Here is a 56,741-nt window from a genome sequence, read left to right on the forward strand (position 1 = left end):
AATCAGGAGGAGCACGGCGTCGAGGGTGTAGACGAGGACGGGCAGCTCACGCGGTACGTCGCTGACCTCGCCGGCGGCGCGGGCGTCGAGGTTCGCCTGCATCGAGAGCGCGAAGACCACGGCCGCGCCGGTGACGACGATCGCACCGGCCAGTCGCGTGGCTCGGTGTCGCCTGGTGACAAGGTCCTTGAGACCGAGCGACAACACGACCGGAAGGGTCGCCCGGCCGATCAGGCGCCCGAGGCGTGATCGCGACGCCGGTGCCGCCGAACCGGACTGGATCGCCTGCAGGACACTGAACCCGGTGCCACGGCGGGCCGACGAGGCGGCGCTGCCGATCAGCACGATCAGCACAGGGCAGGCGGCGACGAGGAGATGCCACGGGTTCATCGCGATCGTTGGCGACGCCACCATTGTCGCGACACTCGACGCGGCCAGCCGTGGCGCAAGCAGTACCCCGATCGCGAAGCCGAGCACCACCGCGACCAGCCCGAGTACGGCGGACTCGAGCGCGAACACCACGGTGATCTGGCGCGGAGTGACGCCGACAGCCTTTAGTAGTCCGATCTCGCGGTGCTGCGCGCCGGCGCGAGCCGTAACCAGGATCGCCACCACCGCAAAGACCACGGCGAGCAAGACGATGGTGTACGTCGTCAGCACGAGCCGAGTGGGCGCTGCCTCTTGCAATGCACTGTCGCGCTGGTCCTGCCACGTTTCGAAGGCGGCGGTGCTCGGCGGCACAGCTCCAGCAGCCCGTACGGCGAAGTCCGATGCGGCAGCCGGATCGGCCAGACGGACGGCCTCGGTCCAGCGCCAACGACCGGTGTCCGGCTGGATCCGCTCCAGCGTGGCGCGTGACACCCAGGCCAGCCCGGGATTCCGGCGGGGATAGCGCGGCTGGCTGGGCGACACCGCAGTACCGACGACGGTCAGCGCTACCGGGTCACCGGTCGTTGCCAGGCGCAACGTCGTACCGACGGTGAGACCGAGGGCGTCGGCGAAGCTGCGCTCGAGCACGATCCCATCAGCGGGTCGGCCTGCACCGTCGATCGGGATTGCTGTGTTCACGTGTGGCGCGGACGCCTGGCCGGCGAGTTGCAATCGGTCGGTTGTGCCAAGCACGGCGGCGTTGGCGTTCGGGATGGGCTCGTCTCGTTCGGCGACGCCGGGGAGGCTCGCGATCTTGTCCGCATCCGCCTCCGAGGCGACGTTCGCGAGGACGTGGGCGCCGTTGGCCTCGGCGAAGGTCCGCTGCCACGGATCGCGGACAGTCGACCCGACCTCGAGCGCGAGCACGATGGTCGCGGCCGCGGCGGTGCAGAGCAGAATCGTCAGCGCGCTCGCGAGGAGCCGGGAGCGGAGTCCCGCGAATGCGAGCCTGACCAGGGTGAGTGTCATACCGGTCCACCGGCGTCGAAGGGGAGCGTGACCGGTCGGGCCGATTGCAGCTCGGTGTCGTCGTTCACCAGCCCGTCGCGAAGGGTGATGACCCGATCCGCGGCGGCGGCGACGCGGGTGTCATGGGTCACCAGCAGCAGGGTCTGGCCCCGGTCGCGGGCGGCGCGGAGCAGGGCAAGCACCTCGCGGGACGAGACCGAGTCGAGGTTCCCGGTCGGCTCGTCGCCGAGCAGGATGTCCGGAGTGTTCGCCAAGGCACGGGCGAGGGCGACCCGCTGTTGCTCTCCGCCGGACAGCTGGGACGGCGCGGCGTCGTACTTGTCGTCGAGACCGAGGTCGTCCAGCAGTCTGCTCGCGGTGTCTCGGGCTTCCTTCCGATGCCGTCCGACCAGCAGCAGGGGCAGCTCGACGTTCTCGATGGCGGACAGGGTGGGCATGAGGTTGAAGAACTGGAACACGAACCCGACCTTCTGCCGGCGCATCCGCGCCAGCGCGGTCTCGCTCAACTGGTCGATCCGCTCGCCGCCGAGCCAGACCTCCCCGGCGGTCACGCGATCGAGCCCTGCCATCAGGTTGAGCAGCGTGGACTTCCCGCACCCACTCGGCCCCACGATCGCGACGAACTCGCCGCTGCTGATCGTGAGGTCGATACCGCGGACGGCCAGGACCTGCGTGCCCCCGGTGTCGTACGTCTTCGCGAGCCTTCGTGTCTCGAGTACCGCTGTCATGCTGACTCCCGTTGCATCGGCAGTCTCTGCTCGATCAGGTCGAGCCACTCCAGGTCGGCCTTCAGGTGCAGGATCGCGCCCTCGGCCAGCAGCTCGGCCGCGGGCCGGGGCCCGTCGGACGCCACCATCGCGTCGAGGTCGCGCAGGGACTGCAGGTACTCGCGCCGCTGCCCGGCGATCAGCGCCTTCGGCTCGGCCAGACCCGCGGACGCCAGAATCACCAGCTTCATGAAGAACTCGTCCTTCAGCCGTGTGCCCGGCACCGGCGTCTCGATCCATCCCGTCAGCGCCGCCCGCCCGGCCGCGGTGAGCTCGTACACGCGCTTGCGCCGGTTGTCGCCCTCGATGCTCTGCCCGACCACCAGCCCGTCCCGCTCGAGCCGCGCCAGCGTCGAGTAGATCTGCCCGGCGTTCAGCGCGGGCAGCAGCTCCCCGAACTCCTGCTCGAGGGCTTGCTTGATCTCGTACCCGTACCGGCTCTCGTCAGCCAGCAACGCAAGAAACAACGACCGCATAGATAGCAAGAATATATACCCGCTACCTATCTGTCCAGACCCTGCTCGTGGGAGTGCGGATGTGCTGAAGTTCGGTCGCGAACTGGCCGCTGACGTCGCCCGGAGCTACCGGTTGTGGTGCTCACGGCCACCAGGGGCAGACCCCCGGACAGCACCGAGCAAGTCACCACGGTCCTGGACGAACTGGTTGCCACAGTCAACGGTCGCCACACCGTCGTCCCCGACTCCGGCCACTACATTCACCTCGACCGCCCGGACCTCGTCATACAGGCGGTCAGAGACGTAACCTCCGGCGCTTAGGAATCGTCGGCCTTGCGGACCCAGACTTCTCGGATGATGAGGAGGATCGCGGCGGCGGAGGGAATGGCCAGGAGGGCGCCCACTACGCCTAGGAGGGCGCCGCCGATGAGGGCGGCGATGACGGTGACGGCGCCGGGGATGTCGACGGCTCGGCGCATGATGCGCGGGGCGATGACGTAGTTCTCGATCTGCTGGTAGATGATCCCGTACGCGAGACAGGCGACGCCGGTCCACAGGCTGTCGGTGAAGCCGATCAGGGAGACGAGGACGACGCCGATCAGGCCGCCGACCATCGGGATGAACGCGGTGAACATGACCACGATCGCCAGCGCCACGGCGTACTCGCGCAGACCGACGATCTCCAGGAACACGAACATGCAGAAGCCCGCGCAGAGGGCGACCGTGAACTGGCCGCTGACGTAGCCGCCGACCCGGGCCAGCACCTCGTCGCCGAGGATCGAGACGCGAGTACGCCGGGTCCGCGGGACCAGGCTGTACGCCGCGCGCTTGACCGACGGGAGCGAGGCGAGGAAGTACAGCGTCAGGATCAGGATCGTGAACGTGTTGAACAGCGCGTTCGCGACCACCTTGCCCACACCGAGGATGCCGCCGAACGCGCGCTGCGCCAGGGCCGGGTCCTGGATGTAGTCCTTGGCCTTCTGGACGTAGTGGTAGCGGTTGTCGAGTTCGTCCAGCGTCTTCGACTTCTGCACCAGGTCGAGCCACTGGGGTGCGTTCCTGATCAGGCTGTCGATCTGGTCGGTGACCACCGGCACGATCGCGAACCCGACGCCGGCGACCGCGAGGATCATCAGCAGGAACACGACGGCGACGGACAGGCCGCGCTTCAGGCCTCGGCGCATGAACCACTCGACCAGCGGGTTCAGGCCGACGGCGATGAACATCGAGACCAGCAGCAGGATCAGGACCGAGCTGGCCCGGCCGGCCGCGTTCCACAAACCCCAGGCGACCAGTACGCCGAGTGCCGCGAAGAACCCGAACATGAACGGGCTCGAGCGCCGCAACGGCGGACCGGGCAGGCCCATGCCGACGTCGGGGTGCCGCTCCTCGATCAGCAGTTCGTTGGCGAGATCGTCGTCCGCCTTGTCCGCCGGAGCCTTGGCATCCTCCGCCGACTCCTCAGCCTCTCCAGCCGCCTCACCCGCCTTGTCGGCGGACTCGTCGGCTTTGTCGGCTGACTCATCGGCTTTGTCGGCTGACTCGTCGGCCTTGTCCGCAGACTCATCGGCTTTGTCAGCTGACTCGCCTGCTGCGTCGGCTGATCCGTTCGCCTGCTCGGCGGACTTTGCTGCCACGTCGGCGGAGTGGTCGGCTTTGTCCGCGGCCTGTTCTGCTTCGGCGGCGGCCTCCTGCGCTTCGCGGGTTGCCTCGGCGAGGTCCCGGTCGGGGGTTGTGGTGGAGGTGTCGTCGCCGGCTGGCGTCACGTCGTCTTGTCCTTCGGGGATCGCGAGCCCGTCTTGGCCTCGTCGGTCTTCTTCTCGTCGGCCGAGCCGTTCGGCCGGGCCTGCGTCTGAGTCTGAGTCTCCTCCGACACCAGGTCATCCAGCCTGAACTCGTCGATCTTCGTCGAGTCCGCCGGCTCGTCGTCGTCCGCCTTCGAATCGTCGGCCTTCGAATCGGTCGCCTTGGAATCGGCGTCTGTCGAGTCGGAACCCTTCGAGTCGGACCCCTTCGAGCCAGCAGGCTTCGAATCGGCAGCCTTGGAGTCGGCAGCCTTCGAGTCGTCGTCGGCCGACGCCGTGGACGCCTTGGACGACGCAGACCGGGAGGACGCGCGAGAGGTCGACGCGCCAGAGGTCGACGCAGCCGAGGTGGACGCGGCAGGAGTGGTTGACGCGGACGTGGACGACGTGGGGGAGTCGGACTCGTCGGCCGGGCCGCCGGCGGTCTTGCTCACCAGGTCGTCGGTGTCCTTCGGGTCGACCCGCAGGGCGGTGTCGATGCGCGTCTCGTCGACCCGTGCGTCACCCGCACCCAGCCCGACGAACGGGCTCGCCCCGGTGAACGGTCCCTCTACACTCTCGTCGTACGACGCCTCACCCGACGCCGGCGCAGACGTCGCGAACGGGCTGTCACCCTTGGGCGCGAACGGGCTCTCGCTCTTCGGCGCAAACGGGGCGTCGTCCTTCGCAGCAAACGGGCTGTCGTCCTTCGCAGCGAAGGGGCTCTCGTCCTTCGCAGCCGGGCCGGCAGTCGACGGGGCGTCGAACGGGCTCGGGGCGGGTGCCTCCGGCGGTGCCGCGAACGGGCTGGGCGCCGGGGCGTTCTGCGCCCCGGACAGCGGGTTGCTCGACGACCCGCCCAGCGGGTTGCTGGACGGCCCGCTCAGCGGGTTCGGCGACTCCGTCTGCTCGCGGTTGAAGGGGCTGACGTACGTCGGGGCCGCGGTCTCGGAGTCGAGTTCGGCGGCCTGGCGGGCGATGTTGCTGGCGATCTCGTTCAGACCCGCGATCTGGGTCAGGATGCCGTCGCGGCGCTTCGCGAGCCGCTCGGTCTCCCGGGCGACGATCGTGCGCGACCGCTCCGCCTCGTCCGCGGCGTTCGCGAGCTCCGACTCGGAGCGGGTCCGGGCGGTGGTCAGCAACTGCTCGGCCTCGCGCCGCGCCCGGGTGATGGTCCGCTCGGCCGACTCCTCGGCCTCGGCGCGGATCTTGCGGGCCTGCTCGGTCGCCTCCGCCACGCGGCGCTCGGAGGCCTCGGCGGCCTCGCGCATCTGGGTGGTGAGGTTCTCGGTGTCGGCCGCGATCTGCTGGTGCTTGTCGGCGAGCTCCTTGGCCTGCTGCTCACGCTCGTCGGCGAGCCTGGCCCGCAGCGCGGCGGACTCGCGCTGGATCGCCGTCCGGATCTTCTCCGCCTCGTGCAGGGCACCGTTCTTCAGCGTGCTGGCCTGCGACTCGGCGGTCAGCTGCAGCTGCTCGGCCTTGCGGCGCGCGGCCTGCAGGACCTCGGAGCCCTCGGTCTCCGCGGTACGACGCAGCTCGGTGGCATCGCCCTCGGCGGTCCGGCGCAGGCTGTCGGCCTCGTTCAGCGCGACCGAGCGGATGTCCTCGGCCTCGCGGTCACCGGTCGCCCGGGCCGCGGTGGCCTCCTTGGCTGCCGTGCTGCGCAGCTCCTCGGCCTCGCGGCGGGCTTCCTCGAGCGCCTCGGACGCCTGGTCCTGGGCGAGCCGGAGGATCTGCGCGGCCCGGTCGCCGAGTCCGGCGTACGACGGGTTGGCGCTGGCGTCGAGCTGACGCCGGGTCTCCTCCAGCTGCCGCTGCATCGGCGCGACACTGCCCTGGAGCTCATCGGCTCTGTTACGGGCCTCGACGAGTTGCATCTCCAGCGCGCGGACATAGTCGTCCACGGCCTGCTTGTCGTACCCACGTCGACTGACCGGGAAGCCCCCGGCCGCTGTCGCCGTACGGTCGAAAAATGGCAGGCTCGACTCGTCAGGCATTCCCGAGATTCCCTTCTGGCGGCTCACTGAATCCCCCACCTTAAGCCTGTCAGAACTCGGGCGTAACCAGCCAATCGGGCCCCTGGGACGACCCGGCCCAACCGTTACCTGTTACGGAAGCGATTGATGGCGGCCTCGTGCTCGGCCCGCAGCGACGGATTACGGACGCCGAGACCCTCGCTCGGGGCCAGGGTGAGTACGCCGACCTTGCCCTGGTGCAGGTTGCGATGGACGTCGTACGCCGCCTGGGCGGTGTCCTCGAGCGGATAGACCCTGCTGACCGTCGGGTGGACCATGCCCTTGGCAATCAACCGGTTCGCCTCCCAGGCCTCCCGGTAGTTGGCGAAGTGAGAGCCGATGATCCGCTTCAGGTTCATCCACAGGTACCGGTTGTCGTACTCGTGCATGAAGCCGGACGTCGACGCACACGTCACGATCGTCCCGCCGCGCCGGGCGACGTACACCGACGCCCCGAACGTCTCCCGCCCCGGGTGCTCGAACACGATGTCGGGATCGTCGCCACCGGTGAGCTCACGGATCCGGGCCCCGAACCGCTTCCACTCCTTCTGGTCCTGCGTCGTCTCGTCGGCCCAGAACTTGTACCCCTCGGCCGACCGGTCGATGATCAGCGACGCCCCCATCGCCCGGCAGATCTCAGCCTTCTCCGGCGACGACACCACGCACACCGGGATCGCCCCACCGTTCAGCGCGAACTGCGTGGCGTAGGAACCCAGCCCGCCCGATGCACCCCAGATCAGTACGACGTCGCCCTGCTTCAGGTCGGCACCGTTCGCGGACACGAGCTGCCGGTACGCCGTGCTGTTCACCAGACCCGGCGACGCGGCCTCCTCCCAGGTGAGGTGCTCCGGCTTCGGCATCAGTTGGTTCGACTTCACCAGCGCGAGCTCGGCCAGACCGCCGAAGTTCGTCTCGAAGCCCCAGATGCGCTGCTCGGAGTCGAGCATCGTGTCGTTGTGCCCGTCGGGCGACTCGAGCTCGACGGACAGGCAGTGTGCGACCACCTCGTCGCCCGGCTTCCACGCGTTCACGCCGGGCCCGGTCCGCAGTACGACGCCGGCCAGGTCCGAACCGACCACGTGGTACGGCAGGTCGTGGCGGGCCGTCAGCGGGGACAGCTTCCCGTACCGCTTCAGGAACGCGAACGTCGACACCGGCTCGAAGATCGACGTCCACACGGTGTTGTAGTTGATCGCGCTCGCCATCACCGCGACCAGCGCCTCACCCGGCCCGAGCTCGGGCGTCGGTACGTCGTCCAGGTGCAGGCTCTTGCGCGGATCCTTCTCCTTGCTGTCCAGACCCTCGAACATCGTCGCCTCGTCGGCGTGCACGGTGATGCCGCGGTAGTGGTCCGGTACGTCGAGTTCGCCAACGGCCGTGGTGTCACCGGACAGAATCGCTTCGAGGATCTGCTTCACGTCGTACCTCCTGCAGCGGCGGTCTGGGTGAGCGGAACTTACCGCTGAGTATGCACGTCTGGCTGTGCCTTGTAACACAGGCACGGGCCGGTGAGACGACCGTCACTTTTGCAGTCCACCGTTGTCAGTGGTCTTATTCAGCGCAGCCGCGTGGAGAGCCGCACCTGGGTGAAGTCGTCGCCCGACCGCAGCTGCACCAGATCGCACAGCTGGTTCGCGAGCCACACGCCCCGGCCGCCGAGTTCGTCGAGTGGCGGCAGCACGCGTCCGACCAGCAGGTCGTCGATCCGTCCCTGGTCCGCGACGTCGCAGACCAGGGAGCCGTCCTCGATCCAGACAGACAACGTCCCGCTGCCGCCGCCGAACAGGATGCTGTTCGTGCAGATCTCGTGCAGCGCCAGCTCCAGGTCGTCCGTCCGATCCCGCGACACCCCGTGCGACAACGCCCGCGCAGTGACCCATTGCCGGATCTGCGCAAGCTCGCCGCGTCCGAACTCCCACCGCTCGGCCCGATCCGGTACGTCGGGCAGCGCAGTGCGGAATGTCTTCTCTGCAAGGCCTTCCGGCACCGAGTGGGTCACCGTCGGATCGATCCCGACGGCCGCATCGTACGGACAGCGCAACCGGAAGCCGACGGCGTCGACGAAGGCCACCGACAGCAGAGCCTCGTGCAGCAAGGCTTCCTCGTACTCCGCTGCCGTCCGGCCCGCGTACGCCGGTTCACCGAGCCCACGGACCGCTCGGCCAGGATGCTGATCGAGAATGTCGCGCCAGAACGGAATGATCCGTGCGGGATTGTGGCCGGCAACTGTCATATCGATAAAACGCACCTGGTCGGCCGCCTCACCGAGCGCCTGGCGCAGCTCGGCGATCCGCTCCGGGGGCAGTGCGACCACGACCTTCTCACCGGCAGCCAGGCCGTCACGGACGTACGGCGCCGCGGAAAGCACGAACTCCTCGCCACAGGTGTAGACGAAGGCGTCGTGCCGGAACCCCGCGTGCGCACCGCCCAGAGAGTCGGTGGCGCTGTCCTTCAGCACCCGCTCAGCCTAGTCCGGCGATCGCTACCGAGTAGCGCGTCGAGGCGCGCCGTCACCCGGTGTTCGAGACCCGTAACAGACCGGTCGTGAAGGCCGGGTTCAGGCCGGCTCGACGAGCTCGACCAGCACGCCGCCGGCCGAGCGCGGATGGATGAAGTTCACCCGCGAACCGGCGGTGCCACGGCGCGGCTCGTCGTACAGGAGTTCGGCGCCGCGCTCGCGCAGGGTCGCCGAGACCGCGTCGAGGTCGCTGACCCGGTAGGCGAGTTGCTGGATGCCCGGCCCGCGCTGGTCCAGGAACTTCGCGATCGGTGACGAGTCCGACAGCGGTGCGAGCAACTGGATCGACGAACCCGAGTCGCCGACCGACAGCATGGCCTCGCGCACGCCCTGCTCCTCGTTGATCTCCTCGTGCGCGACCGTCATGCCGAACACCTCGGCATAGAACCGGACCGCCTCGTCGAAGTCGGCCACGGCAACACCCACGTGGTCGATCGCATCGAACAAGGTCCCGGTGACGGTGCTCTTCATAGCGCCAGAGTGGCGCAGCCGGCCGCCGGAATCCATGGAAAGTGGCAGAGCTGACACGACGCGTGTGACTTGATCGACAGCGGCGTACCAGTGCGGTCGCAGGTATCGTGACAACATGTCTGACGCCACCCGTAGTTCAGCGAACACCACTGTCATAGTCGCCGGCGCGCGGACCCCGATCGGGCGGCTGCTGGGTGGCCTCAAGGGCTTCACCGGCGCCGAGCTCGGCGGGTTCGCGATCAAGGGCGCACTGGAGAAGGCCGGCGTCGCGCCGGACCAGGTCGAGTACGTGATCATGGGGCAGGTGCTGCAGGCCGGCGCCGGTCAGATCGCCGCCCGGCAGGCCGCGGTCACGGCCGGCATCGCCATGAACGTCCCGGCCATCACCATCAACAAGGTCTGCCTGTCCGGACTGAACGCGATCGCACTCGCGAGTCAGCTGATCCGCGCCGGTGAGTACGACATCGTCGTCGCCGGCGGGATGGAGTCGATGACGAACGCGCCACACCTGCTGCCGAAGTCCCGCGAGGGCTTCAAGTACGGCGACACCACCCTGGTCGACTCGATGGCGTACGACGGGTTGTGGGACGCGTTCACCGACCAGCCGATGGGGGCGCTCACCGACCAGGCCAACAACGAGGGCCTGAAGCTCAGCCGCGAGGAGCAGGACGAGTTCGCCGTGCGCTCGCACCAGCGGGCCGCCGAGGGCTGGAAGAACGGTCTGTTCGCCGACGAGGTGATCCCGGTCGAGGTGCCGCAGCGCAGGGGCGACCCGATCGTGGTCGACAGCGACGAAGGCGTTCGCAGTGACACCTCCGTCGAGGCGCTGGCCAGGTTGCGTCCGGCCTTCGGCAAGGACGGCACGATCACGGCCGGGTCGTCGTCGCCGATCTCCGACGGCGGCTGCGCCGTGGTGGTGATGAGCAAGGCGAAGGCCGAGGAGCTCGGGTTGAGCTGGATCGCCGAGATCGGCGCCCACAGCTCGGTGGCCGGGCCGGACTCGACGCTGCAGAGCCAGCCCGCGCACGCGATCGCGAAGGCCTGCCAGAAGGAAGGCATCGAGCCGGCCGCGCTCGACCTGATCGAGATCAACGAGGCGTTCGCGTCGGTCGGGATCGCGTCCACGCGGGAGCTGAAGGTCGACCCGGACAAGGTCAACGTGAACGGCGGCGCGATCGCGGTCGGACACCCGATCGGGATGTCCGGTGCCCGCCTGGTCCTGCACCTCGCGCTCGAGCTGGGCCGGCGCGGCGGTGGCGTCGGCGCGGCCGCACTGTGCGGTGGCGGTGGCCAGGGCGACGCGCTCATCGTCCGGGTCCCGAAGAGCTGATGCCGCGCCGGACCGCACCGGTCTCGGAGCTGGTCGAGCGGGCCCGGGAGGGTGACTCCCGGGCCGTCGCCCGGCTGATCTCACTGGTCGAGGACGAATCGCCGTTGCTGCGTGAGGTGATGGCGGCCCTGTCGCCGCACGCCGGTCATGCGCACATCGTCGGCATCACGGGCTCACCCGGCGTCGGGAAGTCCACGTCGACGTCGGCGCTCGTCACGGCGTACCGGGAGACCGGGAAGCGGGTCGGTGTGCTCGCGGTCGACCCGTCGTCACCGTTCTCCGGTGGTGCGCTGCTCGGGGACCGGGTGCGGATGCAGGACCACGCGACCGACTCCGGGGTGTTCATCCGGTCGATGGCCTCGCGTGGGCATCTCGGTGGACTGGCCTGGTCGACCCCGCAGGCGTTGCGGGTGCTCGACGCGGCCGGGTACGACGTCGTCCTGGTGGAGACCGTCGGCGTCGGCCAGTCCGAGGTGGAGATCGCGGGGATGGCGGACACGACCCTCATCCTGCTGGCGCCGGGAATGGGTGACGGGATCCAGGCGGCGAAGGCCGGCATCCTCGAGGTCGGCGACATCTACGTGGTGAACAAGGCCGATCGGGACGGCGTGCAGAACGTCACCCGCGACCTGCGGCACATGCTCGCGCTGGCCGAACGGCCCGAAGGCGCCTGGTCGCCGCCGATCCTGAAGACCGTTGCCTCGCGCAACGAAGGGGTCGACGAGGTGGTGGCGGCGATCGAGGAACGGCTGGCCTGGATGCGGTCCGACGGCGTCCTGGACGAACGGCGCCGGAGCCGCGCCCGGGACGAGATCGAGGCGATCGCGATGACCGCACTGCGGTCGAGATTCGCGCACCTGCATGGCGACGCGCGGCTCGACGTACTGGCCGCCAAGGTCGCCGAGGGCAACACCGACCCGTACACGGCCGCGGACGAGTTGATCGCGGCGCTCTGATCAACGCCACGTGCAACATCCGACCACGGACTGTCACATTGTGTCTTTCCCTGGCGTTCATCCAATGGTTGTTCCGAAATCGGGCAAACTCCGCAGGATTTCCGGAGTACGGTGCGATGGACGTCTCACGGCGGCGCGCCGGTGGGTGCCATGCCCCCGAATCCGTTACAGAATGGACCTTGTAGCTGGTGAGCATTGTGCGGTGGGCTGTGTTCAGTCAGTGACAATTGGTGACGGTCCGTGATACAAACTCAAACACAGTCGACCGAGTGGTTGCGAACGAGGAGTGGTGACATGCCGAAGAAGCTGTTGATCTGGTCGGTCATCGCCTTTGCCGCCTTCTATCTGTTCACTCAGCCAGCGAACGCCGCCGATGCGGTGGGAGGCGCGTTCTCCGCTATCGGCGACGCGTTCTCGAGTGTGATCACCTTCTTGACCGCGCTCTTCAGCTGATCTGCACTCCGAGTGTCCCGTTACGAGCAATCGTGCGGGACACTTGGCTGTACGGGCCGCGGAGCGGCCGGCTGCGATGGCCAGAGAGGGTGGTAGGGGAGTGAGTGGATGGCCGGCATAGGCCTGTTCCGGATCTTCGACCCGAAGGTCCGCAAGCACCTGATCGCGGACGAGGGCGAGGTAGTCATCGACGAGGTCCGGCAGCACTGGGTGGTGTATTCGGTGCCGATGCTCGAGGTCGCGCTGGCGACCGCCCTGCTGATCGCGATGGTGACCACGCCGATCGGCGGCCAGCCCATCGTGCTGGCGCTCGTGCTGGTGCTGCTCTCGCATGCCTTCTGGCAGTTCCTCACCCACCACCGGGACCGGTTCGTGGTCACCAACATGCGGGTCATGCGGATCCGTGGCGTCTTCTCCCAGACCGTCGCGACGACTCCGATCGCGCGGGTCCTCGACATCACCCTGAAGAAGCCGAGCATCGGCCGGATCCTCGGGTACGGCCACTTCGTGTTCGAGTCCGCGGCGCAGGACCAGGGCTTCCGCGAGATCAGGTGGGTCAGCCGTCCCGACGACCGTGACCTGACCATCCAGCGCGTCATCCAGCGCACCGGTCTGCGCGCGTCGGCCAGCGTCGACGTGGTGGAGGGCGACGACGACTCCGACGACGACGGCACCGGTCCGATCGGGATGGACTCCGCGCAGGAGATCACCACCACGGTGCCCGCACCCGCGCCGGCGCGGCGCGGTGGTCCGCCACCCTCCTCGGGTTCGGCGTCGAAGTCGATCTTCAACAGCGAGCGCGGCAACTGGACCGACGAGGACTGAGATCAGTCCGCCGCGGCTCGGAAGAGTTCGAGGCGACGCTCGCGATGGCGTCGTTCGGCGTCGGTCGACGGACCTGCCAGCGCCTTGGTGAGTTCCTCGACTGCTTCGTCGTACCGGTGGTCGCGAGCCAATAGCTCGGCGCGGACGGCGTGCCGGCGTGGGCTGGGCGTGAGCTCGCTGAGCACAGCGAGTCCCGCTGTGGTGCCTTGTGCTTCGGCGGCCGCGACCGCGCGGCCCAGGTCGGCTGCCGGGCTGGGCGCGACCGACACGAGGAGCTCGTACAGGCGGAGGATCTCCGTCCAGTCCGTGGTGTCGTAGCTGGGTGCGCGGGCGTGCTCGGCTGCGATGGCGGCCTGGAGTTGGTAGGCGTCCGCCTGCTGGTTCGAGCGCAGGAGCGAGTCGTTGAGAAGGTCGATCCCGCGGGCGATCGCGGCGTTGTCCCAGCGGCCGCGGTCTTGCTGGTCGAGTGTGACGACCTCACCCTCGGCGTCCAGGCGGGCAGGCCGGCGCGCCTCGGTGAGCAGCAGCAGTGCGAGTACGGCGGTCGGCATCGGCTGCTCGGGCAGCAGCTCGTGCAGGAGTTCCGCCAGTCTGATCGCCTCCGCGCAGACGTCGACGTCGTACGCCGTCTGGCCTTCGACCGGAGCGTGGCCGGAGGTGTAGAGGCTGTGGACCACGCCGCAGACTGCGGGCAGGCGCTCGGGGAGTTCGGCCTCGGGCGGCACCCGGTACGGGATGCGGGCGGCGGCGATCTTCTGCCGCGCCCGGGTGAGGCGCTTCGCGGTCGCGGCCTCGGTGGTGAGCATGACGCCGGCGATCTGCGTGGGCGACAGTCCGCACAAGGTGCGCAAGGCCAACGCGACCCGGGTCGGTGGTGAGAGCGCAGGGTGGCAGCAGGTGAAGATCAGCCGCAGCAGGTCGTCCTGGACGACCTCGGCCGGGACGATGTCGGTGCGGCCGAGCTCGATCAGCTGGGTGCTGTCACGTTCTTTGTCGGAGCGCGCCCGTTCGCGCCGGATGATGTCGATCGCCTTGCGCCGGGCGGTCACCGTCAGCCAGGCGCGCGGCTCAGGCGGTACGCCGGTCACCGGCCAGGCGCCGAGGGCCGCCAGGGTGGCCTCCTGGACGGCGTCCTCGGCGAGTTGCACGTCGCCGACGGTCCGGATCAGCGTCGCGAGGATACGTGTCCCCTCGACCCGGACCGTCTCGGCCACCGCGTCGTGCCCTGGCTCCATCGCCGGAGTCTTCAGCGGGCCCGGATCACCGGGCGCACCTCGACCGCGCCGTTCCAGGCCGACGGGATCTGCTGGGCGATCGCGATCGCCGCCTCCAGGTCCTCGGCCTCGACCAGGTAGTAGCCGGTCAGTGCTTCCTTCGTCTCGGCGTACGGCCCGTCGGTGGTGACGACCTTCCCGCCGCGAGCGCCCTCCACCCGTACGACGGTCGCCGTACTGGTCGGATGGAGCACCGCGCTGGCCGTGATCAGGCCGGCGTTCTCGTCCTGGAACCGCCGGTACTCCGCGAGTTCCTCGGCCTGCTCAGGTGCGAACCAGTCCACGTCCGCGCTGTAAACGAGCGCCAGGTACTGCGCCATCAGCCCACTCCTTTCCGTGCTTCAGGATCCACTGTGGTCCCTCGGCAAGTGAACGAACAGCAACCCGCGAACAGGACATCCGTCAGCGAGTGGCCTCCGCGACCCGCGCACGGAACTCCTGTACGACGCTCGCCTCGCCGGCGGTCTGGATCGCGGAAGCGTCGGCGCGGCCCCACAACCATAGGAACACCGCGTCGGGTGGACCGAAGATCTCGGCGGCCGCGTCGCCCTCGGCGCCCTGCTGCACGGTGACGCTGGTGCTGTCCGCGCTGATCGTCCAGGTGCGGCCCTCGGCGGTGACCCGAACGGTCGCGTCGAGTGGGTGAGCGGTGTCGCCCTCCTCCCACCACGGTCCACCGAGGTTCGGGAACAGCAATTCGTCGATACCGTCGAGCGCCAGTTCGGCGGCGATCGGTGTGACCACGTCATGCGCCTGCTCGACGTCGATCCGGTGCACGACACTCTCCAGCGCCATTCGCCGGTACCAGAACCCCGAGGTGGCGTCGTCCGGATTGAACGTCCAGGTCTCCAGCGACGTACCGGCCTTCTCCAACGCGGCCACGATCGCCGCGAGTGCCTCGTCGTACCACTCGAACGTGTCCCGTGCGTCGAAGTCCGGCGGCCACGGGTCGGGCAGCGCGCCGAGCCGCAGCACCTCCACCTTTTGCACATACACCAGCGCCACATGCCGCAGTACGGACTCCACGGTCCACCCCGGACAACTGGGCACCGGCGCTTCCAGCCCCATCCGTCCAACTTCCCCCAGCCGAGCACCCTCACTCCGCACGTGCCCCAGATAGAACTCGGCCTGCTCCGTCGACAACGTCATACCCCGACCCTCCCAGACCCCACAGACACTTTCAGACGCTCCGTTGCTTGAGCGCTTCTTCCCAGTCGGCTGTCTCGGTGTGGCTGATCTCCACCACGCGTTCGGTCAGCAGTTTGGCCGGATCCTCGGCGGTCGTGTACCGGCCGGCCCGCTGGACGTACAACCAGGCTTCGTTCCGCAGGTCCTCGGCGGTACGGCGGTAGGTCGGATACGAGTCCTTGAACCCGAACAGCGTCCGGACCCCCTCGGCCAGCGCGATCAGGGCGCCGAGCGACGGGGCGAGCCAGATGGGCGCGCTGATCGCGACCGAGATCGCGACGAACAGAGCCGCGACGAGCTGGACGGTGCCCAGCCCTCGGTACGCGACACGGGCTTGGTTGGCTTGGTGGTGATACCAGCGGAAGCGGAGGCTGATCAACTGCTCCGCGGGCGCGTCGGTGCCGAGCGCCGGGAAGTCCGAATCTCTGAGTCTGGCCATGGTGTGCCTAGTGTCCAGCTAACCTTCGGCTCATGGCGAGGAAGAGGGCGTTGCCGTTCGATCCGATCGACGAGGCGTCGCGGCAGTGGCGGCGGCGCTGGGGTGCGGTCGAGCAGATGCGGGCCGTCACGTCGCTGATGCGGGCGCAGCAGATCGTCATCGGGGAACTGGACGACATCCTTCGCAAGCACGGACTGACGTTCGCGCGGTTCGAGGCGCTGGTGCTGCTCACGTTCTCGCGGCGCGGGTCGCTGCCGCTGGGGAAGATGGGGGAGCGGCTGCAGGTCCATCCGACGTCGGTCACGTCGATCGTCCGCCGGCTGGAGGCGGCCGGGCTGGTGACCCGGACCCCGCACCCGGACGACGGCCGGGCGGTGCTGTGCGAGATCACTCAGGACGGACGGGACCTGGTCGAGCGGGCCACCGCCGACCTCGTCGCCGCCGACTTCGCCCTCAGCGGACTCAGCGACGAGCAGCTCAAGATGCTCTGGTCGGTGCTCGAACCGCTCCGCCACAACGCCGGCGACTTCAGCTGATGGACGCCTGAACCCTGCCTCAACCAGGTCTTGCCCAGTGTTACGTCCGTGCTAAGAGTTCATTTCCTACTGAAACTTCCCAAGTTTCCCTATTGCGCTACAAGCTCAGGCATCCAGGATCGGGGGAACACAGTCGGCCCGCCCTGCGGCCGCGGAAGTAGCTGGAGGACCCATGAAGCGCCGTACTGTCCGGGTGACCGCCGTCCTGCTCGTCGGCGCCCTCACGCTGTCAGGCTGTTCCGGCGGCGGTTCCGCCTCCCCGGCCGACGGAGTCAGGTCGGTCTCGTTCGCCGTCGACGACCCGGTCACGCTGAACCCGGGCCGTCAGACCATCGCCTTCGCGCAGGACAAGGTGCTGTTCTCCGCGCTCACCTACATGAAGAGCGACGGCAGCCTGACCTACCTGAACGCCGAGTCGGTGAAGTCGACCGACGCCGTGCACTGGACCGTCAAGCTGCGCCCGGGCTGGACCTTCCACAACGGCGAGAAGGTCACCGCGGAGAGCTACGTGAAGGCTTGGAACACGGTCGCCTACGGCCCGAACGCCTGGGAGAACAGCGGCCAACTCGTCAACATCGCCGGGTACGACGCCCTCAACCCGGCCAAGGGCACGCCGAAGACCAAGGAGCTGTCCGGCCTCAAGGTGGTCGACGAGCTCACCTTCACGGTCACGCTGAAGAGCCCCGACGGGCAGTTCCCGACCCAGTTGTCGCAGGCACAGACCGGGTTCTTCCCGATGCCCGAGGCGGCGTACAAGGATCTCGACGCCTACGGCAAGAAGCCGATCGGCAACGGGCCGTTCGAGATGGACGGCAGCTACACCGAGAACGAGCCGATGACGGTCAAGGCCTTCGCCAAATACCAGGGCCCGAAGCCGAGCATCGACGAGATCGTGTTCAAGCCGTACACCGACATGACCACGGCCTACACCGACGTCCAGGCCGGCAACACCGACATCATCTTCGTCCCGGCGGCCCGGATGGCGCAGGTGAAGAAGGACTTCGGCGACCGTGCGTACGTCTTCGAGGGCCTCGGTATGAACTACCTCGGACTGCCGCTGTGGGACAAGCGCTATTCCGATGTCCGGGTGCGCGAAGCGATCTCGATGGCGATCGACCGCCAGGCCGTCAGCAACGTGATCTACGGCGGCATCTGGACGCCCGCCACCGCGCTCACCCCGCCGGGCGAGCCGGGTACGCCGAAGGATCTCTGCGGTGAGCTGTGCACGTTCAACCCCACCAAGGCCAAGCAGTTGCTGGCCGAGGCGGGCGGCTTCAGCGGCAAGATGGAGATCCGCTACCCGGGTGGTGCCGGGCTCGACGACCTCTACAACGCCTACGCCAACCAGCTCCGGCAGAACCTCGGTATCAAGGACGTCACCGCGACGCCCACCACGGACTTCCCGGAGTTCCAGAAGCTGCGTAACGAGAAGAAGCTGAGCGGCCCGTACTTCTCCCGCTGGGGCGCCCTCTACGCGAGCCAGCAGAACACGCTGCGGTCCTTCTACACCAAGGCCGGCGGCTGTGTGAACTGCATCCCCTACTACACCCCGCAGGTCGAGCAGTTGCTGGCCAAGGCGGACGCGCAGGTCGATCCGCAGAAGGCGATCGAGGGGTACGTCGACGTCCAGAAGGCGATCATCAAGGACTTCCCGGCCCCGCCGATGTTCTTCGAGAAGTACACCTACGCCACCTCGGACCGGATCGCGAAGCTGGCCGAGGGCGCGGGCAGCCTGGAACTCGAGAACACCACCCTGGCGGATAGTTGATGACGGCAACCAATCCGAGCCCGCTCCGGGAGATCCTGGAGCGGGCCCACCGCGTGCCCGACCTGGACCACTTCCCGGGCGTCGACGAGATCACCGAGCGCCTCGACGAGTTGGCCGGCCGTCACCCGGACCTGGTCACCAGTCGCAGGATCGGTACGTCGCGCCTCGGCGACCCGATCACGATGTACTCGATCGGCACCGGCCCCGACGAGGCGCTCGTGTACGCCGGGGTGCACCCGAACGAACCGATCGGCTTCTGGACCGCGATCCGGCTGGCCGAGGATCTCTGCGCCGACGAGGACCTCCGCGGCGGCTGCCGCTGGAACATCATCGGCTGCATCGACCCCGACGGCACCCGCCTGAACGAAGGCTGGTTCGACGGTCCGTTCAACCGGGTGAACTGCCTCGAGCACTTCTACCGCCCGGCCCCGGCCGAGCAGGTCGAGTGGTCGTTCCCGTTCCAGTACAAGAACGCGTACTTCGACCAGGTGATGCCCGAGGCGTTCGCCCTGATGCGGGTGATCGACGAGCTCGAGCCGGTGGTCGCCGTCTCCTTGCACAACACCGAGGTCGGTGGCGTGTACTACTACGTCACCCGTGAGCTCGGCGGTTTCGTCGACGAGTTGCACGCGATCACCGCGTCGTTCGGGCTGCCACTCGACCTCGGTGAGCCCGAGACCCCGGTCGCGCGGCCGCTCGGTCCCGCGGTCTACGAGATGATCTCGGCCAAGGCGACGTACGACTACACCGAGAGCCTCGGGCTGACGCCGTACTCGTCGTCGGGTGGGTCGTCGGCGGAGTACGCCGAGCGGCACGGGACGGTCAGCCTGGTCGCCGAGCTGCCGTACTGGACGCATCCCGCGAACGACGACCAGACGCCGAGCGACGCGTCGTACCGCGACGTGCTGGCCCGGATGGCCGATGCCCTCGGCAAGGATCTCGACGCGATGATCGAGATCTTCGACGCGGCCCGCCCGTACCTGTCCGGCGACTCGCAACTGGTCCGTGCGACCGACGCCTTCCTTCCGTATCTGGCCAAGCGGCCGGTACGCGACCGGCTCCGGGCGGAGAAGGAGGACCCCGCGCGGATGGCGACGGTCGCGGAGGCCTTCGGGCTGACCGATGTGCACCGTTCGTTCCGGCTGAGGTTCGGCGGCATGCTGCTTCGCTCGCTCGAGGGCGAGATCGCGCGGGGGAGTGCGGCCGCCGTACTGCACCCACTGAGCCGGCGGATGCGTGAGCTCTACCGGGAGTGGCAGGCCGAGGCCGCCGCCCTCGACCAGGAGCTGCGGACCGTCCCGATCAAGGACCTCGTCGGAGTCCAGTACGCCGCCACCCTCACGCTGCTGAACGCCGTACGGCGGGAGGCGGGCTGATGCTGCGCTTCACCGTCCGACGGGTGATCGAACTCGTGCTGGTGTTCTTCGGCGTCACGTTCGCCATCTATGCGGCCGTGTTCGCGCTACCCGGCGACCCGATCTCCAGCCTGGGGGGCGATCAGCCGCTGTCCCCGGCGGTGGTCGAGCGGATCCGCGAGCTCTACCACCTCAACGATCCGCTCTGGTCGCAGTACCTGCGCTATCTCGGTCACCTGCTGACCGGCGACCTGGGTGTCGACTTCCGCGGCCGGTCAGTGGCGGAGCGACTGGCGACGCGGTGGCCGGTGACGATCCGGCTCGCGCTGACCGCGTGGGTGATCCAGGTCGTGATCGGCGTCGGCCTCGGCCTGATCGCCGGGTTGCGGAAGAACACCTGGATCGATCGCGGCGTACTGATCCTGACGATCCTGATCACCTCGGTGCCGATCTTCGTGATGGCGGTGACCGCGCAACTGGTGTTCGGCGTGAAGCTGTCGCTGTTGCCCATCGCCGGGGTGACCGACGGCTGGCCGGTGTCGTACTTGCTACCGGCGACCGTGCTGGCGCTGTACGGGCTGGCTGCGGTGGCCCGGCTGACCCGGGGGAGCGTGGTCGACACGATGAGTTCGGACTTCGTCCGGGCGCTGTGGGCCAAGGGCCTGACCCGGCGCCGGGTGGTCGGCATCCATGTACTGCGGAACTCGTCGATCCCGGTGCTGACCTATCTGGCGATCGACCTGGGCGCGTTGCTCGGCGGTGCTGTGGTGACCGAGGGGATCTTCAACCTGCCCGGAGTCGGTCAGTTGCTGTTCCAGTCGATCCGGGTGCACGAGGGTCCGACCGTGGTCGGCATCGCGACCGCGCTGATCCTGATCTTCCTGCTCACCAGCGTTGTCGTCGATCTGCTCAACTCGCTGCTCGACCCGAGGATCCGCCATGACTGACCAGGTGCTGGTGCAGACGGTCGAGGAGGACACCCTCGCCGGGCGCGGGGTCTGGGCGACCGTCCGGCGCCGCGTGTTGTTCTGGCTGCCGTTGACCGTGCTCGCCGTACTCCTGTTGCTCGCTCTGTTCCCGGGTTGGGTCGGCGGGTGGTTCGGCACCCCGGATCCGCGTGCGTGCGACATCTCGGCGAGTGCTCGTCCGTCGTCGCACGGGCATCCGTTCGGTCAGGACCTGCAGGGCTGCGACGTGTACGCGAACGTCGTCCACGGCGCTCGCGCGTCGCTGGCGGTCGGCCTGATGTGCACGCTGGTCGCGCTCGTCATCGCCGTCGGAGTCGGCACCATCGCCGGGTACGTCGGTGGTTGGGCCGACTCGGTGCTGGCCCGGCTGACCGATGTCTTCCTCGGCTTCCCGTTCCTGCTCGGGGCGATCGTCGTACTGAACAGTCTCGGCAAGCGGTCGGTCCTGTCGGTCGCGCTCGTACTCGCGGTGTTCTCCTGGCCGGCGCTGGCCCGGATGGTGCGTACGACGGTCCGGGCGACCCGGGACGCGGAGTACGTGCAAGCAGCGAAGGCCATGGGGTTCCCGACCAGCCGCATTCTCAGTCACTATGTGTTGCCGAACTCGATCGGTCCGGTGCTCGCGGTCGCCACCCTGACCGTCGGGGGCGTGATCGTCGCGGAGTCGACGCTGACGTTCCTCGGCCTCGGCCTGCGGGCGCCGTCGATCTCGTGGGGCCTGCAACTCGCCACCGCGCAGTCCAGGTTCCAGCAGGCACCGCACACCTTGATCTACCCGGGCATCTTCCTCGCCGCGACCGTACTGAGCCTGATCACCCTCGGCGACGTACTCCGCGACGCGGTCAACCCGAAGGGACGCTCCTGAATGACCACCCACGACAGAACGGACGCCGCCTTGTCCTCGTATGACCTCACCACCGCTCGTGAAGCCGCTCCCGCGATCGAGAGCTGGCTGGAGTACCAGCGCCGCTACCTGCGAACGCCGGGAGTCCAGGCGGCGATCCGGGTCGGTGACGAGATCGTCCTGTCGACCGCCCTGGGGAACAGTGACGAGGTGGCCGGGTCGCCGCTGCGGACCGACCATCTGTTCCGGATCGCGTCGCACTCGAAGACCTTCACGGCGACCTCGATCCTGCAGTTGGTCGAGCAGGGCAAGGTCCGCCTCGACGACCCGATCGACGCGCACGTGCCCGAGCTGGCCGGCAGTGCGCTGGCGCCGGTCACCGTGCGCGAGCTGCTCGGCCACCAGGGCGGCGTGATCCGCGACGGCGTCGACAAGGACTACTGGCAGCTGATGGATCCGTTCCCGGACCGCGAGGCGCTGGTGGAACTGTGCCTGAGCCACGGCCAGGTGTTCGAGCCGAACGAGCACTTCAAGTACACGAACATCGGCTACTCGCTGCTCGGCCTGGTGATCGAGTCCGCGAGCGGGCTCTCGTACGGCGATTACGTCGCCGCCAACATCACCGGTCGGCTCGGTCTGGCGAACACCGGCGCCGAGTGGGATCCAGAGCGGGCGAGTGAGTACGCCGGTGGTCACACCGGACTGCTGGACGGCTCCGACGTACGCGAGACCATCCCGCACGTCGACACCCGGGCGATGGCCGCGGCCACCGGCTTCTACTCGACCGCCGAGGACCTCACGTCGTACGGCGCCGCGCACTTCTTCGGAGCGGATCAGCTGCTGACCGACGCGAGCAAGCGGCTGCTGCAGCGCGACGAGAGCCTGGTCAACGCGCACGGCCGCGAGATCGGCCGGTACGGGCTGGGCCTGGACATCGTGAAGGTCGGCGACCGCCGACTGGTCGGCCACAGCGGCGGGTATCCGGGCCACATCACCCGGACCTTCATCGACCCGGTCGACCAGATCGTCGTATCGGTGCTCACCAACTGCATCGGTGGCCCGGCCGGCATCCTCGCGACCGGCGTGGTCAAGCTGCTTGACCTCGCGGCCAACGCTCCCGCCGGTTCCGCGGTGCCGAGCGACATCGACGGGCGCCGGTACTGCGGCAACTTCGCGAACCTGATGGGCGTGATGAGCATCGCGCTGCTGGGTGGCCGGCTGGTCGCGTTCTTCCCGGCCGCGCCGGACCCGGTCGACAGCTACGAGGAACTCCAGGTCATCGACGGGAACACGCTGGCCGTCGTACCGGCGGCCGGGTTCGGGTCGATCGGCGAGAAGGTGGAGTTCACCTGGGACGCGGACGGACAGCCCGAGGTCGTCCGGTACGGCGGGAGCTCGCGGTGGCCGGTCGAGGTGTTCCGGGCGCGCCGGTCGGCGCAGATCGCGGACGCCGAGGTCCACGTTGAGGCCAGGAGGTCGTCATGACGGATGACAAGCCGATCGACGACGAGGCCTGGGAGGAGGACCCGCGCCGCGCGGAGTTCGTCGAGCAGTTCGCCCTGCTCAGAGAGCTGGCCGGCTCGCCGCGGATGGAGGGCCGGGTGCTCGGCTACCTGATGGTCAGCAACAAGCCGTTCGTCTCGTCGGCCGAGCTGGCCCGGGCGCTGTCGGCCAGCGCGGGCTCGATCTCGAGTACGACGCGGCGGCTGATCGATCTCGGGTTCATCGCGCGGCACGCCGTACCGGGGGATCGCAGCCACTACTTCAAGGTCGAGGACGACGTCTGGGGGAGCTTCCTGGCCGGCGAGCGCAAGTCCCTCGGCAAGCAACGGCAGGTCTTCGAGGACATGCTCGCCGATCTGCCCGAAGGTATGACCGGTCCGCGCAAGCGGCTGCGGAACGCGCGCAACTACTTCGAGTGGCTGGCGACGTACCACCGCAAGATGCTGGTGGACTGGCAGGAGTACAAGGACAAACTCGACGCTGCGTCCGATCAAGGGGAGGGTGAGTGACCGGCGACGTCCTGCGGTTCGAGGACCTGACCGTCGACTTCACCGTCGGCGGTACGACGCACCGCGCGGTGGACCAGGTGAGTTTCGCGGTCCGGCCGGGCGAGGTACTCGCGGTCGTGGGGGAGTCCGGATCGGGCAAGAGCGTCACCTCGCTGGCGGCGCTCGGGCTGCTGCCGTCCAACGCGACTGTCGGCGGTCGGATCAGCTTCGGCGGCGATGACGTGCTGTCGATGTCGCGGGCGGAGCTGACGACGTTGCGCGGCCGGCGGATCGCGATGATCTTCCAGGATCCGGTCGGCGCGCTGGACCCGGTGTTCACGATCGGGTCGCAGCTGATCGAGATGATCCGGGCGCACCACCCGGCGCTGTCTCGCGGGCAGGCCCGGGAGCGGGCGATCGAGCTGCTCCGGATGGTCGAGATCCAGGAGCCCGAGTCGCGGTTGAAGTACTACCCGCACCAGCTGTCCGGCGGTCAGTGCCAACGGGTGATGATCGCGATCGCGGTCGCCTGTGACCCCGAGCTGCTGATCGCGGACGAGCCGACCACCGCGCTGGATGTGACCGTCCAGCAGGAGGTGCTCGACGTACTGCTCGCGATGCGGTCGGAGATCTCCGGGGCGATCATGATCATCACCCACGACATGGGCGTGGTCGCGGACGTGGCCGACCGCGTCGTTGTCATGCGCAAGGGGTCGGTGGTCGAGACGGCCGACGTACACGAGCTGTTCGACCGGCCGACCCAGCCGTACACGCGGGCGCTGCTCGACGCGGTGCCGCGCGGTGGTCTGCGCGACGACAAGCCGTCCGGACCGACGGACGGTACGCCGGCCCTGTCGGTCGAGGATCTCGTGGTCGAGTACCGCGGCCGGCGCGGCAAGACGGTCCTTGCGGTGGATCACGTGAACCTGGCGCTCAACCCCGGCGAGATCACCGGTCTGGTGGGCGAGTCCGGGTCGGGGAAGTCGACCATCGGGAAGTCCGTGCTCGGCCTCGCACCGATCACCTCGGGCGAGGTCCGGGTCGATGGTCAGGCGCTCACCACCGCGTCCTCCTCGGTCGCGCGTCAGACCCGGTCCCGGATCGGCGTGGTATTCCAGAACCCGGCCGGCTCACTGAACCCGCGCGCCACGATCGGTCAGTCCATCGGCGAACCACTCGCCGTACATCGCGGCGTACGGGGTGCTGAGCTGCGTGGACGGGTCGAGGAACTGCTGGACAGCGTCGAGCTCCCGCGCGGATGGTCCGGACGGTATCCGCACGAGCTGTCCGGCGGTCAGCGGCAGCGCGTGTCGATCGCGAGGGCGATCTCGCTCGATCCCGGCCTGTTGATCGCGGACGAGCCCACGTCAGCACTCGACGTGTCCGTACAGGCGACGGTGCTCGAGCTGCTCCGGTCGCTGCAGGACCGGCTGCATTTCGCCTGCTTGTTCATCAGCCACGACCTCGCGGTAGTCGATCAGGTCTGCGACCGGGTCGCCGTGATGAGCCACGGCAAGCTGGTCGAACAGGGCACCCGCGAAGCTGTCCTGCGCGCACCCCAGGACCCGTACACGATCCGCCTGCTGGAAGCGGCGCCCGTCCCAGATCCCCGCGAACAGGCCAACCGCCGCTCCCTACGCCTGGCCGGCTAGTACGGGCGGAGGCCTACTCGTCGCCGGCTAGCGCGGGGAAGGCCTGGCTGCGCTCCTGCTCGAGTGCGGCCTGGCGCTCGGCTTCGGCACGTTCCTCCGCGGTGGGTGGAGGCGGTTGCTGTCGCGCGTAGTCATGCCAGTACGCCGCCGTACCGCTCGTCACCTTGATGACCCGGTCGGGCTCGGGCGGCGCAGGCCAGAACTGCGAGAGGTAGTGGTCGACGAGCGGCTCGCCGTCGAGCGTGGTGTCAGTCTCGTGGCCGGCGTCCATCCCGGTCCCGCAGTACCGCACCCGGTAGTCGGTCTCGGCCAGGTCCAGCGGCTGCTGCCACTCGCCGGCCCAGCCGACGAGCGCGGTGGTCGCGCCGACCGGCGCGTACGACGCCTCGACGATCTCCTCCCAGGCGTCGTCGACCGGTGGTTCGGAGTCGTGCAGCTCGACCGAGAAGCCGACGTCGCCGGTGTGCAGGCCCGTGATCAGGAACAGCGCCCCGGGCACCGCCGCACCGCACAGCCCGTTCTGCTGGCCGGCGAAGGACGCGCCCAGGTCCGACACGAACTCGTGGCTCTGGACGTACAGCTGGCCGTAGTGCACCCCGACCGGTCCGGTCGTCAAAGTCCGCACGGAATCCCTCCCCAGGTCCTGGCGCGCATCATCTCGCCCGAGCGGGGTCAGTCGGGGAATTGGAAATAGTTGGACGTCCTAGTATTTTGGAACCAGTCCCCTAGGAGGTCTGACTGATGGATGCCGAGCAGATCGCGGCCGGCCGGAGCCGGTGGCAGCAGCGGTACGACGCGGCGCGCAAGCGGGAGGCGGATTTCACCACGCTCTCCGGCACCGAGGTCGCGCCGGTGTACGGACCTCCCGAGGGTGTCGACGACCCGCGGATGGAGCGGATCGGCTGGCCGGGAGAGTTCCCGTTCACTCGTGGCCTGTACCCGACCGGCTACCGCGGCCGCACCTGGACGATCCGCCAGTTCGCCGGCTTCGGCAACGCCGAGCAGACCAACGAGCGGTACAAGATGATCCTGAACGGCGGTGGCGGCGGCCTGTCCGTCGCGTTCGACATGCCGACCCTGATGGGCCGCGACTCCGACGACGCGAAGGCGCTCGGCGAGGTCGGGCACTGTGGTGTCGCGATCGACTCGGCCGCCGACATGGACCGGCTGTTCAAGGACATCCCGCTGCAGGACGTCACGACCTCGATGACGATCTCCGGCCCCGCCGTACCGGCGTTCGTGATGTACCTGGTCTCCGCCGAGCGGCAGGGCGCGGACATCACCAAGCTCAACGGGACGCTGCAGACCGACATCTTCAAGGAGTACATCGCTCAGAAGGAGTGGCTGTTCCCACCGGAACCGCACCTGCGCCTGATCGGTGACCTGATGGAGTACTGCGCCGAGCGCATCCCGGCGTACAAGCCACTCAGCGTCTCCGGCTACCACATCCGCGAGGCCGGTTCGACGGCCGGGCAGGAGCTGGCGTACACGCTGGCCGACGGGTTCGGGTACGTCGAGCTCGGGCTGTCCCGCGGACTCGACATCGACGTGTTCGCGCCGGGCCTGTCGTTCTTCTTCGACAGCCACCTGGACTTCTTCGAGGAGATCGCGAAGTTCCGCGCCGCTCGCCGGATCTGGGCGCGCTGGCTGCGCGATGTGTACGGCGCTCGCACCGACAAGGCCCTGTCGCTGCGGTTCCACACCCAGACCGCCGGGGTGTCGCTGACGGCCCAGCAGCCGTACAACAACGTCGTACGGACGGCTGTCGAGGCGCTGGCCGCCATCCTCGGCGGGACGAACTCGCTGCACACCAACGCGTTGGACGAGACGCTCGCGCTGCCGAGCGAGGAGTCGGCCGAGATCGCGCTGCGCACGCAGTCGGTGCTGATGGAGGAGGTCGGCGTCACCAACGTCGCCGACCCGCTCGGCGGATCCTGGTTCGTCGAGGCGCTCACCGACAAGATCGAGGCCGAGGCCGAGGAGATCTTCGCGCGGATCAAGGAGATGAGCCCGGACGGCTCGATGACCGGCGGCATCCTGCGCGGGATCGAGGACGGCTGGTTCATGGGCGAGATCGCCGACGCCGCCTTCGAGTACCAGCAGAAGCTGGAGAAGGGCGAGAAGAAGATCGTCGGCGTGAACACGCTCACGGACACCGTCTCCGGCGAGCTGGAGATCCTCCGGGTCAGCCACGAGGTCGAGGTCGAGCAGTGCCGGGTGCTCGCGGAACGCAAGTCGCACCGTGACGAGGACCGCGTCCGGCGTACGCTAACGGCTCTGGTGGAGGCGGCCAGGAGTACTGGCAACCTGATCGAGCCCATGCTGGAGGCGGCGCGTGCGGAGGCCACGATGGGGGAAATCTGTCACGTTCTTCGGGACGAGTGGGGCGAGTACCGAGAGCCCGCCCGCTTCTGACGAGAGTTCCTCCTCCGACTCGGGCCCGGCGGATCCCGGCGGATTGGGATCGCAGGCCCGGGAGGCGATCGGCCCGGCGGACGGGCGCGGTGTGGTCGTGTGTGGCTCGGACCGCACCATGCTGCGGGTCGTCACCGAGCTGGTGAGCTCCGGCGAGCGGGTGATCGCGGTCGTCAACCCGGCGTCGCGGCACTACGACCGGATCAGTGAGCTCGGCGCGCAGGTGATGGGTGTCCGGGTCATCAGCGAGTCGCTGCTGCGCCGGGCCGGGGTCGACGCTCAGGACGGCAACGCCTCGACCGCGCGGGCCCTGGTGTTGCTGGACACCGATGACGTTCACAACGTGCACACCGCGCTGACCGCTCGCGACATGGATCCCCATCTGCGCATCATCGTGCAGATGGTGAACCCGCGACTGGGCAAGCAGTTGCACAGCCTGCTCGGAGACTGCGTGGTGATCTCCGGACCGTCGCTGGCCGCGCCCGCGTTCGTCTCCGACGCGCTCGAGGACGACGAGCTCACCTGGCTCGAGATCGGTGGCCGGCGGCTGGTCGCCGGTCAGGCCGACCTGATCCGGCAGCCGCATCTGACCGTGCTCGCCGACACAACGTCGTCCGCGACACCGGAACTGCTGCCGATCTCGAGCTCCGATCCGAGCGGTGACATCGTGCTCGGCACCGGCATCCGCAGCGTCTGGCGGACCAGAGACGTACGGCGGGCCGGCTGGCTGATGGCGGCCGGCGACATCTTCGACCGGCGGGTACGGCGGATCGCCGCGGTGATGGCGTTGCTCGTGGTGGCCGGGACCGTGCTGACGCATTTCATCGCGAAGGTCGAGTGGCTGCGGGCTGTCTATCTTGCCGCCGGCGCGGTCACGTCGGCGGGGATCGAGGACGACACGTTCTCCGAGGCGGCGCCGTGGGCGAAGGTCGCGGCCGTCGTGGTCCAGTTGACCGGGATCGTGCTGGTGGCGCTGCTGACCGCGGTCATCGTCGACTCGCTGATCGGTGCGCGACTGTCGCGGGTGATCGGCGGGGTCCGCGGCCGGCCGCGCAATCATGTGGTCGTCTGCGGCCTCGGGACGGTCGGCGCGCGAGTGCTGGAGATCCTGGCCGAGCGGGGCGTCGCGGTCGTCGGCGTCGAGCATGACGAGGACGCGCCCGGCGTACAGACCGCGCATCGGCTGCGGATCCCGGTGGTGATCGGTGACAGCAGCAACGAGGAGACCCTGCGGTCGGCCGGGGTGCAGCGATGTTTGTCCGTGCTCGCGCTCACCGACGGCGACATCACGAATCTGGAATCGGCGATGGTCGTCCGCGACCTGAACCCGGACGCCCGGATCACGATGCGGATGTTCGACCACGACCTGGCGCAGCGGGTCGAGCGCCGACTCGGGCTCGGCCACAGCCGGTCGGTGTCGATGCTGGTCGCCCCGGCGATCGCCGCGGCCGCCGCGAACCGGCGCAGCCAGGTGACGGTCCCCGCCGGTCGCCGGGTTCTGCTGCTCACCGAGGTCACCGTCGAGCCGGGCTCGGTCGCCGTCGGCCTGCGCCTGGGCGAGCTGGACGAGGAAGGCGGATTGCGGGTGCTCGCGCGCCAGGACGACGGCCCGTGGGACTGGAAACCGGCGTCCGGCAAACTGCTCCGAGGCGGTGACCGGCTCGCCGTGGCGGGCACCCGGAGTGGGCTCGCCAGACTGCTGCTGGCGACCCGGGCACGACACGGTTCCACCGCGTCGTAGAGGATGGACCTGTGAACGTACGCAGTGAGCGCCAACTTGGCGCGACCGGAATGCGAGGGCAGTGGTGAGTCAGTCGAACTTCTCCCGTCCCGGGGCGATCGATCTGTCGTCCCTGCGCAAGCCCGCGGCCCCGCCGCCCGGCTCCGGTGGTGGCGCACCGGCGGGCGGTGGCGGAGCGTCGGGGGCGTATGTGCTGAACGTCAGCGAGGCGACCTTCCAGTCCGATGTGATCGAGCGGTCCATCCAGTCACCGGTGGTGGTCGAGTTCTGGTCGCCGCGGTCGGAGGCGTCGATCGCGCTCGGCCCAGTGCTGGCCCAGCTGTCGACCGAGTACGCGGGCAAGTTCCTGCTGGCCCGGATCGACGTCGACGCGAACCCACAGCTGGCCCAGGCGGTCGGCGTGCAGTCGGTGCCGCTGGTGATCGCCGTACTGCGGGGTCAGGTGGTTCCGCTGTTCCAGGGCCCTCTGGGTGACCCGGAGGTGCGTGGGTACCTCGACCAGCTGCTCACGGTGGCGGTCGCGAACGGCATCAGCGGGCGGGCCGATCCCGTCGGACCCGCGGCACCTTCGGTGGAGGACGAGGAGGAGCCGCCGCCGAATCCGCGGTACGAGAAGGCTGAGGACGCGGTCGGTGCCGGTGACCTGGACGGCGCGATCGCGGCGTACGAGGAGCTGCTGAAGGAGACGCCGGCCGACGCCGAGGCGAAGTCGGGTCTGGCCCGGGTGCAGCTGGTCAAGCGCACCCAGGACGTGCCCGCCGACCTGCGGACGCGCGCGGCCGACAACCCGACGGACATCGAGGCGCAGCAGTTGGTGGCCGATGTCGATCTCATGGGTGGGCACGTCGACGACGCGTTCAACCGGCTGATCAGCACCATCCAGGCGACCTCGGGCGACGAGCGGAACGCGGTCCGGCTCCACCTGCTCGAGCTCTTCGAGGTCGTCGGCGCGGACGACGACCGGGTGATCAAGGCGCGGCGGCGGTTGATGGCTGCGTTGTTCTGACTTTTGCTTGTCGACAGACCCCCTCGGCCCCTCGTGGTTGAGGGGGTCTTGTCTTTGCCTCGGTGTGAACTCTTGCAATTCTTTGTTGGATGCTCTGAGAATAATTCACATGACCAGTGCCGTCGCTGCGACGCCACCGCCGAGCCTCGAGGCCCGGATCCATGGACTGCTGCCGGCGCTCAGTCCGGTACAGGCCCGGATCGCGACCGAGGTACTGCGGGATCCGGCAGCGGTGGCGTCGTCGACGATCGGGCAGTTGGCGGCCCGGTGCGGTACATCGCTGCCGAGCGTCACCCGGTTCTGCCTTGCGCTCGGCCTGTCCGGGTACGCCGAGCTGCGGCTGGCGCTCGCGGCCGAGAGCGGGCGGAGCAGTCTGAGCTGGGAGCGGGGGACTGGCGCCGAGGTCGGGCCGGATGACTCGCTGGACGACGTACTGCGGACGCTGTTGCGAGCCGACACTCGCGCACTCGAGGACACGGTCGCGTCGCTCGACGTCGACGCCCTCGGTCGCGCCGTCGAAGCAATCTCCAACGCCCGCCGAATCGACATGTACGCCGTCTCCGGCTCCGCGTCCGTCGCCGAGGACCTCCGCCTGCGCTTGCACCGGATCGGCCGCGGCGCCAACACCTGGAGCGACGTACACAACGCACTCACCAGCGCGGCGCTGCTCGGAGCCGGGGATGTTGCCGTAGGCATCTCCCACAGCGGCGAAACGGTCGAGGTCCTCGAGCCACTGGAACGAGCCGGCCGCCAAGGCGCCACGACCGTTGCCATCACCAACTATCCGCGCTCACCCCTGGCCCGGACCGCCGACATCGTCCTCGTCACCTCCGCCCGGGACGTCACCTTCCGCACCGGCGGTCTCTCCGGCCGGCATGCCCAGATGATCGTCCTGGACGCCCTGTACCTCGGTGTCGCTCAACGCGACTACCCACTGGCCGAACAAGCCTTCGACGCCACCAGCGAAGCCGTCTCCACCCATCGCCGCCGCCCCTGATTTCCACCCTCCGTCAGCCGCCCTTGAAGGAGCACCATGGACAGCCCCCACCGCGCTTTCGCCCCCTCCCGCCGGACACTCCTGTTCGGAGCCGGCGCCACGGCACTCACCGCCGCGTCCGCCTCCGCCCTTCCTGCTTCCGCCACCGCCGCTTCCGCCACCGCCGCCTCCGCCACCGCCGCCTCCGCCACCGCCGGGTCCGCTGCGACTGGCGGGTCGGCCGCTGTCTCGGCCTCCGCCTCCGCGGCGATCCCGTCGCCCGACGACCTGCCGCTGACGGGTGGACCGGAGTTCCCGGTCGGCCTGTTCTGGCCGCCGCACCCGTATGCGAGCACTGCCGAACGGTTCACCGAGATCAAGGACGCCGGGTTCGACTTCGTCATCTCCGGCAACTACGCCGGCGACGGGAACATCTTCCAGTACCAGCTCGACCTCGCCCGCACCGCCGGCCTGCAGCTGCTGATCTCCGACGACATCCAGATCCGCAACATGTCCCGCTGGTTCTCGATCTCCGACAACACGGCGGACTTCCTCAGCGTCACCCCGGACGAGGCCCGCGCCCTCTACACCCGCGCCCGCGACGCCTACGGCCCGTTCTCGTCCCTGGCCGGCTTCAACCTGTACGACGAACCGGGCGCCGGCTGGTTCGCCACCTTGGCCAAGGCCGTCGCGATCTCACGCGAACTGGCACCGCAACTGTTGCCGTACATCAACCTCTTCCCGTCCGACGACGCGGCGTACTACCGCAGCTTCGTCGACGTGGTGAAGCCGTCGCTGATCTCCTTCGATCGGTATCCGCTACTGTCCGAGGGCCGCGAGGACGCGAACTACTTCCACAACTGGGCGATCGTCCGCGACGCGGCCCTGCACGGCGACATCCCGTCGTGGGTGTTCATCCAGACCCTCGCGTACAACGGTCACCGCGAGCCGACCGCCGCCGAACTGCTCTGGCAGGTCAACATCAGCCTCGCGTACGGCGCGAAAGGCATTCAGTACTTCACCTACTGGACGCCCGAGGCCGCCCGTGGCGAGGGCTTCGGTCCCGCATTGATCACTGTTGACGGACGTCGTACACCTCGGTACGCCGCGGCGCGCAAGATCAACACCACCTGGCTCCATCAAGTCGGCCGCGAACTCAAGCCACTCGTCTCCGAGACCGTTGTCCACGCCAACGAAACCCCACTACCCAACGGCACAGTCGGCTTCACCCCGACAAACTTGGTCACCGGAGTCACCGGGAACCCAGTAGTCATCGGCACTTTCCGGTCTCGCGACGCCGCCTCCACCGATCGCTGGCTCCTGGTCGCCAACCGCTCCCACAGCGCCCGCTCCCGCGCCGTGATCACCCCGAACCCCCAGACCGTAGGCGCAGTCGCAACCTTCGAACCAGCCACCCACTCCTACACTCCGCGGCCGGTCGGCCCAACGCCGGTCGACCTCGAACCCGGCGCAGCAACCCTGATCGAACTCACCGCCAAGTAGAGCCACCTGCTCGGCGCCGAGCCCCAACCTCCAAGCCCGGCGCCGAGCACCATCCCTCAGACTCGGCGCCGAGCAGCCTCGCGACCTCCGCCGGGCGGGGCCTCGCCATCTCCGCGGGGCAAGCCTCGCGATCCCCGCCGGGCCTCGCGATCCCCGCCGGGCAAAGCCCCGGCGGCGTGCGCTGTGGGTTAGCTTGGGGGTCCTGTGTAGATGCCTTGGGCTCGGTAGCGCAGCGGTGGGGCGGCGTACTCCTCCAGGGCGTGGGCGGTCCAGCCGATGATGCGGGAGAGCGCGAAGAGGGCGTCGCCGGCGTCGGGGCGGAAGTCGAAGGCGTGCATCATCGCAGCCACGGCGAGATCGCTGTTCGGGAACGACGGTAGACGTGCCGCGAGCACGCTCACCGTCTCCGTGATCGGGTGGTCGCCGAGCAGTTCGCCCAGTACCTCGGCGCGCGGATCGCGTTTCTGGTAGATCCGGTGCCCGAAGCCCGGCACCAGTTCACCGGATCGCAGCCTGTCCGAGAGAGCGGCGAGCGGATCCTGCTGAGCCCGCTCCAGGAACTCGTACGCCAGTGTCGGCGCAGCGCCGTGATACTGCCCGTCCAGCGCTCCGAGCCCCGCAGACACCACGGCATACAGATTCGCCCGGGCACTGGCCGCCACTCGCGCCGCGACCGTCGACACAGCCAGGCCGTGATCAGCCATCAGGATCATCGCGGCCTCCAGCACCTCGGGGCGCGGCGGGTGCGGCGACAGCTTCGGCCAGAGCCGCGCGCCCAGCGTCGCTCGCGTCGTCACGGACGGACCAGGCAGGGCGGCGATGAGCGTGCCGATCAGCTTCTCGGCCACGCTGGTCACCGACCGCGGCGCCAGATCGAATCGCATCGGGTCCGCAGCACCCAATGCAGCGACGGCGACGCGCAGCTTGTCCGTCAACCGCGCGGAACCCGGCAGCACGTTCATCGCAGCGCGCGCCAGCTGCACGGATTCGCGCGGCGCGGGGAAGGGCTGCTGTGCGGTCAGCTCGCCGGTCCACAGCAGGTGCGCGACCGACTCGACCGACGAGTTGATCGCGAGGTCGCGCACGGAACGACCGCGGTAGTACAGCTCGTCGTCCTCCAGCAGCGTCAACGCGGACTCGATCTGCTCGACCACCCCCGAGTGCTCGACCGACCGACTGGCCAAGCGCTCGACATCGGCGATGGCGAACAAGCTCCCGCGGCGGCCCCGCGCCCGGACGCTGGTCAGCAGACCGCGGCTCACATAGGCGTAGATCGTCTCCGGCTTCACCTTCAGCCGGCGCGCGACCTCGGCCGTGGTCAGGTAATTCTCGTCACTCTGCTGGGTCATTCCCCGCTCCTCCGAGCGTCGATCCCGCTCCCGTGGGCGGTTACATTGACTGGATCAATATTGACAATCATTGATCGCGTGTCAACTCTGAAGGTATGTCAACAACGATCAATGTTCCGCCGGGCCTTCGGAATGTCGTGGTCACCGAGACGACCCTCGGCGACGTGCGCGGTGAGGAAGGTTTCTACCACTATCGGCAGTACTCGGCGATCGATCTCGCCAAGTCGAAGACGCTCGAAGACGTCTGGTTCCTGATGTTCGAGGGGCATCTCCCGACCGCCGACGAGCGGGAGCGCTTCATCGCCGAAGTGGCGCCGCTGCGCGTGCTCCCCGACGAGGTTCGCGCCGTGCTGCCCGCGATCGCGACCGCGGGTCCGGTGTTCAACCCGCTCGCAGGTCTGCGCACAGCCTTGTCACTCCTGGCCGCCGTACGCCGTCTTCCGCCGTTGTGGGACGCCGATCCGGCGCGCCAGAAGGCCGACGCGATGCTGGTGTGCGCGGTGACGCCGACGATCCTGGCGGCGCTGTACCGGCTGCGCGAGGGACTCGAGCCATTGGAGCCACGTGCCGATCTCACGGCTGCGGCGAACTGGCTGTACCTCGTGACCGGCAACGAGCCCAGCGCGGTCGACGCAACGGCGATCGAGCACTACCTGGTGTCCACTCTGGATCACGGGTTCAACGCCTCGACATTCACCGCGCGGGTGATCGCGTCGACGGGTGCGGACGTGGTCTCTGCCATCGCTGGAGCGATCGGGGCCTTCTCCGGGCCGCTGCACGGTGGCGCACCGGACCGGGCACTGGCCAGTCTCGACGAGATCGGTACGCCGGACCGCATCGACTCGTGGGTGCGGGAGAAGGTGTCGGCCGGCGACCGCATCATGGGCTTCGGCCACGCCGTCTACCGGACCGAGGACCCGCGTTCGCTGATGCTGCGTGACATCGCGCGGGGGATCGGCGGCGACCTGGTGGACTTCGCGACCACGGTGGAGCAGCGCATCGTCGACGTACTGGCCGAGCTCAAGCCCGGTCGCAACCTGTACGCCAACGTGGAGTTCTACGCCGGTGTGGTGATGGAGCTCTGCGGTATCCCGCGTGCCATGTTCACGCCCACGTTCGCGGTGAGTCGCGTGATCGGCTGGTCCGCCAACATCCTCGAGCAGGCCACCGATCCGAAGATCATCCGCCCGATCGCGACGTACGTCGGTCCTCAGCCGCCCGCACCGATCCCGTAGCCCGGCCCTTGAACTGCATGGTGCCGTCCTCCACCGGCTTGAAGCGGAGGGACAGGAGGTCGCGCGGGTAGTTCTGCCGGAGGCGCCAGGGGCCGGTCGAGCCCTGGCGCGGCAGGATCGCTGCGGCGCGCCTGATGTACCCCGACGACAGATCGACCACCGGACGCGGTGGAGCGTCGTACTCGGCCGGGTCGATCTCAGGGACGCAGATGCTGGTGCCGGTCTCGGTGAGGTGGTCGAGCAGCCGGCACACGTACTGCGACGTCAGGTCGGAGCGCAGCGTCCAGGAGTTGTTGGTGTAGCCGATGCACCAGGCCAGGTTCGGTACACCGCTCAGCATCATGCCCTTGTAGACGAAGGTGTCGTGCGGCGCCACCGACCGCCCGTCCACCGTGAGCTCGACTTTGCCCAGGGCAACCATCCGGAGTCCGGTCGCGGCGATCACCAGGTCGGCCTGCAGTTCTCGTCCGGACTGCAGGCGCAGCCCGGTCTGGGTGAAGGTCTCGATCTCGTCCGTCACCACCGAGGCCGAACCATTGCGCAGAGCCTTGAACAGGTCCGCGTCCGGCACCAGACACAGCCGCTGGTCCCAGGGCTTGTAGCGGGGCGTGAAGTGCGGGTCCGCTGGGATGGACTCCGGCAGCTGCTTGGCCGCTGCACTGTTCAGGAGCCACGCGGCATGCGTCGGCCACTTCCGGAACGCGCTGTAGAGCGCTGTGCTCAGTGCGACGTTCTTACTCCGGATCAAACGGTGTGCGAGCTTCTCGGGCAGTAGGGCGCGTAGCCGGTCGGAGAACGCGTCGTGGGCCGGTCGGGACGCCACATAGCTCGGAGACCGCTGCAGCATCGTCACGTGTTCCGCCGTAGCCGCCATGGCCGGCACCAGCGTCACTGCAGTCGCGCCACTGCCGATGACCAGCACTCGCTGACCGCTGTAGTCGAGGTCGTCCGGCCACTGCTGTGGATGCACGATCCGGCCCTGGAACTCGCTCTGCCCCGGGAAGTCGACCACATACCCCGAGGCGTAGTCGTAGTAGCCGCTGCACACATACAGGAACGAGCAGGTGTACGTCGCCTTGGTCGTCTCCACGGTCCACTGCGCCTCGTCGGACGACCAGGATGCCTTGAGGACCCGCTGCCCGTAGCGGATCCGGCGGTCGATGCCGTAGGTGCTCGCGGTCTCGCGGAGGTACTCCATGATCGCCGGGCCGTCCGCGATCGCTTTCGCCGCCTTCCAGGGGTGGAACGGGAAGCCGAGCGTGAACATGTCGGAGTCGGAGCGGATCCCTGGGTAGCGGAACAGGTCCCAGGTGCCGCCCATGCTGTCGCGCGCCTCGAGGATGGCGTACGAGCGGTCCGGGCTCTGGGTCTGGAGCCGATAGGCCGCACCGATGCCGGACAGTCCCGCGCCGACGACCAGGACGTCGAGGTGCTCCATCAAGTTCCTCCAGAATGCCGGGTCAGTTCCTATTGAGTGCATGTTCGGTGCATGGTCAACGGTAGGCGAGGTCGCCAGGATGGTGCTGTCCGTATCCGGCACGTCACAGTGAGGTGAGTCGAATCATGACCGAGAGATTCGTGGTCGGCGCTGTCGATTCCGCCCGGGGCCGTTCGTCAGCAAGATGTCCAGTACAAGCCCGAGACAAGGGAGCCAGAGATGGCGCAGTACATGTTCCTGCTGTTCGACAGCGAAGAGTGGTACGACAACGTCACCGCGGAGGATTGGCAGCAGGCGATGAAGCTGCACGGCGCGTTCGCCGAGGCGGTCGAGAAGGCCGGCGCCCGGATTCTCGGTGGCGAGGCGCTCGAGCGCTCCAGCACCGCGAGCACGGTCAAGAACCGCGAGGGTGCCGAGCCGTTGGTCACCGACGGCCCGTTCATCGAGACCAAGGAGGGCCTGGGGGGCTTCTACGTGATCGAGGCACGCGACCTCGACCAGGCGCTCGAGCTGGCCAAGCTCTGCCCGTCGGGCAACGTCGAGGTCCGCCCGGTGATGGACACCTCGGCAGGTTCAGAGCCGGCCTGAGACCCGGCCTGAGACCGGGCCTGAGACATGGCATGCAGTCGGGTACGCGGACTCCTCCACCCGCCGTACCCGCCTGCCCGCCGTGCATGCGCGCTCGGGGTGCTCGGCTGCCCGCTGGACCGTCTGCTCGCGTGCGTGGCGGGAGTGAGATGGGGTGAGTGAGGTCGTGGCGGTGGAGGTCGCTCGGGTGGTGGACCGAGTGCACCGGGAGAGTTGGTCCACGGTGCTGGCATCGGTCGTGCGGCTGACGCGGGATCTGGATCTGGCCGAGGACTGCACGCAGGATGCGTTCGTGCAGGCGCTGCGCACGTGGCCGGACGGCATCCCGTCGAACCCGGGTGGCTGGCTGACCACGGTCGCTCGGCGGCTCGCGCTCGACCGGCTGCGGCGGGAGACCACGCTGCGGCGGAAGCTCCCGCTGCTGGTGGAGGACCCGGTCGCTCCGGGGGATGCCGAGCATCCGACGGATCCGCTGCGGCTGGTGTTCACCTGCTGCCACCCGGCCTTGGCGCGGGACTCGCAGGTGGCACTGACGTTGCGGCTGATCTGCGGACTGACGACGCGGGAGGTGGCGGCGGGTCTGCTCATCAGCGAGGCGACGGCGGCCGCGCGCATCACCCGGGCGAAGAAGAAGATCGCGGCGGCCGGGATCCCGTACCGGATCCCGGCGGACCACGAGTTGTCCAGGCGTCTGGATGCGGTGCTGACGGTGGTGCACCTGGTCTACACGGCCGGGCATGTGGCAGCCGGGCCCGACCTGACTCGGGCGGATCTGACCGGGCGGGCAGTTGAGCTGGCGCGACTGCTCGTGCGGTTGATGCCGACGGAGACGGAGCCACAGGCGTTGCTCGGTCTGCTGCTGATGACCGAGGCGCGGGGCGATGCGCGATTGAGCGAGGACGGGGAGTTGGTCCTGCTGGCCGACCAGGACCGGTCGCGGTGGGATGTGCGGATGTTGGCGGAGGGAGTGTCGCGGGCGACGGCTGCGCTGGATCGTGGTCAGGGACGGTTCGTGTTGCAGGCGGCGGTTGCTGGCCTGCATGTGACCGCGCCGTCGTGGGAGAAGACGAATTGGACCCAGGTGGTCCGGATGTACGACGCGATGATGGTCAGCTGGCCGACTCCGATCGTGGCGCTCAACCGGGCTGCCGCGCACAGCCTGGTGCCTGGGGCGGACCTTGAAGCAGTCCTCGCCGAAATCGACGCCTTGAGCAACGAACCGGCCCTGAAGGCGTACGCCTACCTGCCGGCCGCTCGAGCTGATGTGCTTGCCCGCCTGGGTCGAGTCGACGAAGCGGCCGACGCCTACGACTCAGCGATCACCCTCACCGCCAACGAGACCGAACGCCGCTTCCTAGCACACCGGCGCGCCGGTCTGTGCGACTGAGCCCGGCCGCCTGCCCGACTAAGAAGTCCGGCCAGCTGTGCGGCTGAGCCGGCCGTCTGCCGACTGAGCTCGGTCGCCTGTGCGGCTGATTCCGGTCGCCTGGGTCGCCTGTGCGGCTGAGTACGGTTGGCTGTGCGGTCGTTGATCGTGTCGAGCAGGCTGATCGTGCGTCGCAGTCAGTTGTCGGGTGTCGGGGCCCAGAGGCGGTCGGCGGTGCCGGCTTCGAGGCGGCCGCGGTAGACGTCGATCTTGTGGTCGATGAGTTCCAGGTTGTCCTGGAGGTCGGCCAGTTTGGCGAGCACCTCGGCGCGGTGGGACTCCAGGAGGGCCAGGCGTTCCTTCTCGTTGCCGCGGCCGGCGGTGACCAGCTCGGCGTACTGGCGGATGGTTCGGATCGGCATGCCGGTGGCGCGGAGACGGGTGCAGATCTTGATCCAGTCCAGGTCCAGCTGGTGGTAGCGGCGGCGGCCGCCGGCGGTGCGGTCGACGGTGGTGACGACCAGGCCGGCGCGTTCGTAGTAGCGCAGGGTGTGGACGCTCACGCCGGTACGACGGGCGGCCTCGGCAATGCTGATGCCCGCCTCAACAGTCGGCCCACCCGCCTCAACAGTCGGCCCACCCGCCTCGCCAGTCGGCCCACCCGCCTCGCCAGTCGGCCCACCCGACTCAGCAGTCGGCCCACCCGACTCAGCAGTCGGCCCGCCGGCCCCGGCCGGCTGCGATTTCGCTTCGCCTGATTGCTTGTTGACTTCGAGCACGCTCTAAATCCTAGCGTCGAGGGTATGAGTGTCTCAACGGTTGCGAACGACGTCTCGACCGAGCTGAGCCGCGGGCGGCGGCTGGCGGTGCTGGCGGTGTGTTGCGCCAGCATCATCGTCGTGGTGATGGACATTTCCATCGTCAACGTCGCCCTGCCGTCGATCCGGACCGACCTCGGCGCCTCGGTGGCGGACCTGCAGTGGACGGTCGATGCGTACACGCTGGTGCTGGCGAGCTTCCTGTTGCTGGCCGGTTCGATGGCTGATCGGGTCGGGCGTAAGCGCGTGTTCCAGATCGGGCTCGTGGTGTTCGGGATCGGTTCGCTGCTGTGCAGCCTGGCGCCGAGCGTCGGTTGGTTGATCGGTGCCCGGGCGGTGCAGGCTGTCGGTGGGACGATGCTCAACCCGGTGGCGATGGCGATCGTCGCGACCACGTTCCCGGACCGGGCCGAGCGGGCCAGGGCGATCGGCGTGTTCGGTTCGATGTCCGGTCTGTCGTTGGCCCTGGGCCCGATCCTGGGCGGAGTACTGGTCGACGGTCTCGGCTGGCAGTCGATCTTCTGGGTGAATGTGCCGATCGTGGTTGCCGCGGTGATCTGCACCGGTCTGTTCGTTCCGGAGTCCCGCGCGGCGAGGGTACGGCGCTTCGACCCGATCGGACAGGTGCTGGTCGTCCTGATGCTCGGCGGACTCGTGTACGCGATCATCGAGTCGGAGAAGCTCGGCTGGACGTCACCGCTGATCCTCGGACTGCTCGTGATGGCAGTACTGGCGGCGATCGGGCTCCTGACCTACGAGCGCCGCAGGCAGCAGCCGCTGCTGGAGCTGAGGCTGTTCCGGAGCGTGCCGTTCAGTTCGGCGATCCTGATGGCCTTGTTCGCGCTCTGCGGATTCGGCGCCTTCCTGTTCGTCACAACCCTGTACCTGCAGAACATCCGCGGGCTCTCGGCCGTCACCGCCGGCCTCTCCCTGCTGCCAGTCGGCGGATTGATCCTGGTGCTCTCGCCGTCCACGGGCCGGATCGTCGGGACCCGGGGACCGCGCCTGCCGTTGGTGATCGCCGGTAGTGCGCTGGCCCTGGGAGCGGCGGCGTCGCAGGTGATCGGCGTGGACACCCCGCTGCCCGTCGTACTCGCGATCTACTTGCTGTTCGGCCTCTTCCTCGGCATGGTCAACCCGCCGATCACGAACACAGCCGTCTCCGGCATGCCCACCTCGATGGCCGGCCTGGCGGCCTCCGTGGCCTCGGCGGCCCGCCAGACCGGCACCACGCTGGGGGTGGCCATCGCCGGCACGATCGTCGGATCGACGACAGCCCTCAACCCCGAAGCGTTCACGCGCGCCGAACACATCCTGTGGTGGCCGGTCCTCGGGCTGGGTCTCGGCATTCTGGCGCTCGCGCTGATCAGCACCAGCCGCTGGGCCGAGTCCACGCTGATCAACTCTCCGGATACGTGAGCGGGAAGCCGAACCGGCGAGCGAGCTCAGGATCGCTGAAGACGTGGATGTGGGTCAGCCCGGAGGCAGTCGGGGTCAGCAGAGCGACACCGAGGGCCTCGTGTGGGCCGCCGTCGGACGAGCGGAGATAGGCGACGGCGGCAGGCTGGCCGTTGGCGAGCGTGGGCAGCATGTGCCAGTCGCCTGCCTTGCCGACCGCCTCGTCGAGGACGCGGAGGCACATGACCCGGCCGTTGAACCAGGCCGGGCTCCCGACCAATTCGAGCGCGGCGTCGGTGCGCAGGGCGCGTTCGAGGGCGGCCGTGTCGGCGTTCTCAAAGCCGGCGATGTACTCGGCGAGCAGCGCCTGTGCCTGCGGATCGCTCGGTTCGATCACCTCGCCACGCGCTGGTGCGGTCTCGTCCAGGCGAGCGCGCGCCCGTTGCAAGGTGCTCTTGACCGCGGCCACTGAGGTGTCGAGCATCGTCGCCACCTCGGCAGCGGGGAACGCGAGCACTTCGCGAAGGATCAGTACGGCGCGCTGCTTCGGCGGAAGGTGTTGCAGCGCGGCGATCAGCGCCAACCGCAGGCTTTCGCGGGTCGTGACGATCGTGGCCGGATCGGAGGAGATCACCAACGCATCCGGGATCGGCTCCACCCAGGTGACCCCGTCGGGCAGCGAAGGCGCAGTACCGGACAGGTCTTGACTGGGAGCGCCAAGACCGGAGGGCAGGGCTCGCCGGCCACGCTGCTCGAGCGCGGTCAGACACGCGTTGGTGGCGATCCGATACAGCCACACCCGCAGAGACGAGCGGCCTTCGAACGTCGAGAAGGATCGCCACGCCCGCAGGTAGGTCTCCTGGACGAGATCCTCGGCCTCGTCGACCGACGCCATCAGGCGATAGCAGTGCGCCAGCAGTTCCTTCCGGAACGGTTCGGTACGACGAGCAAATTCGGACTCGCCCGTCATTGCGGCTCCTTGGACGTCGACATCGTGCATCAGTCTGTCAGCCCCAGGTGCGGGCGGACCCACGCCGCCATGCGCTCGATCGCGTCGTCCGCCTCGGGTGCGCGGCCGGCGGCCATCTGGAAGGTGTGCTGCATGTCCGGGAAGACGTCGAGCCGCACCTCGACCCCGGCCTTCTCGGCCGCCGCGGCGAGCATGTGTGCGTCGTCCAGCAGTACTTCGTCCCCGCCAACCTGGATGTAGATCGGCCCGAGCCCGGTCAGGTCGCCGTACAGCGGGTTCACCAGCGGGTCCCGCGGATCACCGTCCGGCCCGAGGAACATCCCGGCGAGCCCGCGCACGAGGTCCCGGTGGAAGAAGGCGTCCCGGTCCCGATTGGTGTCGTACGACGTCCCGGTCGCCTCGAAGTCCACCGCCGGTGAGAACGGCATGGCCGCGGCAGGCAGTGGCAGGCCGCGCTCCCGGGCGCGCAACTGCGTCGTGATCGCGAGCCCGCCGCCGACCGAGTCCCCGGTGATCGCGATCCGCTGAGCAGCGAATCCCTGATCGAGCAGCCACCTGTACGCCGCTGTCGTGTCGTCGACCGCTGCCGGATGCGTGTGCGCCGGCGCCAAGCGGTAGTCCACGACCAGCGCCCGCACCCCGGCCGCCTTCGCCAGGTGACCGAACATCTTTCGGTGCGAGTACATCGACCCGCTGATGAACCCACCACCGTGCAGACACAACAACGCCCGATCCGGTGCAGCGCCATGAGGCACGATCCACACCGCGGGAAGCTCCTCGACCGACAGGTAGTCGACTCCGCGTGGCTCGGTGGTCAGCACCGCCCACCCGTGGTCTGCGGCCTCCTGGTCGGCCGCCTCCGGACTCCCGGCCCGGGCCGCCGCCCAGTGCGCCTTGACCGCCTCCGACTGCTTGCTCGCCATAACTGGTGTCCTCTCTCGACAATCGCTGCACAGATACAGACCAGGGCGGCGCGAAAAGGAATCGGTGACGGAGCGTGCGGGGCGTGCTTGACTGGAGTATGAGTGCGCCGAACGTCGGGCCGCCGTTGTCGGCCTCGGAGGAGCGGACGTGGGCGATGGTGGCCCACATCGGGGTTCTGGTCGCGGCCTGGTTCGCGATGGGATTCCTGTGCCCGTTGGTGATCTGGCTGATCTACCGGTACCGGTCGGACTTCGTCCGGCAGCACGCGCTGGAGTCGCTGAACTTCCAGCTCTCGCTGCTCATCTACACCGCCGTCGCGGTGATCCTGATCCTGATCACGTTCGGCCTCGGCGTACTGATCATCGTCCCGCTGATCCTGATCGGCGCGGTGGCGGCGCTGATCGTCATCATCCTGGCGACCGTCGCGGCCGCGGGCGGCACCGAGTACCGCTACCCACTGACCATCCGCTTCGTGAAGTAATCCACTTGGACCGGCCGCCCCGATCCAGGCAGACTTCCGCTGGTGGAGCTGATCGGTCAGGGCATGGAAGGCGCCGTCTACGACCTCGGTGACGGCCGGGTGCGCAAGATCTGGTTCGATCGGCGGCCGGACGACGTACGTCCGATGCAGGCGTTCCTGGACGAGTTGCCGAGCCTTCCGTTCCGTACGCCGCGGATCCGTGCGATCCATGCGGACGGCAACGGGTTGGCCGTCACCGTCGAGGACAAGCTGACCGGTACGCCGATGCACGAGGCGAACCTCCCCGAGGACGACGCCCTCGATGCGTTCGTCGCCATCGTCGAGGCGCTCGGCACGACCACGGCCGGTCCCGCGAGTCAGCAACTGCTGGTGCTCAACCAGCCGTTCTGGCGTGACGGACTGTCCTGGGGCGAGGCGCTCGCAGCCCTCGTACGACGCCGCGCCGCGGAGTCGGCGCATCACCTCGAGCGCGACGTCGCCGACTTCACCAGTCGGCTGGCGAGACTCACCGCAGCGCTCGAGCAGATCGAGTTGGACAACCTGAGTGTGGTCCACGGCGACATCTGCCCGCCCAACCTGCTGATGGACGGCTCACGGACCGCGGCAGTGCTGGACTGGGGCTTCTACTCCACAGCCGGCGACAACACCTTCGACGCCGCGCTCGCCGCCGGGTTCTTCGACATGTACGGACCGGAGGCCCGACGCCTCGACGCCCTGCTGCTCGATCGCTTCGAGAAGCTAGGCCACGACCGCGAGCGCATGCACCTGTACCGCGCGGCGTACGCGATCACCACGGCGACCATCTACGACGCGAACGCGCAGGACGGCCACTACGCCTGGTGTGTGGCCGACCTCAATCGCCTGCCGGTCTGATCGGCGCACCGTCGCGCAGGTTGTGCAGCATGGACGGCTCCTTCAAGACCTGCGGCAACCGGCGTGCGTTCAGCGGCGACACCAGCCCCTCCAGCGCGTCCGGGGCGTGCCAGGACAGGCCGAGGATCTCGAAGCCGTCCGGGCTCAGCGAGTCGAGCAGCGACGGATCGTGGACGCCGCCGTCGTACAGGATCTCGATCGCGTCGCCCCAGCCCTCCCACCGCGGCAGCCAGTCGATCGCGAGTACGCCGAGCAGTGGCAGGGCGACCCCGAGTTCCTCTTCCATCTCGCGGGACGCACCGGTCGCCGGATCCTCGTCCGGCTCGACCACGCCACCCGGTAGCTCGAGATCCTTCTTGTAGCTGACCTGGCACAGCAGCACTCGGCCGGACGTGTCCCGCACCACCACATGCGCGATGACGCGCTTCTTCGGCAGTGTCGAGTCCATCAACGAGGTCCAGCCCAGCACTGTGTCCGGGCGCGGGTCGTCGCTGCGCATCCCGTACACCGCCACGTCCCGGCGCTCACCATCAACCAACGCGCCGCCACGCAGTACGCCCTCGCGCCGGTAACCGGACCGGATCGCCACCCGGGCAGACGCACGCAGCTCCGGATCCACCTCGACCTGCAACCGCTCCAGGCCGAGCTCACCGAAGGCGTACTCGGTCACCAGCCGGACAGCACGCTGCGCGACCTCGGGTCCACCCTCCAGAGCCCACGAGACCAGACCGGCGCCGGGAGCGGTCCGCCGTACCTCGACAGTGCCCAGAGGGCCGGCCAGCGAGACGTCGAAGGTCATCACCTGGCCATCCTGCTGCGACAGTCGCAGCGTCAGCTCACCATCGGTCAGCGGAGGTTCGGCGGTCACCCCGTGAACGCTACCCGGTGTACCGCAGGTACAGCGTCGCCAGGGGTGGGACGGACAGCTCGGCGCTGGTCGACATCCCGTGCCATTCCGGTCCGTCAGCCTGGACCGAGCCGAAGTTGCCGACGCCTGTACCGCCGTACGTGTCGGCGTCGGTGTTGACCGCCTCCGCCCACTCGCCGCCGTACGGGAGGCCGAGCCGGTAGCCGTGGTGCGGTACGGCGGAGAAGTTCGCCACGCAGGCGATCGTCGGTTCGCCGTCGTCGCCGTACCGGACGAAGGAGAAGATGTTGTTGCTCGCATCGTTGGCGTCGATCCAGCTGAACTTCTCCGGCGCGTGGTCAGTTCGCCACAGGGCGGCGGTGTCGCGGTAGACGCCGTTCAGGTCGCGGACCAGCTGCTGCAGACCTCGGTGGTCCGAGTGGTCCAGCAGCCACCAGTCGAGCTCGCCCTTCTCGGACCACTCCGACTCCTGGCCGAACTCCGAGCCCATGAACAGCAGCTGCTTGCCCGGGTGCGCCCACATCATCGCCAGGTACGCGCGCAGGGTCGCCAGCTGCTGCCACCGGTCGCCCGGCATCTTGCGCAGCAGCGAACCCTTGCCGTGCACAACCTCGTCGTGGGACAGCGGCAGCACGAAGTTCTCCGAGTACGCGTACATCATCGAGAACGTCAGCTCGTGGTGGTGGTACTGCCGGTGGATCGGCTCGTGCTCCAGGTAGCGGAGCGAGTCGTTCATCCAGCCCATGTTCCACTTGAAGCCGAACCCGAGCCCGCCCAGATGCGTGGCCCGGGTGACGCCCGGCCACGAGGTCGACTCCTCGGCGACGGTGATGACGCCGGGGACGCGCTTGTAGAGCGTGGCGTTCATCTCCTGCAGGAACGAGACGGCCTCCAGGTTCTCCCGGCCGCCGTACTGGTTCGGCACCCACTGGCCCTCGGCGCGGGAGTAGTCCAGATAGAGCATCGAGGCGACCGCGTCCACCCGCAGCCCGTCGATGTGGTACTCCTCGGCCCAGTAGATCGCGTTCGCGACCAGGAAGTTGCGCACCTGCGGCCGGCCGAAGTCGAAGACCAGCGTGCCCCAGTCCGGCTGCTCGCCGCGGCGCGGATCCGGGTGCTCGTACAGCGCCGTCCCGTCGAATCGAGCCAGCGCCCAGGCGTCCTTCGGGAAGTGCGCCGGCACCCAGTCGACGATCACGCCGATGCCGGCCTGGTGCAGCGCGTCGACGAGGTGCCGGAAGTCGTCCGGGTCGCCGAAGCGCGACGTCGGCGCGAAGTACGACGTCACCTGATAGCCCCAGGAGCCGCCGAACGGGTGCTCCATCACCGGCATCAACTCGACGTGGGTGAAGCCCATCTCGTTGACATAGGCAACAAGCTCGTCGGCCAGCTCGCGGTACGACTTTCCCTTCCGCCAGGAGCCGAGGTGCACCTCGTACACACTCATCGGCTCGGCGTAGGGCTGCGCCGCCGCCCGCCGCTCCAGCCAGGCCGCGTCGTTCCACTCGTACGACGACTCGTGCACGACGGAAGCGTTCGCCGGGGGAGTCTCGGCCAGGTTGGCCATCGGGTCGGCCTTCTGCCGCCAGACGCCGTCGCGGCCGCAGATGTCGAACTTGTACCGCGTGCCCGGGCCGACGCCGGGGACGAACAGCTCCCAGACGCCGGACGATCCCAGCGAGCGCAGCGGGTGCGCGCGGCCGTCCCAGAAGTTGAAGTCCGCGGTCAGCCGGATGCCCTGCGCGCCCGGGGCCCAGACCGCGAACGACGTACCGGTGACTGCCCCGGCCGGACCGTCGTACCGGCGCACGTGGGCGCCGAGGACAGTCCACAGCTGCTCGTGCCGGCCCTCGCCGATCAGGTGCAGGTCCACCTCACCGAGCGACGGGAGGTAGCGGTACGGGTCGTCCAGCTCGATCGCCGGGCCGTCGGTGTAGGTGATCTCGAGGCGGTAGTCAGGCACCTTGTCGATGTCGACCAGTACGCCGACCCAGACACCCTCGAACTCGTGCCGCAGGTCGAGCCGCTGGCCGTCGTACAGGACGGTCACCATCTGGGCGAACGGGCGCAGCACGCGGACCGTGACGCCGTGCTCGCCGAGATGCGGTCCGAGGACCTGATGCGGGTCGTGGTACGTCCCGCCGACCAGCCGCTCCAGCTCTGTCCGGTCCACCGGAACCGCTGTCACGACAGGCTTCTCCGCCGGTACGGCCGGCACCTCCATAGCGTCGTGCTCGCTCGCTCCCATGAACCCCATCCTGCCCGATCGAGTCTGCATTCACCGCACCCAGGCGAAGCCTGTGTGGGTCTTACTTTTCGGCCAAGTGGGCCGCCGCGGAGAGCGGGATCTGCAGCCAGGTCGGCCGGTTCCGGGCCTCGTAGAGCACCTCGTAGATCACCTTGTCGGCCAGGAACGCGCTCAGCAACACGTCCTGCTCGCGCGGATCGGTGCCCGCGACCTCGGCGTACCCGTCGCAGAAGGCCCGCTGGTTCCGGCTCGCCCACTCGGCCGCGCGGTAGGCGATCTGCTGGTCGCCCTCGTGGTCGGCCAGCAGCGAGCGGGCCGCGTAGTCGAACGATCGCAGCATGCCGGCGATGTCCTTCACCGGAGTGTCCAGCGCCCGCCGCTCGATCAGCGACTTGGCCGGCTCACCCTCGAAGTCGATCAGCTTCCAGCCGTCGATGGTCCGCAGGACCTGACCGAGATGGAAGTCGCCATGGATCCGCTGCACCGTCACCGGCTGGTCGAGCGCCGCCAGCGCGTCGAACGCGCGGGCCAGGCCGTCGGCGTACGGCCTGAGTTCAGGGATGGCCGTGGCGGCCAGGTCGAGGCGCCGGCGCATCGCCGCTGCGTGCTCGACCAGTTTCGACGGCTCCCAGATGTCCGTGCCGAGCGCCTTGGCCAGCTCGGAGTGGACCTGCGCGGTGCTCGCGCCGAGCCGGTGCGACTCGGCCGCGAAGTCCCCGCCGACCTCCTCGGCGTGCAGGTCGGCCTCGGCGTACAGGTCCCGCACCGACGAGGTCGCGAACGACCAGCCGTCGGTGGCGTTCTTCTGGAACGCCGTCATCATCGCCAGCTCACCGCTGTCGGTGCCGCCGCCGGCCCGCGGCCATGAGCCGCGCGCCGATCCGAGCACCTCCGGAACCAGCTCGGACCCGGCCTCGGTGAGCGCCGACTCGATCTCGACGCCGGGGTTGCTCCCGGGCTCGAGCCGGCGGAACACCTTCAGCAGTGCCACGTCCGAGAACACCAGCGACGTGTTGCTCTGCTCCACCGTGAGCACCAGCGACTGCGCGCCCTCCGGTACGACGGTGCTCCGGTCGGGTGAGTGGACCGGGTGGAACTCCACCCCGTCCAGCTGTCGTCCGTGGGTCAGGCCCTCCAGCCAGTACGGCGTCGCTTCCTTGTCGTGCAACGCGTCGTACACCCAGACCCGGGCGCCGCCCAGGTCCGGCTCCTCCCACTCACCGACCAGGGCATGGCCGAGGTTCTCGACCGGCGCCCGGTGGTAGCTGAGCGGCAGCTGGTACACCCGGATCGGGGTTTCCGACCCGGGCGGACCGGCGCAGTAGACGAACCCGATCCGGACCGCGGGCCAGACGCCGGCCTCGGACAGCCACACCGAGGTGGCCATCGCGTCGACATGGACGTCGTGTCCCTTCTCGCCGAACCACCTCTGGCTCGCGCAGAAGGACTGGACCTGGTCCAGAAGGGAAGTCACGAAATGCTCTCCTCATGGTCAGCCGGCTTCGCGACCGGAAGCCGGAACCAGTAGAAACCGTGGGAGCCGAGCGTCAGGAGGTAGGGCAGCTCCCCGATGGTCGGGAAGTGCACCCCGCCGAGCAGTTCGATCGGCTCCACCCCTTGCCACTGCCGCAGGTCCAGCTCGATCGGCTGCGGGAAGCGCGACAGGTTGTTCACGCACAGCACCACGTCGTCACCGAACTGGCGTACGTACGACAGCACGCTCGGGTTCGAACCCCCCAGGTCGGTGAAGGTACCCATGCCGAAACACGGGTGCTGCTTGCGGATCTGGATCATCCGCCGGGTCCAGTGCAGCAGCGACGAGGCGTTCTCCATCTCGGCCTCGACGTTGACCGCCTGGAAGCCGTAGACCGGGTCCATGATCACCGGGAGGCTGAGCTTGCCCGGCGTGGCGGTGGAGAACGAGGCGTTGCGGTCCGGCGACCACTGCATCGGGGTCCGGACGCCGTCGCGGTCGCCGAGCCAGATGTTGTCGCCCATGCCGATCTCGTCGCCGTAGTACAGGATCGGGGAGCCGGGCAGGCTGAGCAGCAGTGCGGTGAACAACTCCATCTTGTTCACGTCGTTGTCCAGCAGCGGCGCCAGCCGGCGGCGGATGCCGATGTTGGCCTTCATCCGGGGGTCCTGGGCGTACTCGCCCCACATGTAGTCGCGGTCCTCGTCGCTGACCATCTCGAGCGTCAACTCGTCGTGGTTGCGCAGGAAGATGCCCCACTGGCAGGTGTCCGGGATCTCCGGGGTCTGCGCGAGGATCTCCGAGATCGGGAACCGCGATTCGCGCCGTACGCTCATGAAGATGCGCGGCATCACCGGGAAGTGGAACGCCATCTGGCACTCGTCGCCACCGGAGTCGCGGTCGCCGAAGTACTCGACCACGTCGGCCGGCCACTGGTTCGCCTCGCAGAGCAGGACGCGGTCGGTGTAGTTCGCGTCCACCTCCTTGCGAACCCGCTTGAGGAACTCGTGGGTGCGCGGCAGGTTCTCGCAGTTGGTGCCCTCGGTCTCGAACAGGTACGGCACCGCGTCGAGCCGGAAGCCGTCCACGCCGAGGTCGAGCCAGAACTTCAGCGCCTCGATCATCGCGTCGCCGACGGCCGGGTTCTCGAAGTTCAGGTCCGGCTGGTTGGAATAGAACCGGTGCCAGAAGTACTGGCCGCGGACCGGGTCCCAGGTCCAGTTCGACTGTTCGGTGTCGACGAAGATGATCCGCGCGTCGGAGTACTTGTCGTCGGTGTCGGACCAGACGTAGAAGTCGCCGTACGGGCCGTCGGGGTCCTCCCGCGAGGCCTGGAACCAGGGGTGCTGGTCGGACGTGTGGTTCATCACGAAGTCGACGATGATCCGGATCCCGCGCGCGTGCGCGGCCTCCATGAACGCGGCGAAGTCGGCGATCGTGCCGACTTCCGGCATCACTCCGGTGTAGTCGGAGATGTCGTAGCCGCCGTCGCGCAGTGGCGACGGGTAGAACGGGGGTAACCAGAGGCAATCCACGCCGAGCCACTCGAGGTAGTCGAGTTTCTCGGTCAGGCCTTGCAGATCGCCGATGCCGTCGGCGTTCGAGTCTTTGAACGACCGCACGAGCACCTCGTAGAAGACGGCCCGCTTGAACCACAGCGGGTCACTCTTCGTCAGTCCGTGGTGCTGCTCCGGCAGCATGTCGGTCACGCTCACCTCCATCGGGTGTCTCCAAACCTAGCGGTACAGCGGCCTGCCGCCACGGCAGGTGGCGGTGTATGGGTGGGCTCGCCCGGACATGCACTGGTTCCCGTACCCCCGTTGCGGGGTTCGTACTCCGGCGGACGGGTCCGGAGAGGGGCAGCGCGATGGATCCGGAGGAGACCGGTGATGTGGTGACGCCGTCGGATGGACGGTTCCGGGCAGGCGTTGCAGGTCAGTCTGACGGTCTTTTGCCAGTACAGGCAAATAGGGGCCTCGACGCCCTAACAGGGCGTCTGAGAACCGTCAGTGTTCCCCGGGGTTCGCCGACTTGCGCGGGCGGCGGGCGTACTTGGTGAAACCGGCGCGTTCGGCGTCGGCCTCGCTGCGGAACCAGACCTCGGGTTTGGTCCGGCCGTAGTACGGCGACTCAGGGGTGTGGAACAGCATCGACTGGGCTTTGCCCTTGATGGTGAACCCGTCCGGCGGACCCTGGTGCGGTACCGCATCGGCCGAGCCCACACCGTACCGTCCCGGCGGTACGTCGTCGTGCACCTGCGCCTCGGTCGCGTCTGTGTCGGGATCTGCGTCGGGATCTGCGTCGAAGAGCGTCAGCTCTTCGGGCCGGCCTGGTGCCATCAACCGGGAGAACACCGGCTCGGGCGCGGCCGGGTGCTCGGCCTCGGCGACACCGGCCCCGACCAGGACCGCTTCCTTCTCCTCGACCGGTTCTTCCGCGACGGGCGCCGGCCGAGGGAGACCGGCGGGTACGCGCCGGTCGAGCAGGACCCAGGTGATCGCCGCGCCGAGCACGAACGCCAGCAGTGACCACAGCCAGTTGTTCCGCAGCAGCGAGCTCATCAGTGCGCGCCTTTCGACGGTCGGAGGCGGTACACCAGCCAGGCCGCCGCGCTGCCGAGCACGAACGAGACCAGCAGCAAGATCCAGACCTGTGCGATCAGCCAACTCATGGAGTCCCCTAGAGAATCTACGGACCACGGATCCCGACGACGGTAGCGGATACAGCCCGCGGACAGCACCAGCGGCCGATCGCTAGAGCACGCGGATCTGTACGCGGCGGTTCGCGATCCGGCCGGCGGCGGTGCCGTTGCTCGCGACCGGGAAGGATTCGCCGTATCCGTTGGCGAGCATCCGGTCGGCGGCGACGCCCAGCCGGACAAGTTCGCGCTTCACGGCGGCGGCCCGCTGTTCGGACAGCGGCAGGCTGGACGCCGCGGAACCGAGGTTGTCGGTGTGGCCGGCCAACTCGACGCGCACCGTCGGACACGACTTGAGTAGCGTCGCGGCCCGCACGACCGAGGACTTCGAGGCGTTGTTCACGATCGACGTCCCGGACAGAAAGATGATCGTGTGCTGCCGGGTGAACTCCGACAGCCGGCTCTGGAAGGTCCGGCACGGCTCACTGACTTCCGGCTTCTGCGCCGGGACCTCCATCTGGTCCGCGATCACCGCGCCGGGGACCGCCTTCGCCGCGGCGCGGGCCACGGTGGCCTTGGTCGCCTGCTCCGGCACCTCACCCGTCAGCGTCACCGTGGTCCCGTCGTACCGGACCGACGCGTCGCCGGTCCCGATCGCGAGTGCGTGCAGGAGCGAGGAGAGTACGGCGGCGTCGGCCAGGCCGGTCGCGGCGTCGACCGTGATCCGGTTGTCGAACGCGCGGTCCGGGCCGAGCACCTGGTCGACGTCGGTGGCGATCGCGTCCTTGACCGCCTGGTCCTTGACCACGGTGCGGACCCGGATCGAGCTGTCCGTCCGGCCCACCTCGAACGGCGGCATCGACGATTCGGTGCGTGCCTCGGTGGGGGACGGCGTACTGCTGGAGGTCTGTGCGGCTGGTGCGGATTGGTCATCCTCGGTGTCCGCGATCGACGGAATCAGCACAGCGGTCAGCAGCACAGGTACGGCGAGTGCTGCCAGCAGCCAGACGACGACCGGCCGCCGAACGAATCCGGGCACTGTTCCTCCGTCGGGTGCGGTCAAGAGTGACCGTGCGCGTGGACATTACTCCGCTTGGCGCCCCGACTGCACAGCACCGACGGGAGCGTCGCGATGATCACGAGACCATTTTTATTCGAATGTCTTCTTTTCTTAACCTGGAGTACTCGGTAGGGTGCGGACAGTTCCCTCACCGCTCCCAGGAGGTAACGACATGCGAATCCGATTGCTGGTCGCCACCGCGCGCCGCTCACGTCGTACTCCGGGATTCCGACTCCCGGCTTCTACAGCGACGCGGCGATCCAGAAGCTGAAGGCGAAGGGCATCCCTGCGTCGAAGCTGCTGCTCGGCGTCGGGTTCTACGGCCGCGGATGGACCGGCGTCACGCAGGCTGCTCCGGGTGGCGCCGCTACCGGTGCGGCGCCGGGCAAGTACGAGGCCGGGATCGAGGACTACAAGCTGATCTCGACCCGGTGTCCGTCGACCGGGACCGTCGGCGGTACGGCGTACGCGTTCTGCAACGGGCAGTGGTGGGGGTACGACACCCCCGACATGATCCGCGGCAAGATGTCGTACGCGAACACCCAGGGACTGGGCGGTGCCTTCTTCTGGGAGCTGTCCGGTGACACCTCCGACGGGACGCTGATCACCGCGGTGAAGTCGATCGGCTGACACCACCTGAACCGCCGACCGGACCGCCGGCCGCGCCCACCGTCCTGGGCCGGCCGGCGGTTCTCCGGGTCCAGTGGTCCTGTCCTGTCTTGGACAGTTCGCATTTGTGCCAGGCCCCCGCGCAGGGAATCCCTTGACTTACTTCCCGCCGTAAACCGTACTTAGTGCGGGTCGGGGTCGACAGGGGAGGGGCGCGCATGGAGAGGCCGTCGGATTCGTCGTTGATCATCGGTGTGGCCACGTCCACGGCCGAGCGGGTGCAGCTCGCACGGTTGCTGGGTGGGGCGGACGCGTTGTTGCTGGTATCGAGTGCCGAGCAGGCTCGTACGTTCCTCGCGCTGACCGGGGTGACGTCGTCGGCCGGACCGGTCGTGCTGACCCCGACCGTGCTGCCCATTGCCGAGCAGCATGCCCAGATCATGGCAGTGCCCACCCCTGAACCCGAGCCGGTGCTGGAGGAGGAGCTGTACCTGGACGTCGATCGCCGGGTGGTGCGGTGGAAGGACCGCGAGGTTCCCCTGACCCGGCTCGAGCACGACTTCCTGCACTGCCTGGTGGAGGAGCCCGGCCGGGTCTGGACGTACCAGCACCTGCACCACGCCGTCTGGGGCAACGAGCACCTTGGCCACGGCTCGCACATCCACTCCGTGGTGAAGCGGCTCCGCCAGAAGCTCGCCAACCTCGGCGCCACCGTCACCATCCACGCGGTCCGCGGCGTCGGCTTCCACCTGCTCCCGACGGCGTAACTGAGGTAGCGTTTGCGCCGGGTCGTGACTGGCGCATGAGGTGGGCGAACCACCGGGGAGCGATCTCGTCTGGATGACGTACGCCGAGCGCCTGGGCTTCTGGATCGACCGGGAGGCCATGTCATGAATCGGGTCATGAATCGGGTCATGAATCGACCGTTGCTGGTCGGCATCGTCAACATCACCGAGGACTCGTTCTCCGACGACGGTCGCTACCTTGCGGCGGACAACGCGATCGCCCATGCGCGCCGGTTGCACTCCGGTGGCGCCGACATCATCGAACTCGGCCCGGCGTCCAGCCACCCGGATGCCGCCAAGGTGACGCCCGAGCAGGAGATCGCCCGGCTGGCTCCAGTGCTGGATGCGCTGGGCGACCTACCGCTGGCCGTCGACTCCTACCATCCGGCGACGCAGCGGTACGCCGCCGAGCACGGAGCGACGTACCTGAACGACATCCAAGGCTTCCCGGACCCACATCGGTACGACGAACTGGCCGCCCTGACCTGCCGGCTGGTGGTGATGCACTCGGTCCAGCACCTCGGTCCGGCCACCAGGGTTCGTACCGAGCCACAGACGATCTGGCCGGCCATCGAGCGATTCTTCGACGCCCGCGTCACCGCCCTCGAGTCAGCCGGCATCACCCGCGACCGCCTGATCCTGGACCCCGGCCTCGGCTACTTCCTGGGCAGTACTCCGGAACCGTCGCTCACCGTCCTGGCCAACCTCAGCCGCCTCAAGAGCCGCTACAACCTCCCCGTCCTCGTCTCCCCGTCCCGCAAGTCCTTCCTGCGCACGCTCACGAACACGGCGCTGTCCGACATCGGCCCCGGCACCCTCGCCGCCGAGCTCCACGCCACCACCCAGGGCGCGGACTACATCCGTACCCACGACCCGGCCGCCCTCTCCACCGCACTCATCGTCCACACCACTCTGACGAATGGCGCCGAATGCCTCAGCACGAAGCGATAGTCGCCGTACTGCGACAAGCCGACCGAGTACTCGTCATCCGCCGGGGCCCGGAGGCGCGCATGCCCGGATACTGGGCGCCTCTCAGCGGGACCCTCGAACCCGGCGAGAGCCAGCAGCAAGCCCTCGTCCGCGAGGTCCGGGAGGAGGTCGGCCTGGCAGTCACCCCACTCGCCAAGGTCTGGGAGTCGACCACCGCCGGAGGCGACTACCTGCTCCACTGGTGGACCGCGGCGGCATCACCCGGCGAGGTGACGGCGGATCCGCGAGAGGTGGGCGAGACCCGCTGGGTCACTCCCGCACAGTTCCTCGCGTTGCAGCCGATCTTCGCGGGCGACCGGGAGTTCTTCGGGGAGGTCTTCCCGCGGTTGTGAAAAGGGACCGGCCCCACCCGGAAGATCCGAGTGGGGCCGGCTCCGACTACGTCACTGCTACTTGATGGACTTCAGGGCGAAGTCCTCGGTGATCGGTTCACCGGCGAGGAGCCGGGCGGTTCGGGTCTGGGGCTTGTAGCCGTCCTTCGCGGCGATCAGCGTGAGCGGGTTGTTGCGACGGTCCAGCCAGTAGGCGTAGTTGCCGTCCTTGTCGGTGATGAAGGTGTAGGACTGCGCCCACGAGTCCACCTCCACGATCGCCCCCGGGAGCGGCGCGCTGGCCCCGGACGAGCTGACGCCCGTGACGGTGCCCTGCAGCTTGCTCCAGGTCGTCGGCGGGGTGACGTTCATCGTCACGTCCACCGCGGGAACGGAGTAGGGGGTGTTCTCGCCGATCGTGACCTGCCCGCTGTACGTGCCGGGCTGGTCGACGTTCGCGTCGAGCGTGACCTTGACGGTGGTCGACTGGCCGGGAGCCAGCTGCGCCTCGGTCTTGTCGATGGACATCCAGCTCACGTCCGCCGACGACTCCGAGCAGCCCTCGAGACCCGGCAGGGCCTCGCTGTCCACCGTGGCGGTGAAGCCACCGGACGAGCCACCGATCTTGTAGAAGCCGCAAGCCGCGCCACCGCGGTACCGCGGCAGGTTGGAGTTCGGCAGGGCGGACCAGCTGTCGGCCGCCGGGTCATAGGCGAACCCGGCGTTGGTGACGGCACCGGCCTGGACACCGCCGACGACCAGCAGCTTGCCGCTGGCGACGGCGTACGACGCCGCCCAGTGGTCGGCCGGAGCGTCCGGGATCGCGGTCCACGAGTTCGCACCCGGGTCGAAGACGTAGGCCGACTTCAGCGAGTTCACGCCGTCGTTACCGCCGGCGCAGTACAGCTTGCCGTCGATGGCGCCGCAGGATGCGAACGCGACCGACTTCGGGTAGTTCGCCAGCGTCTCCCAGCTGTTGGCGGCCGCGTCGTAGCGAACCACCGTGTTGCTCATCGGGAGACAGGCCGAGGTCGTGCAGCCGCCGACGGCGTACAGCTTGCCGTCGAGGACCGCCTGACCTGCAGCGGCCCGGGGCGCCGGGTTCGCGGCGAGCGCGCTCCAGGCGTTGGCGGCCGGGTCGTACGCCCAGGTCGCCGGGTCCGGACCAGCGGCGGCCCAGCCGGAGCTGGCGATGATCTTGCCACCCACGACGCCGACGGTGATGGCGTTGCGAGCAGCCGGCAGCGGAGCGATGGCGGTCCACGCCATCGTCGCCGGGTCGTACACATAGCTGTTCGCGGACGAGACGCTACCGTTGCCACCGGCAATCGAGTAGATCTTGCCGTCGAGGTTGACCACCCGGTTGTCCATCACGGTCGCCGGGTAGTCGGCGATGTCGGCCCACGGTGCGGCCAACGGGTTGGCGGCCGCGGTCTTGACGGCCGTCTTGCCCGACATCACCTGGCCGAACGAGGTCGGCACCTGCAGCCTCTGCAGCGGGGCGCCGGCGCCGGTCAGCACCTGCGTCTTGCTGGTGGTGGAGCCGTTCGCGTTCTGCAGCACGAAGCCGTTGTCCCGCTCGCCGAACTTGACGTCGACGCCGGCACCGCCGGTGTTGGTGACGGTGAACGACTTGGTCACCTTGCCCGACGGCAGCTTCAGGTTGCCCGAGACGCTCCCCGGCGTGACG

Annotated in this window: 52 protein-coding genes and 1 riboswitch (2 of these 53 cut by a window edge); of the genes, 27 read left to right on the forward strand and 25 right to left on the reverse strand. The window is 68.6% G+C overall.

Annotation, left to right across the window (positions count from 1 at the left end):
* From ACIBG5_RS25040 to mce, 8 genes are all read right to left on the reverse strand, one after another.
* Positions 1–1,398, reverse strand: the 5' portion of a protein-coding gene (locus ACIBG5_RS25040; RefSeq protein ID WP_396393888.1) for an ABC transporter permease. It extends 351 nt beyond the left edge of the window; only the first 1,398 of its 1,749 coding nucleotides appear in the window; it begins with the start codon at positions 1,396–1,398; the stop codon falls past the left edge of the window.
* Entirely contained in the window at positions 1,395–2,126 is a 732-nt protein-coding gene (locus tag ACIBG5_RS25045) for an ABC transporter ATP-binding protein (protein ID WP_396393889.1), read from the reverse strand. The genes ACIBG5_RS25040 and ACIBG5_RS25045 overlap by 4 nt, the downstream gene beginning before the upstream one ends.
* Positions 2,123–2,641 (reverse strand): helix-turn-helix transcriptional regulator, encoded by a 519-nt coding sequence (locus tag ACIBG5_RS25050; RefSeq protein WP_396393890.1) that lies wholly within the window; start codon positions 2,639–2,641, stop codon positions 2,123–2,125. Before ACIBG5_RS25050 ends, ACIBG5_RS25045 begins: the two co-directional genes overlap by 4 nt.
* Before the next feature lie 296 nt (positions 2,642–2,937).
* Positions 2,938–4,386 carry an AI-2E family transporter gene (locus tag ACIBG5_RS25055; RefSeq protein WP_396393891.1) on the reverse strand — a complete coding sequence of 483 codons (1,449 nt, stop codon included), beginning with the start codon at positions 4,384–4,386 and terminating at the stop codon, positions 2,938–2,940.
* A complete protein-coding gene (locus ACIBG5_RS25060) occupies positions 4,383–6,428 on the reverse strand; it encodes a transposase (RefSeq protein WP_396393892.1) in 2,046 nt (681 codons plus the stop codon). The genes ACIBG5_RS25055 and ACIBG5_RS25060 overlap by 4 nt, the downstream gene beginning before the upstream one ends.
* A 77-nt stretch (positions 6,429–6,505) precedes the next feature.
* Positions 6,506–7,837, reverse strand: coding sequence for a crotonyl-CoA carboxylase/reductase (ccrA, locus tag ACIBG5_RS25065; RefSeq protein WP_396393893.1), 1,332 nt, complete (start codon positions 7,835–7,837; stop codon positions 6,506–6,508).
* Positions 7,838–7,974: 137 nt separating this feature from the next.
* Entirely contained in the window at positions 7,975–8,877 is a 903-nt protein-coding gene (locus ACIBG5_RS25070; RefSeq protein ID WP_396393894.1) for an anti-sigma factor RsbA family regulatory protein, read from the reverse strand.
* Between the two features lie 99 nt (positions 8,878–8,976).
* Entirely contained in the window at positions 8,977–9,408 is a 432-nt protein-coding gene (gene mce, locus ACIBG5_RS25075) for a methylmalonyl-CoA epimerase (protein WP_360440433.1), read from the reverse strand.
* A gap of 115 nt (positions 9,409–9,523) precedes the next feature.
* Here mce and ACIBG5_RS25080 point away from each other — a divergent pair, with 115 nt between their 5' ends.
* The 4 genes from ACIBG5_RS25080 (at position 9,524) to ACIBG5_RS25095 (ending at position 12,972) form a co-directional block, all read left to right on the forward strand.
* Positions 9,524–10,738, forward strand: coding sequence for an acetyl-CoA C-acetyltransferase (locus ACIBG5_RS25080; protein WP_396393895.1), 1,215 nt, complete (start codon positions 9,524–9,526; stop codon positions 10,736–10,738).
* Entirely contained in the window at positions 10,738–11,694 is a 957-nt protein-coding gene (meaB, locus tag ACIBG5_RS25085; protein ID WP_396393896.1) for a methylmalonyl Co-A mutase-associated GTPase MeaB, read from the forward strand. Before ACIBG5_RS25080 ends, meaB begins: the two co-directional genes overlap by 1 nt.
* 294 nt (positions 11,695–11,988) lie before the next feature.
* Positions 11,989–12,147 (forward strand): hypothetical protein, encoded by a 159-nt coding sequence (locus ACIBG5_RS25090; protein ID WP_360440442.1) that lies wholly within the window; start codon positions 11,989–11,991, stop codon positions 12,145–12,147.
* A gap of 108 nt (positions 12,148–12,255) precedes the next feature.
* The gene (locus tag ACIBG5_RS25095; protein ID WP_360440445.1) at positions 12,256–12,972 is read left to right on the forward strand and encodes a PH domain-containing protein; all 717 of its coding nucleotides are present in this window, start codon (positions 12,256–12,258) and stop codon (positions 12,970–12,972) included.
* 2 nt (positions 12,973–12,974) lie between these two features.
* Here ACIBG5_RS25095 and ACIBG5_RS25100 read toward each other — a convergent pair whose 3' ends face one another.
* From ACIBG5_RS25100 to ACIBG5_RS25115, 4 genes are all read right to left on the reverse strand, one after another.
* On the reverse strand, positions 12,975–14,207 hold the full coding sequence (locus tag ACIBG5_RS25100) for an RNA polymerase sigma factor (RefSeq protein ID WP_396393897.1): 1,233 nt from the start codon (positions 14,205–14,207) through the stop codon (positions 12,975–12,977).
* 11 nt (positions 14,208–14,218) lie between these two features.
* Positions 14,219–14,566 (reverse strand): YciI family protein, encoded by a 348-nt coding sequence (locus tag ACIBG5_RS25105; protein ID WP_131355674.1) that lies wholly within the window; start codon positions 14,564–14,566, stop codon positions 14,219–14,221.
* A gap of 82 nt (positions 14,567–14,648) precedes the next feature.
* Positions 14,649–15,395: a maleylpyruvate isomerase family mycothiol-dependent enzyme gene (locus ACIBG5_RS25110; protein ID WP_396393898.1), complete on the reverse strand. Its 747-nt coding sequence runs from the start codon at positions 15,393–15,395 to the stop codon at positions 14,649–14,651.
* A gap of 31 nt (positions 15,396–15,426) precedes the next feature.
* The gene (locus ACIBG5_RS25115) at positions 15,427–15,873 is read right to left on the reverse strand and encodes a DUF4231 domain-containing protein (RefSeq protein ID WP_396393899.1); all 447 of its coding nucleotides are present in this window, start codon (positions 15,871–15,873) and stop codon (positions 15,427–15,429) included.
* Between the two features lie 32 nt (positions 15,874–15,905).
* Between ACIBG5_RS25115 and ACIBG5_RS25120 the strand changes: the two genes are divergently transcribed.
* From ACIBG5_RS25120 to ACIBG5_RS25155, 8 genes are all read left to right on the forward strand, one after another.
* Positions 15,906–16,409, forward strand: a complete 504-nt coding sequence (locus ACIBG5_RS25120; protein WP_396393900.1) for a MarR family winged helix-turn-helix transcriptional regulator — start codon at positions 15,906–15,908, stop codon at positions 16,407–16,409.
* Positions 16,410–16,581: 172 nt separating this feature from the next.
* Positions 16,582–18,177 carry an ABC transporter substrate-binding protein gene (locus ACIBG5_RS25125; RefSeq protein ID WP_396393901.1) on the forward strand — a complete coding sequence of 532 codons (1,596 nt, stop codon included), beginning with the start codon at positions 16,582–16,584 and terminating at the stop codon, positions 18,175–18,177.
* A complete protein-coding gene (locus tag ACIBG5_RS25130) occupies positions 18,177–19,553 on the forward strand; it encodes a M14 family zinc carboxypeptidase (protein WP_396393902.1) in 1,377 nt (458 codons plus the stop codon). The genes ACIBG5_RS25125 and ACIBG5_RS25130 overlap by 1 nt, the downstream gene beginning before the upstream one ends.
* Complete coding sequence (locus ACIBG5_RS25135; RefSeq protein WP_396393903.1) at positions 19,553–20,479, forward strand: ABC transporter permease; 927 nt, start codon at positions 19,553–19,555, stop codon at positions 20,477–20,479. Before ACIBG5_RS25130 ends, ACIBG5_RS25135 begins: the two co-directional genes overlap by 1 nt.
* Positions 20,472–21,365: an ABC transporter permease gene (locus ACIBG5_RS25140; protein ID WP_396393904.1), complete on the forward strand. Its 894-nt coding sequence runs from the start codon at positions 20,472–20,474 to the stop codon at positions 21,363–21,365. The genes ACIBG5_RS25135 and ACIBG5_RS25140 overlap by 8 nt, the downstream gene beginning before the upstream one ends.
* Positions 21,366–22,829 carry a serine hydrolase domain-containing protein gene (locus ACIBG5_RS25145; RefSeq protein ID WP_396393905.1) on the forward strand — a complete coding sequence of 488 codons (1,464 nt, stop codon included), beginning with the start codon at positions 21,366–21,368 and terminating at the stop codon, positions 22,827–22,829.
* Complete coding sequence (locus ACIBG5_RS25150) at positions 22,826–23,356, forward strand: GbsR/MarR family transcriptional regulator (RefSeq protein ID WP_396393906.1); 531 nt, start codon at positions 22,826–22,828, stop codon at positions 23,354–23,356. Before ACIBG5_RS25145 ends, ACIBG5_RS25150 begins: the two co-directional genes overlap by 4 nt.
* Positions 23,353–24,987: a dipeptide ABC transporter ATP-binding protein gene (locus ACIBG5_RS25155; RefSeq protein ID WP_396393907.1), complete on the forward strand. Its 1,635-nt coding sequence runs from the start codon at positions 23,353–23,355 to the stop codon at positions 24,985–24,987. Before ACIBG5_RS25150 ends, ACIBG5_RS25155 begins: the two co-directional genes overlap by 4 nt.
* Before the next feature lie 13 nt (positions 24,988–25,000).
* Here the strand turns inward: ACIBG5_RS25155 and ACIBG5_RS25160 are convergent, their stop codons facing one another.
* The gene (locus ACIBG5_RS25160) at positions 25,001–25,612 is read right to left on the reverse strand and encodes a hypothetical protein (protein WP_396393908.1); all 612 of its coding nucleotides are present in this window, start codon (positions 25,610–25,612) and stop codon (positions 25,001–25,003) included.
* Between the two features lie 116 nt (positions 25,613–25,728).
* Between ACIBG5_RS25160 and ACIBG5_RS25165 the strand changes: the two genes are divergently transcribed.
* The 5 genes from ACIBG5_RS25165 to ACIBG5_RS25185 all read left to right on the forward strand — a co-directional run bounded on the left by ACIBG5_RS25165 (position 25,729) and on the right by ACIBG5_RS25185 (position 32,628).
* Entirely contained in the window at positions 25,729–27,402 is a 1,674-nt protein-coding gene (locus ACIBG5_RS25165) for a methylmalonyl-CoA mutase family protein (protein ID WP_360440484.1), read from the forward strand.
* Between the two features lie 43 nt (positions 27,403–27,445).
* Positions 27,446–29,143, forward strand: a complete 1,698-nt coding sequence (locus tag ACIBG5_RS25170; protein WP_396393909.1) for an NAD-binding protein — start codon at positions 27,446–27,448, stop codon at positions 29,141–29,143.
* 64 nt (positions 29,144–29,207) lie between these two features.
* A complete protein-coding gene (locus ACIBG5_RS25175; RefSeq protein WP_396393910.1) occupies positions 29,208–30,149 on the forward strand; it encodes a co-chaperone YbbN in 942 nt (313 codons plus the stop codon).
* Positions 30,150–30,258: 109 nt separating this feature from the next.
* Positions 30,259–31,146 carry a MurR/RpiR family transcriptional regulator gene (locus ACIBG5_RS25180; RefSeq protein WP_396393911.1) on the forward strand — a complete coding sequence of 296 codons (888 nt, stop codon included), beginning with the start codon at positions 30,259–30,261 and terminating at the stop codon, positions 31,144–31,146.
* Between the two features lie 36 nt (positions 31,147–31,182).
* Complete coding sequence (locus tag ACIBG5_RS25185) at positions 31,183–32,628, forward strand: hypothetical protein (RefSeq protein ID WP_396393912.1); 1,446 nt, start codon at positions 31,183–31,185, stop codon at positions 32,626–32,628.
* A 188-nt stretch (positions 32,629–32,816) separates the two neighbouring features.
* Here ACIBG5_RS25185 and ACIBG5_RS25190 read toward each other — a convergent pair whose 3' ends face one another.
* A complete protein-coding gene (locus ACIBG5_RS25190) occupies positions 32,817–33,977 on the reverse strand; it encodes a citrate/2-methylcitrate synthase (protein WP_396393913.1) in 1,161 nt (386 codons plus the stop codon).
* A gap of 95 nt (positions 33,978–34,072) precedes the next feature.
* Between ACIBG5_RS25190 and ACIBG5_RS25195 the strand changes: the two genes are divergently transcribed.
* Positions 34,073–35,212, forward strand: a complete 1,140-nt coding sequence (locus tag ACIBG5_RS25195) for a citrate/2-methylcitrate synthase (protein ID WP_360440502.1) — start codon at positions 34,073–34,075, stop codon at positions 35,210–35,212.
* On the opposite strand, the gene ACIBG5_RS25200 is transcribed toward ACIBG5_RS25195, so the two are convergent.
* Complete coding sequence (locus ACIBG5_RS25200; RefSeq protein ID WP_396393914.1) at positions 35,157–36,650, reverse strand: flavin-containing monooxygenase; 1,494 nt, start codon at positions 36,648–36,650, stop codon at positions 35,157–35,159. The two genes, ACIBG5_RS25195 and ACIBG5_RS25200, sit on opposite strands and share 56 nt — an antisense overlap.
* Before the next feature lie 219 nt (positions 36,651–36,869).
* Between ACIBG5_RS25200 and ACIBG5_RS25205 the strand changes: the two genes are divergently transcribed.
* Complete coding sequence (locus ACIBG5_RS25205; RefSeq protein WP_396393915.1) at positions 36,870–37,238, forward strand: YciI family protein; 369 nt, start codon at positions 36,870–36,872, stop codon at positions 37,236–37,238.
* A gap of 154 nt (positions 37,239–37,392) precedes the next feature.
* Positions 37,393–38,625 carry a sigma-70 family RNA polymerase sigma factor gene (locus ACIBG5_RS25210; protein WP_360440509.1) on the forward strand — a complete coding sequence of 411 codons (1,233 nt, stop codon included), beginning with the start codon at positions 37,393–37,395 and terminating at the stop codon, positions 38,623–38,625.
* Between the two features lie 176 nt (positions 38,626–38,801).
* Here the strand turns inward: ACIBG5_RS25210 and ACIBG5_RS25215 are convergent, their stop codons facing one another.
* Entirely contained in the window at positions 38,802–39,383 is a 582-nt protein-coding gene (locus tag ACIBG5_RS25215) for a MerR family transcriptional regulator (protein WP_396393916.1), read from the reverse strand.
* A gap of 24 nt (positions 39,384–39,407) precedes the next feature.
* On the opposite strand from ACIBG5_RS25215, the gene ACIBG5_RS25220 reads away from it, so the two are divergent.
* Positions 39,408–40,841: an MFS transporter gene (locus ACIBG5_RS25220; protein ID WP_396393917.1), complete on the forward strand. Its 1,434-nt coding sequence runs from the start codon at positions 39,408–39,410 to the stop codon at positions 40,839–40,841.
* On the opposite strand, the gene ACIBG5_RS25225 is transcribed toward ACIBG5_RS25220, so the two are convergent.
* Complete coding sequence (locus tag ACIBG5_RS25225; protein ID WP_396393918.1) at positions 40,822–41,790, reverse strand: sigma-70 family RNA polymerase sigma factor; 969 nt, start codon at positions 41,788–41,790, stop codon at positions 40,822–40,824. The two genes, ACIBG5_RS25220 and ACIBG5_RS25225, sit on opposite strands and share 20 nt — an antisense overlap.
* A 29-nt stretch (positions 41,791–41,819) precedes the next feature.
* Entirely contained in the window at positions 41,820–42,713 is an 894-nt protein-coding gene (locus ACIBG5_RS25230) for an alpha/beta hydrolase (RefSeq protein ID WP_396393919.1), read from the reverse strand.
* An 83-nt stretch (positions 42,714–42,796) separates the two neighbouring features.
* Here ACIBG5_RS25230 and ACIBG5_RS25235 point away from each other — a divergent pair, with 83 nt between their 5' ends.
* Both ACIBG5_RS25235 and ACIBG5_RS25240 read left to right on the forward strand, forming a co-directional pair.
* Entirely contained in the window at positions 42,797–43,195 is a 399-nt protein-coding gene (locus ACIBG5_RS25235; protein WP_360440524.1) for a DUF4870 domain-containing protein, read from the forward strand.
* Between the two features lie 42 nt (positions 43,196–43,237).
* On the forward strand, positions 43,238–44,068 hold the full coding sequence (locus tag ACIBG5_RS25240; protein WP_396393920.1) for an aminoglycoside phosphotransferase family protein: 831 nt from the start codon (positions 43,238–43,240) through the stop codon (positions 44,066–44,068).
* On the opposite strand, the gene ACIBG5_RS25245 is transcribed toward ACIBG5_RS25240, so the two are convergent.
* The 6 genes from ACIBG5_RS25245 to ACIBG5_RS25270 all read right to left on the reverse strand — a co-directional run bounded on the left by ACIBG5_RS25245 (position 44,049) and on the right by ACIBG5_RS25270 (position 52,335).
* Positions 44,049–44,936 carry an NUDIX hydrolase gene (locus ACIBG5_RS25245; RefSeq protein ID WP_396393921.1) on the reverse strand — a complete coding sequence of 296 codons (888 nt, stop codon included), beginning with the start codon at positions 44,934–44,936 and terminating at the stop codon, positions 44,049–44,051. The two genes, ACIBG5_RS25240 and ACIBG5_RS25245, sit on opposite strands and share 20 nt — an antisense overlap.
* A 10-nt stretch (positions 44,937–44,946) precedes the next feature.
* Entirely contained in the window at positions 44,947–47,184 is a 2,238-nt protein-coding gene (gene glgB / locus ACIBG5_RS25250) for a 1,4-alpha-glucan branching protein GlgB (RefSeq protein WP_396393922.1), read from the reverse strand.
* Positions 47,185–47,245: 61 nt separating this feature from the next.
* Positions 47,246–48,658 (reverse strand): aminoglycoside phosphotransferase, encoded by a 1,413-nt coding sequence (locus tag ACIBG5_RS25255; RefSeq protein WP_396393923.1) that lies wholly within the window; start codon positions 48,656–48,658, stop codon positions 47,246–47,248.
* Positions 48,655–50,379 carry a maltose alpha-D-glucosyltransferase gene (gene treS, locus ACIBG5_RS25260; protein WP_396393924.1) on the reverse strand — a complete coding sequence of 575 codons (1,725 nt, stop codon included), beginning with the start codon at positions 50,377–50,379 and terminating at the stop codon, positions 48,655–48,657. Before treS ends, ACIBG5_RS25255 begins: the two co-directional genes overlap by 4 nt.
* A gap of 285 nt (positions 50,380–50,664) precedes the next feature.
* The gene (locus ACIBG5_RS25265) at positions 50,665–51,219 is read right to left on the reverse strand and encodes a hypothetical protein (RefSeq protein ID WP_396393925.1); all 555 of its coding nucleotides are present in this window, start codon (positions 51,217–51,219) and stop codon (positions 50,665–50,667) included.
* A 192-nt stretch (positions 51,220–51,411) separates the two neighbouring features.
* Positions 51,412–52,335 carry an OmpA family protein gene (locus ACIBG5_RS25270; protein WP_396393926.1) on the reverse strand — a complete coding sequence of 308 codons (924 nt, stop codon included), beginning with the start codon at positions 52,333–52,335 and terminating at the stop codon, positions 51,412–51,414.
* A 246-nt stretch (positions 52,336–52,581) separates the two neighbouring features.
* Here ACIBG5_RS25270 and ACIBG5_RS25275 point away from each other — a divergent pair, with 246 nt between their 5' ends.
* From ACIBG5_RS25275 to ACIBG5_RS25290, 4 genes are all read left to right on the forward strand, one after another.
* Positions 52,582–52,986, forward strand: a complete 405-nt coding sequence (locus ACIBG5_RS25275) for a glycosyl hydrolase family 18 protein (protein WP_396394166.1) — start codon at positions 52,582–52,584, stop codon at positions 52,984–52,986.
* A gap of 197 nt (positions 52,987–53,183) precedes the next feature.
* Positions 53,184–53,732 carry a winged helix-turn-helix domain-containing protein gene (locus ACIBG5_RS25280; RefSeq protein WP_396393927.1) on the forward strand — a complete coding sequence of 183 codons (549 nt, stop codon included), beginning with the start codon at positions 53,184–53,186 and terminating at the stop codon, positions 53,730–53,732.
* Between the two features lie 14 nt (positions 53,733–53,746).
* Positions 53,747–53,836: riboswitch (ZMP/ZTP riboswitch) on the forward strand.
* Positions 53,837–53,879: 43 nt separating this feature from the next.
* Positions 53,880–54,701 carry a dihydropteroate synthase gene (gene folP / locus ACIBG5_RS25285; RefSeq protein ID WP_396393928.1) on the forward strand — a complete coding sequence of 274 codons (822 nt, stop codon included), beginning with the start codon at positions 53,880–53,882 and terminating at the stop codon, positions 54,699–54,701.
* Entirely contained in the window at positions 54,680–55,072 is a 393-nt protein-coding gene (locus tag ACIBG5_RS25290; RefSeq protein ID WP_396393929.1) for an NUDIX hydrolase, read from the forward strand. The genes folP and ACIBG5_RS25290 overlap by 22 nt, the downstream gene beginning before the upstream one ends.
* A 57-nt stretch (positions 55,073–55,129) precedes the next feature.
* On the opposite strand, the gene ACIBG5_RS25295 is transcribed toward ACIBG5_RS25290, so the two are convergent.
* Positions 55,130–56,741 carry the end of a S8 family serine peptidase gene (locus ACIBG5_RS25295; protein ID WP_396393930.1) on the reverse strand. The gene runs 2,792 nt beyond the window's last position, so only the last 1,612 of its 4,404 coding nucleotides appear in the window; its start codon lies beyond the right edge, outside the window — the gene reads right to left on this strand; the stop codon is at positions 55,130–55,132.

The organism is Kribbella sp. NPDC050241 (assembly GCF_044459685.1).
Taxonomy (GTDB): Bacteria; Actinomycetota; Actinomycetes; order Propionibacteriales; family Kribbellaceae; genus Kribbella.

Excerpts from the sequence above, each read along its gene's own strand:
- ACIBG5_RS25190 (WP_396393913.1), bottom strand. The coding sequence starts at position 33,977 with ATGACCCAGCAGAGTGACGAGAATTACCTGACCACGGCCGAGGTCGCG.
- glgB (WP_396393922.1), bottom strand. The coding sequence starts at position 47,184 with ATGGGAGCGAGCGAGCACGACGCTATGGAGGTGCCGGCCGTACCGGCG.
- ACIBG5_RS25130 (WP_396393902.1), top strand. The coding sequence starts at position 18,177 with ATGACGGCAACCAATCCGAGCCCGCTCCGGGAGATCCTGGAGCGGGCC.
- ACIBG5_RS25290 (WP_396393929.1), top strand. The coding sequence starts at position 54,680 with ATGCCTCAGCACGAAGCGATAGTCGCCGTACTGCGACAAGCCGACCGA.
- ACIBG5_RS25225 (WP_396393918.1), bottom strand. The coding sequence starts at position 41,790 with ATGACGGGCGAGTCCGAATTTGCTCGTCGTACCGAACCGTTCCGGAAG.
- ACIBG5_RS25145 (WP_396393905.1), top strand. The coding sequence starts at position 21,366 with ATGACCACCCACGACAGAACGGACGCCGCCTTGTCCTCGTATGACCTC.
- ACIBG5_RS25185 (WP_396393912.1), top strand. The coding sequence starts at position 31,183 with ATGGACAGCCCCCACCGCGCTTTCGCCCCCTCCCGCCGGACACTCCTG.
- ACIBG5_RS25115 (WP_396393899.1), bottom strand. The coding sequence starts at position 15,873 with ATGGCCAGACTCAGAGATTCGGACTTCCCGGCGCTCGGCACCGACGCG.
- ACIBG5_RS25205 (WP_396393915.1), top strand. The coding sequence starts at position 36,870 with ATGGCGCAGTACATGTTCCTGCTGTTCGACAGCGAAGAGTGGTACGAC.
- ACIBG5_RS25135 (WP_396393903.1), top strand. The coding sequence starts at position 19,553 with ATGCTGCGCTTCACCGTCCGACGGGTGATCGAACTCGTGCTGGTGTTC.
- folP (WP_396393928.1), top strand. The coding sequence starts at position 53,880 with ATGAATCGACCGTTGCTGGTCGGCATCGTCAACATCACCGAGGACTCG.
- ACIBG5_RS25150 (WP_396393906.1), top strand. The coding sequence starts at position 22,826 with ATGACGGATGACAAGCCGATCGACGACGAGGCCTGGGAGGAGGACCCG.
- ACIBG5_RS25120 (WP_396393900.1), top strand. The coding sequence starts at position 15,906 with ATGGCGAGGAAGAGGGCGTTGCCGTTCGATCCGATCGACGAGGCGTCG.
- ACIBG5_RS25095 (WP_360440445.1), top strand. The coding sequence starts at position 12,256 with ATGGCCGGCATAGGCCTGTTCCGGATCTTCGACCCGAAGGTCCGCAAG.
- meaB (WP_396393896.1), top strand. The coding sequence starts at position 10,738 with ATGCCGCGCCGGACCGCACCGGTCTCGGAGCTGGTCGAGCGGGCCCGG.
- treS (WP_396393924.1), bottom strand. The coding sequence starts at position 50,379 with ATGGAGGTGAGCGTGACCGACATGCTGCCGGAGCAGCACCACGGACTG.
- ACIBG5_RS25080 (WP_396393895.1), top strand. The coding sequence starts at position 9,524 with ATGTCTGACGCCACCCGTAGTTCAGCGAACACCACTGTCATAGTCGCC.
- mce (WP_360440433.1), bottom strand. The coding sequence starts at position 9,408 with ATGAAGAGCACCGTCACCGGGACCTTGTTCGATGCGATCGACCACGTG.
- ACIBG5_RS25220 (WP_396393917.1), top strand. The coding sequence starts at position 39,408 with ATGAGTGTCTCAACGGTTGCGAACGACGTCTCGACCGAGCTGAGCCGC.
- ACIBG5_RS25100 (WP_396393897.1), bottom strand. The coding sequence starts at position 14,207 with ATGGAGCCAGGGCACGACGCGGTGGCCGAGACGGTCCGGGTCGAGGGG.
- ACIBG5_RS25230 (WP_396393919.1), bottom strand. The coding sequence starts at position 42,713 with ATGGCGAGCAAGCAGTCGGAGGCGGTCAAGGCGCACTGGGCGGCGGCC.
- ACIBG5_RS25105 (WP_131355674.1), bottom strand. The coding sequence starts at position 14,566 with ATGGCGCAGTACCTGGCGCTCGTTTACAGCGCGGACGTGGACTGGTTC.
- ACIBG5_RS25265 (WP_396393925.1), bottom strand. The coding sequence starts at position 51,219 with ATGAGCTCGCTGCTGCGGAACAACTGGCTGTGGTCACTGCTGGCGTTC.
- ACIBG5_RS25125 (WP_396393901.1), top strand. The coding sequence starts at position 16,582 with ATGAAGCGCCGTACTGTCCGGGTGACCGCCGTCCTGCTCGTCGGCGCC.
- ACIBG5_RS25200 (WP_396393914.1), bottom strand. The coding sequence starts at position 36,650 with ATGGAGCACCTCGACGTCCTGGTCGTCGGCGCGGGACTGTCCGGCATC.
- ACIBG5_RS25045 (WP_396393889.1), bottom strand. The coding sequence starts at position 2,126 with ATGACAGCGGTACTCGAGACACGAAGGCTCGCGAAGACGTACGACACC.
- ACIBG5_RS25050 (WP_396393890.1), bottom strand. The coding sequence starts at position 2,641 with ATGCGGTCGTTGTTTCTTGCGTTGCTGGCTGACGAGAGCCGGTACGGG.
- ACIBG5_RS25180 (WP_396393911.1), top strand. The coding sequence starts at position 30,259 with ATGACCAGTGCCGTCGCTGCGACGCCACCGCCGAGCCTCGAGGCCCGG.
- ACIBG5_RS25140 (WP_396393904.1), top strand. The coding sequence starts at position 20,472 with ATGACTGACCAGGTGCTGGTGCAGACGGTCGAGGAGGACACCCTCGCC.
- ACIBG5_RS25280 (WP_396393927.1), top strand. The coding sequence starts at position 53,184 with ATGGAGAGGCCGTCGGATTCGTCGTTGATCATCGGTGTGGCCACGTCC.
- ACIBG5_RS25110 (WP_396393898.1), bottom strand. The coding sequence starts at position 15,395 with ATGACGTTGTCGACGGAGCAGGCCGAGTTCTATCTGGGGCACGTGCGG.
- ACIBG5_RS25165 (WP_360440484.1), top strand. The coding sequence starts at position 25,729 with ATGGATGCCGAGCAGATCGCGGCCGGCCGGAGCCGGTGGCAGCAGCGG.
- ACIBG5_RS25090 (WP_360440442.1), top strand. The coding sequence starts at position 11,989 with ATGCCGAAGAAGCTGTTGATCTGGTCGGTCATCGCCTTTGCCGCCTTC.
- ACIBG5_RS25195 (WP_360440502.1), top strand. The coding sequence starts at position 34,073 with ATGTCAACAACGATCAATGTTCCGCCGGGCCTTCGGAATGTCGTGGTC.